63 protein-coding genes are annotated in these 54,905 nt (G+C 63.6%); 42 read left to right on the plus strand and 21 right to left on the minus strand.

Annotation, left to right across the window (positions count from 1 at the left end):
- The 3 genes from E3374_RS06135 to E3374_RS06145 all read left to right on the plus strand — a co-directional run.
- Positions 1-1,245, plus strand: a 1,245-nt coding sequence (locus E3374_RS06135) for a site-2 protease family protein (protein WP_248299402.1), incomplete at its 5' end; no start/stop codon positions are given.
- 193 nt (positions 1,246-1,438) lie between these two features.
- Positions 1,439-3,202 carry a site-2 protease family protein gene (locus tag E3374_RS06140; protein ID WP_136688168.1) on the plus strand — a complete coding sequence of 588 codons (1,764 nt, stop codon included), beginning with the start codon at positions 1,439-1,441 and terminating at the stop codon, positions 3,200-3,202.
- 483 nt (positions 3,203-3,685) lie between these two features.
- Positions 3,686-4,864 (plus strand): outer membrane lipoprotein-sorting protein, encoded by a 1,179-nt coding sequence (locus E3374_RS06145; RefSeq protein ID WP_136688170.1) that lies wholly within the window; start codon positions 3,686-3,688, stop codon positions 4,862-4,864.
- 137 nt (positions 4,865-5,001) lie between these two features.
- On the opposite strand, the gene E3374_RS06150 is transcribed toward E3374_RS06145, so the two are convergent.
- On the minus strand, positions 5,002-5,313 hold the full coding sequence (locus E3374_RS06150; protein WP_136688172.1) for a DUF7521 family protein: 312 nt from the start codon (positions 5,311-5,313) through the stop codon (positions 5,002-5,004).
- On the minus strand, positions 5,310-5,663 hold the full coding sequence (locus tag E3374_RS06155) for an ArsR/SmtB family transcription factor (RefSeq protein ID WP_136688174.1): 354 nt from the start codon (positions 5,661-5,663) through the stop codon (positions 5,310-5,312). Before E3374_RS06155 ends, E3374_RS06150 begins: the two co-directional genes overlap by 4 nt.
- Before the next feature lie 128 nt (positions 5,664-5,791).
- Here E3374_RS06155 and E3374_RS06160 point away from each other — a divergent pair, with 128 nt between their 5' ends.
- Positions 5,792-7,831 carry a heme-binding protein gene (locus E3374_RS06160; protein WP_136688176.1) on the plus strand — a complete coding sequence of 680 codons (2,040 nt, stop codon included), beginning with the start codon at positions 5,792-5,794 and terminating at the stop codon, positions 7,829-7,831.
- A gap of 155 nt (positions 7,832-7,986) precedes the next feature.
- Positions 7,987-8,349: a hypothetical protein gene (locus E3374_RS06165; RefSeq protein ID WP_136688178.1), complete on the plus strand. Its 363-nt coding sequence runs from the start codon at positions 7,987-7,989 to the stop codon at positions 8,347-8,349.
- Between the two features lie 49 nt (positions 8,350-8,398).
- Here E3374_RS06165 and sufU read toward each other — a convergent pair whose 3' ends face one another.
- Positions 8,399-8,839 (minus strand): Fe-S cluster assembly sulfur transfer protein SufU, encoded by a 441-nt coding sequence (gene sufU / locus E3374_RS06170; RefSeq protein ID WP_136688180.1) that lies wholly within the window; start codon positions 8,837-8,839, stop codon positions 8,399-8,401.
- Between the two features lie 352 nt (positions 8,840-9,191).
- Here sufU and E3374_RS06175 point away from each other — a divergent pair, with 352 nt between their 5' ends.
- Together E3374_RS06175 and E3374_RS06180 are read left to right on the plus strand one after the other, a co-directional pair.
- Complete coding sequence (locus E3374_RS06175) at positions 9,192-10,253, plus strand: hypothetical protein (RefSeq protein ID WP_136688182.1); 1,062 nt, start codon at positions 9,192-9,194, stop codon at positions 10,251-10,253.
- Positions 10,254-10,629: 376 nt separating this feature from the next.
- Positions 10,630-11,940, plus strand: coding sequence for a hypothetical protein (locus E3374_RS06180; RefSeq protein ID WP_136688184.1), 1,311 nt, complete (start codon positions 10,630-10,632; stop codon positions 11,938-11,940).
- 199 nt (positions 11,941-12,139) lie between these two features.
- Here E3374_RS06180 and E3374_RS06185 read toward each other — a convergent pair whose 3' ends face one another.
- From E3374_RS06185 to E3374_RS06195, 3 genes are all read right to left on the minus strand, one after another.
- A complete protein-coding gene (locus E3374_RS06185; protein WP_136688186.1) occupies positions 12,140-13,387 on the minus strand; it encodes an aminotransferase class V-fold PLP-dependent enzyme in 1,248 nt (415 codons plus the stop codon).
- A gap of 85 nt (positions 13,388-13,472) precedes the next feature.
- A complete protein-coding gene (locus E3374_RS06190) occupies positions 13,473-13,739 on the minus strand; it encodes a hypothetical protein (RefSeq protein ID WP_136688187.1) in 267 nt (88 codons plus the stop codon).
- Positions 13,740-13,752: 13 nt separating this feature from the next.
- On the minus strand, positions 13,753-14,274 hold the full coding sequence (locus E3374_RS06195) for a DoxX family protein (RefSeq protein WP_136688189.1): 522 nt from the start codon (positions 14,272-14,274) through the stop codon (positions 13,753-13,755).
- Positions 14,275-14,534: 260 nt separating this feature from the next.
- Here E3374_RS06195 and E3374_RS06200 point away from each other — a divergent pair, with 260 nt between their 5' ends.
- From E3374_RS06200 to E3374_RS06215, 5 genes are all read left to right on the plus strand, one after another.
- A complete protein-coding gene (locus tag E3374_RS06200; protein ID WP_136688191.1) occupies positions 14,535-15,101 on the plus strand; it encodes an NUDIX hydrolase in 567 nt (188 codons plus the stop codon).
- A 25-nt stretch (positions 15,102-15,126) separates the two neighbouring features.
- The gene (gene tgtA / locus E3374_RS06205; protein ID WP_136688193.1) at positions 15,127-16,596 is read left to right on the plus strand and encodes a tRNA guanosine(15) transglycosylase TgtA; all 1,470 of its coding nucleotides are present in this window, start codon (positions 15,127-15,129) and stop codon (positions 16,594-16,596) included.
- A 95-nt stretch (positions 16,597-16,691) separates the two neighbouring features.
- Positions 16,692-17,633, plus strand: coding sequence for a winged helix-turn-helix domain-containing protein (locus E3374_RS06210; protein ID WP_136688194.1), 942 nt, complete (start codon positions 16,692-16,694; stop codon positions 17,631-17,633).
- Positions 17,630-17,797, plus strand: coding sequence for a hypothetical protein (locus tag E3374_RS17095; RefSeq protein ID WP_169051787.1), 168 nt, complete (start codon positions 17,630-17,632; stop codon positions 17,795-17,797). The genes E3374_RS06210 and E3374_RS17095 overlap by 4 nt, the downstream gene beginning before the upstream one ends.
- Positions 17,798-17,806: 9 nt before the next feature.
- Entirely contained in the window at positions 17,807-18,304 is a 498-nt protein-coding gene (locus E3374_RS06215) for a flavin reductase family protein (RefSeq protein WP_136688196.1), read from the plus strand.
- A 144-nt stretch (positions 18,305-18,448) separates the two neighbouring features.
- On the opposite strand, the gene sod is transcribed toward E3374_RS06215, so the two are convergent.
- Positions 18,449-19,051, minus strand: coding sequence for a superoxide dismutase (gene sod / locus E3374_RS06220; RefSeq protein WP_136688198.1), 603 nt, complete (start codon positions 19,049-19,051; stop codon positions 18,449-18,451).
- A gap of 286 nt (positions 19,052-19,337) precedes the next feature.
- Between sod and arcS the strand changes: the two genes are divergently transcribed.
- From arcS to E3374_RS06240, 4 genes are all read left to right on the plus strand, one after another.
- Positions 19,338-21,086: an archaeosine synthase subunit alpha gene (gene arcS / locus E3374_RS06225; RefSeq protein WP_136688199.1), complete on the plus strand. Its 1,749-nt coding sequence runs from the start codon at positions 19,338-19,340 to the stop codon at positions 21,084-21,086.
- A complete protein-coding gene (locus E3374_RS06230) occupies positions 21,083-21,493 on the plus strand; it encodes a VanZ family protein (RefSeq protein ID WP_136688201.1) in 411 nt (136 codons plus the stop codon). The genes arcS and E3374_RS06230 overlap by 4 nt, the downstream gene beginning before the upstream one ends.
- 73 nt (positions 21,494-21,566) lie before the next feature.
- Positions 21,567-21,809, plus strand: coding sequence for a hypothetical protein (locus E3374_RS06235; protein WP_136688203.1), 243 nt, complete (start codon positions 21,567-21,569; stop codon positions 21,807-21,809).
- Positions 21,810-21,860: 51 nt separating this feature from the next.
- Complete coding sequence (locus tag E3374_RS06240; RefSeq protein WP_136688205.1) at positions 21,861-22,937, plus strand: archaeosine biosynthesis radical SAM protein RaSEA; 1,077 nt, start codon at positions 21,861-21,863, stop codon at positions 22,935-22,937.
- A gap of 16 nt (positions 22,938-22,953) precedes the next feature.
- Here E3374_RS06240 and purQ read toward each other — a convergent pair whose 3' ends face one another.
- Together purQ and purS are read right to left on the minus strand one after the other, a co-directional pair.
- Complete coding sequence (purQ, locus tag E3374_RS06245; protein WP_136688206.1) at positions 22,954-23,628, minus strand: phosphoribosylformylglycinamidine synthase I; 675 nt, start codon at positions 23,626-23,628, stop codon at positions 22,954-22,956.
- The gene (purS, locus tag E3374_RS06250) at positions 23,625-23,876 is read right to left on the minus strand and encodes a phosphoribosylformylglycinamidine synthase subunit PurS (protein ID WP_136688208.1); all 252 of its coding nucleotides are present in this window, start codon (positions 23,874-23,876) and stop codon (positions 23,625-23,627) included. The genes purQ and purS overlap by 4 nt, the downstream gene beginning before the upstream one ends.
- A gap of 206 nt (positions 23,877-24,082) precedes the next feature.
- Between purS and E3374_RS06255 the strand changes: the two genes are divergently transcribed.
- Genes E3374_RS06255 through E3374_RS06280 form a run of 6 tightly spaced genes read left to right on the plus strand, consistent with a single transcriptional unit; the run spans position 24,083 to position 28,084 of the window.
- Entirely contained in the window at positions 24,083-24,433 is a 351-nt protein-coding gene (locus E3374_RS06255) for a hypothetical protein (RefSeq protein WP_136688209.1), read from the plus strand.
- A gap of 5 nt (positions 24,434-24,438) precedes the next feature.
- Complete coding sequence (locus tag E3374_RS06260) at positions 24,439-25,017, plus strand: NADH-quinone oxidoreductase subunit B family protein (protein ID WP_136688210.1); 579 nt, start codon at positions 24,439-24,441, stop codon at positions 25,015-25,017.
- Positions 24,992-25,465, plus strand: coding sequence for an NADH-quinone oxidoreductase subunit C (locus tag E3374_RS06265; RefSeq protein WP_136688211.1), 474 nt, complete (start codon positions 24,992-24,994; stop codon positions 25,463-25,465). The genes E3374_RS06260 and E3374_RS06265 overlap by 26 nt, the downstream gene beginning before the upstream one ends.
- A complete protein-coding gene (locus E3374_RS06270; protein WP_136688212.1) occupies positions 25,465-26,742 on the plus strand; it encodes a hydrogenase large subunit in 1,278 nt (425 codons plus the stop codon). Before E3374_RS06265 ends, E3374_RS06270 begins: the two co-directional genes overlap by 1 nt.
- Positions 26,739-27,728, plus strand: coding sequence for a complex I subunit 1/NuoH family protein (locus E3374_RS06275; RefSeq protein ID WP_136688213.1), 990 nt, complete (start codon positions 26,739-26,741; stop codon positions 27,726-27,728). The genes E3374_RS06270 and E3374_RS06275 overlap by 4 nt, the downstream gene beginning before the upstream one ends.
- Complete coding sequence (locus E3374_RS06280) at positions 27,725-28,084, plus strand: 4Fe-4S dicluster domain-containing protein (RefSeq protein WP_136688214.1); 360 nt, start codon at positions 27,725-27,727, stop codon at positions 28,082-28,084. The genes E3374_RS06275 and E3374_RS06280 overlap by 4 nt, the downstream gene beginning before the upstream one ends.
- A 3-nt stretch (positions 28,085-28,087) precedes the next feature.
- Here the strand turns inward: E3374_RS06280 and E3374_RS06285 are convergent, their stop codons facing one another.
- A complete protein-coding gene (locus E3374_RS06285; protein ID WP_136688215.1) occupies positions 28,088-28,591 on the minus strand; it encodes a hydrogenase maturation protease in 504 nt (167 codons plus the stop codon).
- 311 nt (positions 28,592-28,902) lie between these two features.
- On the opposite strand from E3374_RS06285, the gene E3374_RS06290 reads away from it, so the two are divergent.
- The 5 genes from E3374_RS06290 to E3374_RS06310 all read left to right on the plus strand — a co-directional run bounded on the left by E3374_RS06290 (position 28,903) and on the right by E3374_RS06310 (position 34,131).
- Positions 28,903-30,402, plus strand: a complete 1,500-nt coding sequence (locus tag E3374_RS06290; protein ID WP_136688216.1) for a complex I subunit 5 family protein — start codon at positions 28,903-28,905, stop codon at positions 30,400-30,402.
- A complete protein-coding gene (locus tag E3374_RS06295) occupies positions 30,399-30,926 on the plus strand; it encodes an NADH-quinone oxidoreductase subunit J (RefSeq protein WP_248299403.1) in 528 nt (175 codons plus the stop codon). Before E3374_RS06290 ends, E3374_RS06295 begins: the two co-directional genes overlap by 4 nt.
- Positions 30,923-31,207, plus strand: coding sequence for an NADH-quinone oxidoreductase subunit K (locus E3374_RS06300; RefSeq protein WP_136688217.1), 285 nt, complete (start codon positions 30,923-30,925; stop codon positions 31,205-31,207). The genes E3374_RS06295 and E3374_RS06300 overlap by 4 nt, the downstream gene beginning before the upstream one ends.
- Positions 31,201-33,081 (plus strand): NADH-quinone oxidoreductase subunit 5 family protein, encoded by a 1,881-nt coding sequence (locus E3374_RS06305; protein ID WP_136688218.1) that lies wholly within the window; start codon positions 31,201-31,203, stop codon positions 33,079-33,081. Before E3374_RS06300 ends, E3374_RS06305 begins: the two co-directional genes overlap by 7 nt.
- Before the next feature lie 75 nt (positions 33,082-33,156).
- Positions 33,157-34,131, plus strand: coding sequence for a formyltetrahydrofolate deformylase (locus tag E3374_RS06310; protein ID WP_136688219.1), 975 nt, complete (start codon positions 33,157-33,159; stop codon positions 34,129-34,131).
- 149 nt (positions 34,132-34,280) lie between these two features.
- Here the strand turns inward: E3374_RS06310 and E3374_RS06315 are convergent, their stop codons facing one another.
- Complete coding sequence (locus E3374_RS06315; protein ID WP_135666305.1) at positions 34,281-34,502, minus strand: hypothetical protein; 222 nt, start codon at positions 34,500-34,502, stop codon at positions 34,281-34,283.
- Between the two features lie 295 nt (positions 34,503-34,797).
- Entirely contained in the window at positions 34,798-35,826 is a 1,029-nt protein-coding gene (locus E3374_RS06320; RefSeq protein WP_136688220.1) for a phosphoribosylaminoimidazolesuccinocarboxamide synthase, read from the minus strand.
- A 107-nt stretch (positions 35,827-35,933) separates the two neighbouring features.
- Here E3374_RS06320 and E3374_RS06325 point away from each other — a divergent pair, with 107 nt between their 5' ends.
- From E3374_RS06325 to E3374_RS06335, 3 genes are all read left to right on the plus strand, one after another.
- Positions 35,934-37,304: an ATP-binding protein gene (locus tag E3374_RS06325; protein WP_136688221.1), complete on the plus strand. Its 1,371-nt coding sequence runs from the start codon at positions 35,934-35,936 to the stop codon at positions 37,302-37,304.
- Positions 37,304-38,182, plus strand: a complete 879-nt coding sequence (locus E3374_RS06330; RefSeq protein WP_136688222.1) for an MBL fold metallo-hydrolase — start codon at positions 37,304-37,306, stop codon at positions 38,180-38,182. Before E3374_RS06325 ends, E3374_RS06330 begins: the two co-directional genes overlap by 1 nt.
- 76 nt (positions 38,183-38,258) lie before the next feature.
- Positions 38,259-38,495 (plus strand): hypothetical protein, encoded by a 237-nt coding sequence (locus E3374_RS06335; protein ID WP_136688223.1) that lies wholly within the window; start codon positions 38,259-38,261, stop codon positions 38,493-38,495.
- On the opposite strand, the gene E3374_RS06340 is transcribed toward E3374_RS06335, so the two are convergent.
- Positions 38,496-39,461 carry a DUF5787 family protein gene (locus E3374_RS06340; RefSeq protein ID WP_136688224.1) on the minus strand — a complete coding sequence of 322 codons (966 nt, stop codon included), beginning with the start codon at positions 39,459-39,461 and terminating at the stop codon, positions 38,496-38,498. It lies immediately after the preceding gene.
- Between the two features lie 140 nt (positions 39,462-39,601).
- Here E3374_RS06340 and E3374_RS06345 point away from each other — a divergent pair, with 140 nt between their 5' ends.
- The 7 genes from E3374_RS06345 (at position 39,602) to E3374_RS06375 (ending at position 44,272) form a co-directional block, all read left to right on the plus strand.
- Positions 39,602-40,150, plus strand: a complete 549-nt coding sequence (locus tag E3374_RS06345) for a mechanosensitive ion channel domain-containing protein (protein WP_136688225.1) — start codon at positions 39,602-39,604, stop codon at positions 40,148-40,150.
- Between the two features lie 113 nt (positions 40,151-40,263).
- The gene (locus tag E3374_RS06350; RefSeq protein ID WP_136688226.1) at positions 40,264-41,499 is read left to right on the plus strand and encodes a translation initiation factor IF-2 subunit gamma; all 1,236 of its coding nucleotides are present in this window, start codon (positions 40,264-40,266) and stop codon (positions 41,497-41,499) included.
- A complete protein-coding gene (locus E3374_RS06355) occupies positions 41,496-41,870 on the plus strand; it encodes a PIN domain-containing protein (RefSeq protein ID WP_136688227.1) in 375 nt (124 codons plus the stop codon). The genes E3374_RS06350 and E3374_RS06355 overlap by 4 nt, the downstream gene beginning before the upstream one ends.
- 1 nt (position 41,871) lies before the next feature.
- Complete coding sequence (locus E3374_RS06360; protein ID WP_136688228.1) at positions 41,872-42,444, plus strand: DNA-directed RNA polymerase; 573 nt, start codon at positions 41,872-41,874, stop codon at positions 42,442-42,444.
- Positions 42,444-42,641, plus strand: a complete 198-nt coding sequence (spt4, locus tag E3374_RS06365) for a transcription elongation factor subunit Spt4 (RefSeq protein WP_211194920.1) — start codon at positions 42,444-42,446, stop codon at positions 42,639-42,641. The genes E3374_RS06360 and spt4 overlap by 1 nt, the downstream gene beginning before the upstream one ends.
- 3 nt (positions 42,642-42,644) lie before the next feature.
- Entirely contained in the window at positions 42,645-43,256 is a 612-nt protein-coding gene (locus E3374_RS06370) for a GTP-dependent dephospho-CoA kinase family protein (protein WP_136688230.1), read from the plus strand.
- Between the two features lie 206 nt (positions 43,257-43,462).
- Positions 43,463-44,272, plus strand: a complete 810-nt coding sequence (locus E3374_RS06375; protein WP_136688231.1) for an amidohydrolase family protein — start codon at positions 43,463-43,465, stop codon at positions 44,270-44,272.
- Positions 44,273-44,290: 18 nt separating this feature from the next.
- Here E3374_RS06375 and E3374_RS06380 read toward each other — a convergent pair whose 3' ends face one another.
- Both E3374_RS06380 and E3374_RS06385 read right to left on the minus strand, forming a co-directional pair.
- Positions 44,291-45,190 carry a glycosyltransferase family 2 protein gene (locus E3374_RS06380; protein ID WP_136688232.1) on the minus strand — a complete coding sequence of 300 codons (900 nt, stop codon included), beginning with the start codon at positions 45,188-45,190 and terminating at the stop codon, positions 44,291-44,293.
- Between the two features lie 78 nt (positions 45,191-45,268).
- Positions 45,269-45,973 carry a class I SAM-dependent methyltransferase gene (locus tag E3374_RS06385; protein ID WP_136688233.1) on the minus strand — a complete coding sequence of 235 codons (705 nt, stop codon included), beginning with the start codon at positions 45,971-45,973 and terminating at the stop codon, positions 45,269-45,271.
- A gap of 139 nt (positions 45,974-46,112) precedes the next feature.
- Here E3374_RS06385 and E3374_RS06390 point away from each other — a divergent pair, with 139 nt between their 5' ends.
- Together E3374_RS06390 and E3374_RS06395 are read left to right on the plus strand one after the other, a co-directional pair.
- Positions 46,113-46,391 (plus strand): helix-turn-helix domain-containing protein, encoded by a 279-nt coding sequence (locus tag E3374_RS06390; protein WP_136688234.1) that lies wholly within the window; start codon positions 46,113-46,115, stop codon positions 46,389-46,391.
- Positions 46,392-46,455: 64 nt separating this feature from the next.
- Positions 46,456-47,100 carry a YkgJ family cysteine cluster protein gene (locus tag E3374_RS06395; RefSeq protein ID WP_136688235.1) on the plus strand — a complete coding sequence of 215 codons (645 nt, stop codon included), beginning with the start codon at positions 46,456-46,458 and terminating at the stop codon, positions 47,098-47,100.
- Between the two features lie 13 nt (positions 47,101-47,113).
- Here the strand turns inward: E3374_RS06395 and E3374_RS06400 are convergent, their stop codons facing one another.
- Entirely contained in the window at positions 47,114-47,881 is a 768-nt protein-coding gene (locus E3374_RS06400; RefSeq protein WP_136688236.1) for an aldo/keto reductase, read from the minus strand.
- Between the two features lie 135 nt (positions 47,882-48,016).
- Between E3374_RS06400 and E3374_RS06405 the strand changes: the two genes are divergently transcribed.
- Both E3374_RS06405 and E3374_RS06410 read left to right on the plus strand, forming a co-directional pair.
- Entirely contained in the window at positions 48,017-48,415 is a 399-nt protein-coding gene (locus E3374_RS06405) for a TRAM domain-containing protein (RefSeq protein WP_136688237.1), read from the plus strand.
- Positions 48,416-48,569: 154 nt separating this feature from the next.
- Positions 48,570-48,818 carry a DUF7123 family protein gene (locus E3374_RS06410; RefSeq protein WP_136688238.1) on the plus strand — a complete coding sequence of 83 codons (249 nt, stop codon included), beginning with the start codon at positions 48,570-48,572 and terminating at the stop codon, positions 48,816-48,818.
- A 121-nt stretch (positions 48,819-48,939) separates the two neighbouring features.
- On the opposite strand, the gene E3374_RS06415 is transcribed toward E3374_RS06410, so the two are convergent.
- The 4 genes from E3374_RS06415 to E3374_RS06430 all read right to left on the minus strand — a co-directional run bounded on the left by E3374_RS06415 (position 48,940) and on the right by E3374_RS06430 (position 51,768).
- Positions 48,940-49,545 (minus strand): winged helix-turn-helix transcriptional regulator, encoded by a 606-nt coding sequence (locus tag E3374_RS06415; RefSeq protein ID WP_136688239.1) that lies wholly within the window; start codon positions 49,543-49,545, stop codon positions 48,940-48,942.
- A 47-nt stretch (positions 49,546-49,592) separates the two neighbouring features.
- Positions 49,593-50,723, minus strand: coding sequence for an SPFH domain-containing protein (locus E3374_RS06420; protein ID WP_136688240.1), 1,131 nt, complete (start codon positions 50,721-50,723; stop codon positions 49,593-49,595).
- Between the two features lie 102 nt (positions 50,724-50,825).
- Positions 50,826-51,413 (minus strand): NfeD family protein, encoded by a 588-nt coding sequence (locus E3374_RS06425; RefSeq protein WP_136688241.1) that lies wholly within the window; start codon positions 51,411-51,413, stop codon positions 50,826-50,828.
- 139 nt (positions 51,414-51,552) lie between these two features.
- Positions 51,553-51,768, minus strand: coding sequence for a hypothetical protein (locus E3374_RS06430; RefSeq protein WP_136688242.1), 216 nt, complete (start codon positions 51,766-51,768; stop codon positions 51,553-51,555).
- Between the two features lie 209 nt (positions 51,769-51,977).
- On the opposite strand from E3374_RS06430, the gene E3374_RS06435 reads away from it, so the two are divergent.
- Positions 51,978-52,985: an NAD(P)/FAD-dependent oxidoreductase gene (locus E3374_RS06435; RefSeq protein WP_136688243.1), complete on the plus strand. Its 1,008-nt coding sequence runs from the start codon at positions 51,978-51,980 to the stop codon at positions 52,983-52,985.
- Positions 52,986-53,184: 199 nt separating this feature from the next.
- On the opposite strand, the gene guaB is transcribed toward E3374_RS06435, so the two are convergent.
- On the minus strand, positions 53,185-54,675 hold the full coding sequence (guaB, locus tag E3374_RS06440; protein WP_136688244.1) for an IMP dehydrogenase: 1,491 nt from the start codon (positions 54,673-54,675) through the stop codon (positions 53,185-53,187).
- Between the last annotated feature and the right edge of the window lie 230 nt (positions 54,676-54,905).

Below are 54,905 nucleotides of genomic sequence, written 5' to 3' on the forward strand. Positions count from 1 at the left end.
CTGTTCACCGTCCTCCCGATCGGTGCCTTCGTCGAGCCAGACGAACAGAGCCAGCAGGCGGCCGATCGCGGATCGAAGACGCGGATGTTCGCCGCGGGCGTGACCAACAACTTCGTGCTGACGGTCCTGGCACTGTTGTTGCTGTTCGGCCCGGTGGCGGGATCGATAGCAGCCGTCGACGGGGTGGCTGTCGGCGGCGTACTCGCGGGCTCACCCGCCGATCGGGCCGGGCTGGAACAGGGTGACGTCATCACGTCGATCAACGAGTCCGCGGTGACGTTGCAGGGGGGCGAGACGGTCCCGATCGATCGGTCGGTGACGGTCACGGCGGCCGTGGTGGACGGGCCGTTCGACCTCGCTGCGAACGACACGATCACGGCGGTCGACGGGACGGCTGTCGAGACGATCGGGGACTTCGAGCGGGCACTCCGGAACCGCACTGTCGTGACAATGACGACGAGCGGGGAGACCGAAACGACGGCCCCGGTCGGTGCCTATGTGAGTCGTATCCTAGCGGATGCCCCGCTGTCGAACGCGAGTGCGCCGGCCGGCGAACCGACCGTCGTCACCCGGATCGGTGATCGTCGGATCCTCGACAGCGACGCTCTCGTCGAGACGCTGGATGGGATGGAGCCGGGCGATCGGGTAACTGTCGAGGCGTACGTCGATGGAACGCGGGCGACCTACAACGTCACGCTCGGTCGAGATGAATCGGACAACGCGTTCCTCGGAGTGGCAAGGGTGCAACGGGGGTATTCAGGCGCCACCGTCGAGGACTTCGGGTTCGGAATCCGCGGCTATCCGGCCGAACGGACGCTCGCGGTGCTTGGCGGTGACGGGAGCGGGAACGTCGACTTCGGATTGGGTGAACAGCTCCTGTGGTTCCTGACGTTGCCGTTCCTGACGCTCCTGGACCCCAGTGCGTTCGGCTTTGCGGGCTTTAGCGGTTACGTCACGAACTTCTATACGATCGGCGGCCCGCTCGGGTTCCTCGGCGGTGGGGTGTTCGCGCTGGCAAACCTGTTGTTCTGGACCGCCTGGATCAACTTCAACGTCGGGCTGTTCAACCTGATCCCGCTGTTCCCTCTGGATGGGGGACACATTCTCCGGACGAGCGCGGAGGCGATCGTGGCTCGGACGCCTGTCGACAGACGCTGGGCGGTGAAGGTGGTAACCGTCTCGGTGGGACTGGTCATGTTCGCCAGCCTGCTCGTGATGCTGTTCGGTCCGATGGTGCTCGCCTGATACGGATTCTTGTAGTGATGTACCGGTATCCGTCGACCCCCCGGGTCAGCGTCATCCGGAAATAATCTACAAGAATCCGTATGAGTGGAGGGATATCGTCGGCCTCGGGCGCCGTCTCGGAGCGATCAGCCCCCAGACGACGCCGGCCGGAGGACGCAATTCTCTTCCCGCACCGGACCGTCCGATCGGATAGATGGTCGACACGCTGACGCTGGTCCTCGCCGGCGTTCTCGCTTACATGGTCGCCACGACGGTGCTCCGTCGCCGGGGGTATCTCCCGTCGTTCGTGCGCGTCTCGGGTCCGATCACGACGATCCGTACTGCTCGCGGGCGTGCCTTGCTCGAACGACTGGCGCGCCACCGGCGGTTCTGGCGAGCCTGGGCGAACGTGGGGCTGGGATTCGCCCTGCTCGTGATGGTCGGGATGTTCCTGACGATCGTCCTCTCGGGGATCGCGAGCCTCCAGCAGCCAGGGGCAAACCCGATTCAGGAACCCAAAAACGCCCTGGTGATCCCGGGGCTCAACGACTTTCTTCCCCTCGCCGCAGCCCCGGAGATCGTCTTCGGGCTGGCGGTGGCGATGATCGTCCACGAGGGTGGCCACGGGCTGCTCTGTCGGGTCGAGGACATCGAGATCGACTCGATGGGCCTGGCGTTGTTCACCGTCCTCCCGATCGGTGCCTTCGTCGAACCGGACGAGCAGAGCCAGCGGGCGGCCGACCGCGGATCGAAGACGCGGATGTTCGCCGCGGGCGTCACTAACAACTTTGCGTTGACGATACTGGCGCTGTTGTTGCTGTTCGGCCCGGTGGCGGGCTCGATCGCGGCGGTCGATGGGGTGGCTGTCGGCGGTTCGCTGCCGGGATCACCCGCCGATGAGGTGGAGATCCAACAGGGAGACGTTATCACTGGGGTCAACGGTACCAAGGTCACGAATCAGTCGACGCTCACCGATGCGCTTGAGGGTGCTGCGGGCCGGACCGTCGACGTGTCCCTGCGCGGGGGTGAGACCAGGCGGATCGAGCGCTCGGTGTTCGTCACGACGGCGATCGAGGACGGACCACTCGCCGTGACCAGCGGCGACACGATAGCTCGCGTCAACGAGACTGACGTCCACACGGCAAAAGCGTTCCGCGCCGCACTCGAAAACCGGACGATCGCAACCCTAACGACGGCTAACGGTACCGAGACGACCGGTCCGATCGGTGCCTACGTCAGCGACGTCGCGATTGACGAACCGCTGGCCGACGCCGGCGCACCCATCGGCGAGTCGATCGTCGTGACCCGCTTTGACGGGGAGCGCATCGTGACGGGCGGGGATCTCTCCGAGGCGCTGGACCGGACGACTCCCGGTCAGGAGGTCCAGGTCGAAGCGATCGTCGACGGCCGGTCACGCCCCTACAACGTCACGCTGGGGAAACATCCACGCGCGGACGTGGGCTTTCTCGGCGTTTCGGGCGTCCAGTCTGGCGTCAGCGGCGTGGCGGTCAACGACTTCGGCATCCGTGCCTACCCCGCAGACGCGTATCTGAGCCTCCTGGGCGGGGACGGACAGGACCTGGGCCTCACGATGGCCGAACGGCTCTTTTCGATCATCACTCTCCCGTTCGCCACGATCGCCAGCCCGCTGGTCCCGTTCAACTTCGCGGGATTCATCGGCCCGATCACAGAGTTCTACACAGTCGGTGGGTCGCTGGGGTTCCTCGGTGGCGGGGTGTTCGTGCTGGCGAACCTGTTGTTCTGGACCGCCTGGATCAATCTCAACCTCGCCGTCTTCAACCTGATCCCGCTGTTCCCCTTAGACGGCGGGCATATGCTCCGGGCGAGTACGGAAGCCATCGTCGCCAGGACGCCGCTGAACAGGCGCTGGACGGTGAAGATTGTGACCGTCTCGGTGGGGCTGGTGATGTTCGCCAGCCTGCTCGTGATGCTGTTCGGCCCGATGATCCTCCCCTGAACAATATTTAAGTCTTTCTCCGCCCTGCCGGGTCCGAAGGCCTGCGTCGGTTCATAAGTGATCCCGTGACGTAGGAGTTCTTGCATGGTCCCCTGACGACTTCGGCCCTCCACCCTTGCGGACCTGCTGACTGCGATGGCCCCTCCGGCCGGACGCTCGACGGATCTCGATCGCCCTGAATTCCGTCACGCCCGTTCGCATCGATCCGATATCGTTGCGGACCATGCGAACTAACAGTCGCTCGACGGTGCGGAACCACCTGAGAGAATTCCGAATCGTCAGTCCTCACCCCCTGCTCGCCAAGGCATACCCCACGAACTGCGAGACCTCCGAACCGGTCGTGTCTTGTCAGATTCGATTTCCCATGCGCTCGGTTCTATTTCCCATGCATTCACTCCTCGAACACTTGGATGTGTGATGGCCAACACGGTACGCCGGCCGGCGGAACGTTTTTGACGGCACCCGTGACAAGCCATAACCCGTATGCAGGTCCCCGAACCGACGTGGCGGCTGCTGGGTATCCTCTCGGTCGCCGTACTCGCTGTCTCTCTCGCCGGCTGTGGAGTGCTCTCCGGAGGATCCGGCTCGCTCCCGGACGGCGAGACGGTCAGTAGCCAACTGGACTCCCTGGAGACGATCGAAACCACGATCGCCACGGAGATCTCGAACGGAACGGCCACCGAGCCATCGCGCATCAGGGCGCTCCGGAACCTCCGGACGGGTGCGTCACGTGCGACGATCGTCTCCGGTCCACAGGAAGGCGTGACCATCGGATCGAACGGCACGGCGATATGGATGTACAACCGTTCGGACAACCGGGTCGAAGTTCTCCGGACGAACCTCTCGTTGTCGAATCGCAGTCGGCCCTTCGGGACCGTCGAAACGATCTTCGATCGACTTCACGAGGCTGAGCGGGGAGAACCGACCGAAGCCTCGATCTCACAACTCCCCGTCGTTCCCCGGGCCAGTGGCCCGGTGACCGCCGGAGCGAGTGCCGTCTCGATCTACGGGAACGTGACGCTTACCTACGGTGGCACGGAATCGGTCGCCGGTCGGAAATCCTACGTCGTCCACATACGGCCGATCGACGACGAACAACTCGTCGGGAACACGACGATGTGGTTCGATAGGGAGTGGTACTATCCAGTCAAGACGACCACGACGGTCTCGATCGGCAACGAGTCGACGACATCGACTGTTACCTATCGGAACGTGACGTTCAATCCGGACGTGCCCGAAGGAACGTTCGCGTTCGATCCGCCCGAGAACGCCACGATCGTTACGCAATCGGCACCCGAGACCGAGACGTATGACTCGCGGGAAGCACTCTCGACAGCGGTTGAGACCCCGCTACCGGATCCCGAGGTGCCCGCCGGATTCGAATTCGCCGAGGGACGCCGGTCGATATTTGAGGGTAACGCGACGGTCACGCTCGAATATACGAACGGGACGGCGAACGTCTCGGTCCTGACGAGTCCCGGGACGGCGAGCGAGTCGGACGTTGGCGAGTCGGTCGATATCTCCGGGCGCGAGGGTCGCTTGCTGGACCTCGGCGAGAGCGACTACGTGACCTGGGCGTGTGACGGGCGGTCCTATACCGTGAGCGGGCCGGTCGGGGAGGAGACGTTGCTCTCGATCGCCCGGTCGATCGACTGCGGGTGACGGCGACCGTCCGATCGCGAGTGATTGGTATCGATGGCGGAACCTCGATGGCGAACCGTCTCCAGGGGACCTCCGCGACGAACTGTCGACAACGGAACTTCGACGATGAAAACGAGTTTCGAGTGCCCGCGATCCCGTCAGGGGCGGCGATACAGCGAGTACGTGATGAAGACCAGCCCGGCGAACTGGGTAATCCGCGCCAGGAGTAGTATCGGCGTCTCGAAGGATAGTGGGATGACTCCCCAGCGTAACAATAGTGTTCCGAAGGCTGCAAGCGAGAACGAAACCGCCGTGAGCAGGATTAGCCCCAACGAGAGATATCGCATGGAGGTGCTGTCGTGGCGGCGAAAGCCCCGATAGGCCTGGTAGCCGATGACCAGGCCAAGCATCGCGGAGGCCAGCGGGATCGAGACTGTCGCCACCTCGACGGGGTCGACGCTCCCGATCATAGGTCCTGCCACATCCTGGTGAAGCGATCGGCCGGGTCTTCCTCGGCCGGCGGACGTCGTTGCAGTTCGATTTGGCACTCGTCGTCCTCGAAGGTCACGTTGACAGACTCGAGTCGAGAGACGTAGACGCTATAGTGGTGACCGTCCGGATCGAACTGTGTCTGTTCCTCGATCAGATCATGTTCTTTCAGGCGATCGACGCGGCGGTAGATCGTCGAGTCCGACGCGTCACACCGTTCGGTGAGCTGGTCTGCTGACATGGGTTGGGCACTCGTGGCTGTGAGGATCTCGCGGGCGTATTCGTCGTCGAGAAGGGCGAGTATTTCCGCCTCGTCGCGATCCTCGCTCACGGTCAAATTTCGACGCGGCGGGGGTTAAAAACCATCTCTCGACTGCTGGGTCGGCAGTCGTCGAAAAGGGGATGAAGTTGGGGGGAAGGGTAAGGTTCCTTACCGCGAGGACCGAACTGATTCGTATCATGGTCAGACGCGAGGCCCCGCTCACGACCGAAGGGTGGTATGCGCTGCACGACTTCCGGACGATCGACTGGGACGCCTGGCGCGAGGCCTCCCGGCGGAGCAAGGACACCGCCGTCGAGGAAGGGCGCGATTTCCTCGAAGCGGCCACGACGGTGGGTGACGCCGAAGAGGGCGACTCAGCCGTCTACGCGATGCTCGGACACGAGGCGGACCTCTTGGTCGTCCACCTTCGACCGACGACGGTGGACCTCGACGCGCTCGAACGGCGCTTCGAGCGGACGGCACTTGCTCGCTTTACCGAACGGACCGAGTCGTTCGTTTCCGTGACGGAGGCCTCGGGGTACTCCGAACGCGCTCGCGAATTTCTGGAAGGGAAACTCGACGAGAACTCCGGGTTGGCGAAGTACATGCGCTCGCGTATCGAACCGGAGATTCCCGACGCCGAACACGTCAGCTTCTATCCGATGAACAAACGTCGCGATCCCGAATACAACTGGTACGACCTGCCCTTCGAAGAACGGGCCGAACACATGGACGCTCACGGCGATATCGGCCGGGAGTACGCCGGCAAGGTCACCCAGATGATCACCGGTGCGATCGGGATCGACGACTGGGAGTGGGGCGTGACGCTGTGGGCCGACGATCTGACGGATATCAAGGAACTCCTCTACGAGATGCGGTTCGACCCCTCCAGCTCGAAGTACGCCGAGTTCGGTCCCTTCTGGGTCGGCCGCCGGATGGCACCTGAGGACCTGGAGGCGTATCTCGCTGGCGAGCCGCTTGCCGCGGCGGCCGGTGGCGACAGTAGCGGGACGGATCGCGCGCCGACGCCGGACGCGGCGGCCGAGCGTGACGCAGACGGCACGGACGCGACGACACACCCACACGAGATGACGACGGAGCAAAGCGACGACACCCCTGTGGATCATCCGCCTGCAGAATCGGGCCACGGCAAGACGACGGATGGGGACGACACTGGTGGACATCCCGAGAGCGTCGGCGGTCGGCCCGACACGGGCGACGCGACGTTCTCCAGGGTCGAGAACCTCGACGAACGGCTATTCCAGGTCGGGCTCCGGGAGGGAGAAGATTACGACGGTGGTGAGTTCGGCCTGCTGTTCTATTCGGACGCCAACGCCGAGGAGTTGGCCGAGGACGTGGCGGGTCTCCGGGAAAACTTCGATCACTACGACCGCCACGTCACGACCGTCACCCGGGCATCGGGCGGTCGATCGGCGGTCGCGTCCGTGTGGACTGCCGAGGACGCCGCCGAGACCGCTGCCGGCTTTCTCGGTGATCTTCCAGGCATCAACGAGCGCTACGGGGGCGTTCTCGGCGACGAGCAGGACAGCGACGGATCGGCCGGTGATGAGACAGCAGACACGAGCGACAACGGATCCACGGCCGAAGCGGGGACGGACGAGGGGACGGCCGCGTCTGTCAGGGCCGAACTCGCCGAAGCGGGCGTCTACGCCGGCCAACCCCACGGTGAGGATGTCTACGCCATGGTGGTGTACTCAGCGGCCGACGCTGATGAACTCGCTGGGCCTGTCGAAGAACTCAAGGACCGCTTCGCGCACGCCGACGGCCATGTCAGGACAGCCATTTACGAACCCGAAGTGGGCGAGGTAACTGCAGTCGGCGACAGAGAAGCGACCGCGGTCGTCAGTCTCTGGGAAGGGGTCGAGGATGCCGAGTCGGCCGCCGATGTCCTGACAGAATTGCCGGGCGTCCTCGGCCGAGCGGGCGAAGGCGACGGGTTCGCCACGATGGGGATGTTCTATCGGGTCAAGCCCGATTACCGCGAAGAGTTCGTCGACACGTTCGGGACTGTCGGCGAGAAACTGGCAGGGATGGACGGCCACCGGGGGACGGCGCTGCTGGTCAACGACGACGAGGAGACCGACATGTTCATCGCCTCGAACTGGGACGCCCGCGAGGACGCGATGGCCTTCTTCCGTTCGGACGATTTCCGCGAGACTGTCGAATGGGGACGTGAAGTGTTGGCCGATCAGCCCCGGCACGTCTTCCTGGCCTGATACGGATTATTCTCGTGATGTACCGGTATCCGTCGACCCCCGGGTCGGCGTCATCCTGAAATAATCGACAATAATCCGTATGAGATTTTTCCCACGTTTTGCGCGAGCGCGAGCGGAAAAGGTGGTCTCAAGTGTATCCCCGCCTATGGACTGCCATGTCGAACGATAGCGACGGGGATCCGACTGTCCCGCCCGGTCCTGCCGACGTCGAAGACCTCCCGACGGTCAGTTGTGAGCGCTGTGGTCGGGAGTGGGACCTCGCGTACGAACTCGAAGAGGTCGCCGTGGGGAACCAGGCGTTCGAGCAGTTCGCCCTGGACCATCAGCGCCACACCGGTCACTTTCCGGACGGGATCTCGACGTGGCGGGCGGATTGTCGGCAGTGTCCCGAGGCGATCCAGCGCCTGGACGAACGGGCGGCGCGACGGTGGGCCGAGACCCACGCAAGACACACCGGTCACGCAGTCGAAGTTGACCATGCCGATCAGGAGTCCACGACGATCGAGCGGTCCGAGTGAACGTGATCGGGTGACAGTACCGGGACAGGAAGGTAAATCGCGCTGCAGGTTACTCCTCGTGGACGTCGTCGTCTTCGGTACTGGTCGCATCGAGATCTTTCTCGCCGAAGTAGATCTCCGCGCCGTCCTGGGCGACCTTCTCGGCCAGGACTGCACACTTTACGCGCATGGGTGAGATGTCCACACCGAGCATGTCGATGACGTCGTCGCGGTTGAGTTCTTCCAGCTTTTCGACCGTCATGCCTTCGAGACGTTCCGACAGCATCGACGCCGAGGCCTGCGAGATGGCACAGCCGTCCCCACGGAACGCGACGGATTCGATGACCTCTTCATCGTCGTCCAGGACGACATCCATCTCGATAGTGTCGCCACACATCGGATTCTCGCCGACGTGCGTGAACGTCGCTCCCTCGATCTCGCCGTAGTTGCGTGGGTTCTTGTAGTGATCGAGGATCTGCTGTCGGTACATGTCACTCCCGCCGATTCCCATTGGTACGACCAGATTGGCGATACCGGCGGAAAAACGTTCCGCGGCAAAACCTATCATGAGAAATAGTAGCTACAGCGTGATAGAATGGATTGCATCAGTAATATTATAATCTCTCGGTCATTTTATCGAGTCATTGTTCACAAAGAGGGATACCGAAATGTTGGATGACATACAGGAATTGCCGGATACAGAGCTAGGGAACATTGCTACGACTGGGTCGGTAAGTGGTCCGATTGAAGGATTACTGCGAGAACACGAACAGCCCAGAGACGTTGTGGTGGGCGAGAGTGTCGAATACGCGACTGGAGAACGAACGACCACAGTTGAACCCGACGGTGAGTCTCACACATATTTGATCGCAACCGATGATCGCGTGTTGGTCGTTCTTGGGGAACAACCGTCCGACTGCGAGATCGAATTCGAGTTGCGGTCAGTATCACGAGCAGCAGTCAATAGCGGATTGCTGAACACGACCCTGGTAGTCGAGCAAGGAGAGAAGTCGCTCCGGTTATCGCCCACACATGGCGATGCGGAAGGGATCGCGGAGTACATTACGGTGATGTCTGAGGCGTACTCTGACGTCGAAGACGCTATCGCGTCGGCCGAAGAGATGACCGAAGAACTCGAATCGAAGGTCCGTGAGAGCGGAACGATCGGATATCTTCGTCTCCAGATCCAATCAGAACTTTCGGACGCGCGCCAGTCAGTTACACGAGAGAAGGTTCACACTGACCGACTACTTGAGCGGGTTGAAGCCGCCGATAAGGAACTCAACCGACGGTACACCGACGCCTGGATCAACCGCATCAACGACACGATGGGGCGGGCCGAAACGGCGCTCGAACAGAACGAGTATACGGCATTCTGCGAAGCGTACGTCGAGGCCGTGGACGCGCTGGCTTCGCTGCGGGATGTGCTTGCTGACCTCAATGCACCGCCCCGAGAAGTGGCTGACGAGGTTACCGAGAAGGCCAACGAGGTTGACCAACTCGCTGAAACGTATGTCGAGTCGATCCGTAACGCACACGAGCACGCAACAGAAAGTGACGACCCCGAGGAGACTGCCAATGCCTGGCTCGAAACCTTCCGGCGTGTGACGGCCGCCCGCAAAGCCGACTGGGGGACGGAAGTTGATTCGATTGACTTTCCATTCTCGAAGATCGAACCGATCGCCGAGGCGACAGTCAACGCGTTAGAGCGCCACGCTGAGACCCTCCAGACAGCAGGTGAGCGAGCACTCGATACCGATACCGCTGAAGCCCGGAGTTACTTCGAGCAGGCGGTAGCGCGTATTCGGCGGGCCCAAGAGATCACCGAAACACATCCAGTCGGGGATAGTTCAACCTTCGACAGGCGCCTCGAAGAACTCCAGGAAAAAGTCGAAGTGACTGAGTGGGAGTGGGGAATGGACTGACTACTCTCACAATGGCGTGATCTGTTCTACTGGTCACAGGCCACGGCCGGCACTGGGCAGTACCGAGAGCCCTTCCGGTCGGACGCCAGGGGTCGGGCCGAACCAGTCCACTCCCTGATTGAGACGACACAGATAGGTGGTTCATGGTCCGTATTGCTGAGATCCAGTACCGTCAATTCATGTGTGAGTCATTCCGACACCGTCGAGGCTGTCCCTACGAGGTAGTACAGCTACCGTCTCCGACCTTCGACACCGATATGACGATAAGTAATTCAGTATGAATGATAAATAGGGGAATATCTAGAGCCTGTATAGTTAATACCCTACGATATTATTGGAGGTATAGAGTGCGCGTCCATCCCGGGAGTAACCAGCAATGTTCGACAGAGTAAATGAGCTATCGGATTCGTTGATCGGCGGTTCGGGTGGGGATAGAGATGTCAACGAGGATACGTTCGTCGAGTTGTTACGCGACGATGAGCGTCCTTCGCATGTACTGATAGGGAGCAGTGTCGAGCGCGAAACGGGTGGACGGACCACGACTGTCGAGCCCGATGGGGATCACGAGGTTTATCTGATCGTAACGGACGAGCGGGTGATGATCGTTCTCGGGGACGAACCAGATACGGTCGAAATCGAGTTTGAACTGGGTTCAGTCAGCCGGTGTACTGTCCAATCCGGCCTTCTGAACAAGACGCTGGTCGTGGACGGCGGTGACGAGTCCATTCGTTTTTCGCCTACGGAGGGGGATCCAGAAGCCGTCGAGGATTACGTCGAACAGGCGTCCGAGATCTATCAGGACGTCGGCGACGCTCTCAAGACAGCCACGGATCGATTCGACACGCTTGAATCGAAGATCCAGAACGAGGGTGAGGGCTCGGATCTATGGTTACGTGTTCAGTCGAAGCTCTCGGAAGCCCGGAGTCATGCGACTCACGATGGTGGACAGCATCCCCTCGGACCGGTCGAGAACGAAATCACGCTGGATCGGCTACTCGACCGGGTAGTGGACCTAGAACGTGAGTTTCAGCAACGCTACGTCGAGGCCTGGCTCGAACGCGGTCGAGCGCAACTCGACGAGGCACGGGACGCCAAGGAGACCAAAGATTATGCCACGTTCTGTGCCTCGTATACGAGTGCAGTCGAAGCCGCTGTTGTACTACGAAACGCGACCGACCGATTGGATCAGGTACCCCAGCAAGCGGCTGACGAGATCGAATCGTTCAGGGGGGAACTGGACGGGCTCGACCGTGCGTACGTTGAAGCGACACGGGACGCGCTCGACAGAGCGACTGAAGGGGGCGACCCGGAAACCACAGCAATGCGCTGGTACGAAGTGTACCGACGATACGATGCCGCCCGCGCGGCGGACTGGGATCGAACTGACGACCTCCCGGAACTCGAGGCGGAGGACGAACTCGATTCGATCGTTCCGGCGACGGTCGATGCTTTCATCGAACACGCCGGTGCGCTCGAAGCCGCAGGTGAGGACTGTGAGGACGACGACGCCGAGGACGCCCGCGAGTACTACGAACAGGCGACCGAACGATTACACACTGCGGAGGCGATCGTCGACGAGGAAGACGCCAATCTCGACGACCGGTCGTTCGAGGAGCGAATCGAGAGCCTCGAAGAGAAGATCGATCGCACCAAGTGGGAGTGGGGATCCCCCGGATCGACATCCTAATTCGTTCTCACGGTCTGGATCGGTGTCGTGACCGGTTTTCGGCTCACGCAAACAGTTCGCGAGCGTCGTTCATCGCCACGCCACCTTTTTCCCGCTCGGGTCGCCCTCGGCGACCGCTCGCGGCAAAAACGTGGGCGAAAAAACCGGTCCCTCAGCGATGCTTCGGGACCGGCCAAACGCGGCCATAGGCCGCGTCTGCTCACGCAAACAGTTCGCGAGCGTCGTCCATCGCCTCGATCAGGACGTCGATCTCCTCGCGAGTATTATAAACGTAGAACGAGGCCCGCGCAGTCGCGGCCACGCCCAGCTTGTCGTGTAGCGGCTGCGTACAGTGATCACCGGCACGGATCGCGACCGCGTAGTCGTTGAGGATCGACGCGAGATCGTGGGCGTGGACGGACTCCAGGTTGAACGAAACCAGACCGCCGCGTTCCTCGCCCGCGGGCGGCCCGTAGGTTTCGACATCGTCGAACTCTGCCAGACGGTCTATCGCGTACTGGGCGAGTTCGTTCTCGTGACGAGCGATCCGGTCCATGCCGATGTCGTCGAGATACTCGACTGCTTCTGCCAGTGCGATCCCCTGGGCAATCTTCGGCGTTCCGGCCTCGAACTTCCAGGGGAGGTCGTTCCAGGTAGCGTCCTCGAAGGTGACTTTCGTGATCATGTCGCCGCCGTAGTTGAACGGCTCCATGTCCTCTAAGATCGCTTTCTTGCCGTACAGCGCGCCGATACCGGTCGGTCCGGCCATCTTGTGCCCCGAGAAGGCATAGAAGTCCGCGTCGATCGCCTCGACGTCGACCGGCCGGTTGGGAACGGCCTGGGCGCCGTCAACGAAGATCAGCGCGTCGTTCTCGTGAGCGAGATCCGCGAGATCCGCGACGGGATTGATCGCCCCGAGCGTGTTCGAGACGTGCAGTACTGAGACCATCGCCGTGTCCGGGCCAATGACCTCCTTGGCGTGATCCATGTCGAGGTGGCCGTCGTCGGTGACCCGGATGTACCGGACCGTCGCCCCGGTTTTCTTCGCGATCTGTTGCCAGGTCACTAGCGAGGCGTGGTGTTCCATCTCCGTCAGGACTACCTCGTCGCCGGGGCCGAGTTCGTTCAGTCCCCAGGCGTAGGCCACCAGATTCTCTGACTCGGTCGTGTTCGAGGTGAAGACCAACTCCTCGCGGCCACCGGTTGCGCCGACGAACTCGGCGACCCGGTCGTGGGCCTCTTCGTAAGCGATACTGGCCTCCTGGCTGAGCTGGTGGAGTCCCCGGTGGACGTTTGCGTTGTAGGTCTCGTAGTACTCGACGATGGCGTCGATGACTCGTTCGGGCGTCTGGGTCGTCGCCGCGTTGTCAAGGTACACTAGCGGCGTGCCGTCGAACTCCCGTTCCAGCACGGGGAAATCCTCGCGGATCGACTCGATGTCGAGGGCCCCGGACTCACGTACCGTCATTACGCAGTAATGGGGGACCGAGACGGAACTTTCCTTCGGTCCGCCTAGAAGAGGTGGGCGACTGCGAAAACGGGGTACGACTGGTCTACTCGCCGAGGTGCTGCTGGATCGCGAACGCGTACATCGCGTACAGCAGCAATACAATGACGCCGACGAGAATAAGTCCCGCCCGGATGGTCGGATCGATCAGGACAGTGTCGGGGACGGCGCCGTCTCCGTTCACTGGACCGGCCGATCTGCCGGCGATCGATTCGAGCAGTCCTAGCACGACGACTCCCAGGATGATCAGTCCGCCGCCGAGCGCCATCGCGACCTTGTCCGCCATCGTCTCCGTAGTAGTGTTGGTTGCCATGTTTGTCACCTCCTTAGCCGAGTATGTATCGCAGCCACTGGTTGTTCCGGACGAGGGCAGTCCGCTCGATGTACGCATCGAGCCCCCAGACACGACCGGCGCCGAGAACGATCAGCGCGATGAACAACACCAGTCCCATCAGGTCGCCGTTGACCATGCCGTGGGCCCAGTCCTGATTGGCCGTCGTGAAGAAGACCATCAGGAAGGCCCCGAAGAACGCGGCCAGCCTGAGCAGGCAGCCGACGATCAGGCCGAGCCCGATCAGCGTCTGCCCGACCGGAACCATGAAATTCACGATTTCGAGCCCGATTCCGCTACTGAACGGCGCCATGATCGGTGAGACGACTGTCCCTTCCGAACCCACGAACCAACTCGCGTCGAAGGGCCAGTTCAGGATCTTGTCTAACCCGGCGTGGAGGAACCACCAACCGACGATCAATCGCAGCAACAGCGTCCAGTAGGCCAGCCACCTACCGTCTATCTCGTACGATACATTCGTCCCGAACAGGGTCGTGTTCACCTCGGTGTTTGCCATTGGTACCTACCTCACACTCTGACTTCTCCGGAGAGGTATATTAAAGGGGGTGCTATTTTCACTTCCTGATAACCTTTGTAGGGGATCTTAGCTCGCCCAAATACCGCTGGAGCTTCTGCCTGGAGCCCACAACGTCGTGATCTCGAATTCCATCTCATCCAATCGTTTTAGGTACCCAACACTATTCTATAATGGATCTTATACGGGCGAGCAGGGTCAGGACCCGGGCAGTTTTCCGAGCTGAGGACGACCCCCTCGATATGTCCGAAGACACGCTCGCCTGGGAGACCATCGATTCGGGGACGGCCTACACCTGCGAAGGGTTCGACGTGATCACCGAGGCCGTCGAACTGCCCGACGGTACCGAGACGACTTTCGACTACCTCGCCGAGGGCGAGAGTGTCGTCGTCCTCCCGTTCACCCGGGACGGCGATGTGGTGGTCATCGAGGAGTGGCGACAGGCCATCAGGCGGGTAAACTACGGCCTCCCGGCAGGGAGTCTGGAATCCGATGACGACGATCCCGCGACGGCCGTCGAACGGGAACTCGGGGAAGAAACGGGCTACGAGCCGGGAACCGTCGAACACTTGACGACTGTCGAACCGGCCAACGGCTTCTCCGACGCCGTGTTTCACTACTTTCTCGCGACCGACTGTACGCCGACGGCCGATCGGAACCTCGATTACAACGAGTCCATCGCCGTCGAGACCACCACGTTCGATGCGCTCGTCGAGGCGGCCCGGGAGGACGAATTACGGGACGGTCGAACGATGCTCGGCGTGCTCTATTACGCGCTCTTCGAAGGCGTCGCGGAACGGAATCCTTAGGCCCGCGGATCGTCCAGGGAGGGGCATGCGCGATCACTTCGAAATCCGCGGCTACGACGCCGCGGGGCGACTCGGCGAGTTAACCGTCCCCCGGGCGGACGTCACCGTCGAGACGCCTGCCCTCCTGCCGGTGATCAATCCCCATCACGAGACGATCGATCCCGGCCGACTCGAGACGGAGTTCGGAGCCGAGATGCTCATCACCAACAGCTACGTCATCTACGGCAGCGAGGAAGTGCGGGAGCCCGCACTCGAGGACGGCCTGCACGAACTGCTCGGATTCGACGGTGCGATCATGACCGACTCGGGCTCCTTCCAGCTGGCCGAGTACGGCGAGATCGACGTTACCAGCCGGGAGATCCTGGAGTTCCAGGACGATATCGGCACGGATATCGCCACGCCCGTGGACATCCCGACACCCCCCGACGTGGGCCGGGAGCGTGCCGTCGACGAACTGGCGACCACCCAGAAGCGCCTGGAAGCCGCCGCCAGCCTCGACCTCGGCGAGATGCTCATCAATGCGCCCGTCCAGGGCTCGACGTATCCCGACCTTCGCGAGCGGGCTGCCGAAGACGCCTATGGCACGGGACTGGACGTGTTCCCGGTCGGCGCGATGGTGCCGTTGATGAACGACTACCGCTACGGCGACATGATCGAGGCGGTCATGGGGGCAAAGCGTGGACTCGGCGAGGACGCCCCGGTGCACCTCTTCGGCGCGGGCCATCCCATGATGTTCGCCCTCGCCGTGGCGGCCGGCTGTGACCTCTTCGATTCGGCCGCCTACGCGCTGTACGCCCGGGACGATCGCTATCTCACCGTGCGGGGCACCCGTCATCTCGAGGACCTTGAATACTTCCCCTGTGAGTGTCCCGTCTGTACGGAACACGATCCAGCAGCTGTGCGGGACCTCCCGGACGACGCACGGACCGAACGCCTCGCCGAACACAATCTCTATGTCTCCTTCGGTGAGATGCGTCGCATCAAGCAGGCTATCCGGCGGGGGAATCTACTCGAACTCGTCGAGGCGCGTGCGCGGGCACACCCGGCCGTTCTCGACGGATATCGAGCGCTGCTCGAACACGCCGACCAGCTCGAGACGACCGATCCCGCCTCCAAGGACGCCTTCTTCTATCTCTCGGGGGAGAGCGCCGGTCGACCGGAAGTCCGCCGTCATCACGACCGCCTCGCCGAACTGTCACCCCCCGATGACCTCCTATTGACAGTCGATCCGGCGGCCAGCGACGAGGAGTTCGAGGAGATCTGGGAAGTCTACCCGCCGTTCGGTCCAGTTCCACGGGGGCTCGACCAGACGTACCCACTCACCGCCGAAGTGCCCGATCACCTCGACGAGCGGGCCTACCTGGAAGCCGCGCGAGGCGTCTCCCGCCTTGCGACTGCCGACGCCTCGATAACCCTCCTCGGCGATGGCTGGCCGGCCAGCGCGCTCGACGTACTTCCTGACAGCGTCGAGGTGAGCCACACGTCAAAAGAGTGATTTCCCGCCTCCGTCTGGCGATCGCAGCCAGAAGCGATCCCGGTAAGGACTGACAGCACCCGCACGTTTTCCCGTCCGCTCGTCGTGCGCCCGATATGAGTCAATTCGATCGGACCGGCGGTTCCATCGGCTCGTCCACTCCGGAGACCGAGGGGACTCTCGGCCGGACCGAGTCACGGATCGCACCGTCGGAGGTCTTCTCTATTCTGGGCAACGACACACGGGTGGCTATTCTCCGGGCCATGCTGGAACTCGGCGCGGACGAGCAGCCGGTCAGCTTCACGGCTATCTTCGAGCGGATCGACGTCGACGACAGCGCGAACTTCAGTTATCACCTCGAAAAGTTGACGGGACATTTCATCGCTCACCGCGAGGACGGCTACGAGTTCCGGTATCCCGGCCGGAAGGTCGTGAGTTCGATCTTCACCGGCACGTTGACCGAGCGTGCCCAGCTGGGCTTTTTCCCCGTCGCTGGGTCGTGTTACGCCTGTGACGGGCCGCTGCACGGCTGGTACGTCGACGACGAACTCTCGATCGGCTGTACCGACTGCGGGACGATTCAGGTCAGCTACCCGTTTCCCGCCGGTGGACTCGACGACCGCACGACCGAGGACGTCCTGGAAGCCTTCCAGCACTACGTCCGCCACCATTACTGTCTGGCCGCCGACGGCGTCTGCCCCGAGTGTACCGGCTCGGTCGAGACCGACCTCGTTGCTGATCCCGACGAGGACGACCTGGACGTCGCCGTCGAACACGTCTGTGAGCGCTGTGGCTATCGTCTCGAGTCGACCGTCGGGATCACGCTGCTGGACGCCGCCGATGTCCTGGTGTTCTTCTCGAAGCGTGGCGTCGATCTGAACGCCGAACAGTTCTGGCGTTTCGACTGGTGCGTGAGCGACGAACACACGGAAATCGTCGACGAGAACCCGCTTCGCGTCCGGGTAACTCTCCCCTGTGAGGGCGACGAACTCCGCGTCCTTCTCGACGAAACGGTTTCCGTGATCGAGACTGCTGTCGTCGAGCGTCTCCCGGAGTGACGTCGACGCGATCGACATCTCAGATCCGTTACTGGATTCGGCTACAGCAAGCACTCAAGCCGATCGAGCCCTTCGAAACGCCGTATGACGCTGCTATCATCGACTGGATGGATCGCATCGACTGGATGGATCGCATTGACGACGCGGGCGGTCGGACGGAGTGATCGGTAACGATGGTCGACGCAGAACAGTTTCGGGCCGTTCTCGGCCAGTTCGCGACCGGCGTGACCGTCGTGACGCTGCCGGCGGACCCATCGCACGGGATCACCGTTAGCGCCTTCGCCAGTCTGTCGATCGACCCGCCGCTCGTACTCGTCTCGCTGGATCACGACACCGATGCCCACCGGCGGCTCGCTGACGGGGACGACGATGGATTCGCGGTCAACATCCTCTCTCGGCAACAGCGCGAGAGTGGCGAATTCTTCGCTGGCATGACCGACGAGGGCGATCCGCTCGCCGAGGCGACCGACGCGCCGGCTACGGGTGCCCCCATCTTCGACGACGACCTCGCGTACGTCGACTGTTCGCTGTACGATAGCTTCGAGGCCGGGGATCACACGGTCTACGTCGGCCGGGTCGAAGCTGCCGAACTCCTGAACCCGGACGGTGAACCGCTCACGTATCACCGCGGGGAGTGGGGAACGATTGCGTCGTCGTCCGACGATTCCTGATCACCGACGACATTACTTTGCGAAACGATGTCTTGAGACACGGCTATTTCGACCATCGCCGTGATCGGGTGACCGACGGTTCAGCGGCCGGAAAATGGGTTCGCAAAATGCCCACTATCGGGTGTTTGGGACGGCGTCGCTCAGCTATTCGAAGAGACCGACAGCCTGCTCGTAGCGGGCGGCGGGCTCTTCCCAGTCGACGACTTCGAAGAAGTTCTCGACGAACTCGCCGCGGGCGGGGCCGTAGTCGTGATAGTAGGAGTGTTCCCAGACGTCCAGGGCGAGGACGGGGTGACTCCCCCAGAGCGCGCCCTGATCGTGCTTGTCGACGACGACGTTGCGAAGTTGGTTGCTGTGGGTGTCATAGACCAACAGTGCCCAGCCGCCGGCCGCGCTCGCGGCCGCCTCGAACTCGCCCTTCCAGGCCGAATAGGAGCCGAAGTCCTCCTCGATTCGCTCGCGGAGGTCGCCCTCGGGTTCGTCGCCGCCCTCGGGACTCATCGACTGCCAGAAGAGGTCGTGCAGGACGTGGCCCGACCCGTTGTGCGTGACGTTGCGGATCGCACCCGCCGAAGAGTCGAACTCCTCTGCTTCGCGGTTCTCGGCGAGGGTCTCCTCGGCGGCGTTCCACCCGTTGACGTAGCCCTGGTGGTGGGTGTCGTGATGCCAGCGCAGTACCTGTTCGGAGATGTGCGGTTCCAGTGCGTCGTAGTCGTACGGCAGCGGCGGTAGCTCGTAGTCGCTCATGTTATGCATTTTCGACTGATGGGCGAGAAGGATATGAACGTTCCCTGTAGCGTATTTTAGAAGTGAGTCTGATATTTAAGATATCCGTAAAATTGGCTATAAAAGGGCATTTATCGGCACAAACAAAATAAAAACATATAGATGCCATCATTTATTGGTTGCCGCGAACAGATCCCGCATATATCCGAATAAAATCAGATGACGTATGGATCAAATGCCGGCAGAGTCGAGTTGTGAGGAGCTTCGACTGGAAAGATAGTTGTGAGCGGGTCTCCGAATGGGTTCCATGACCGAGTACTTCGAGGTGATCGACCGCGACGGGGCCGCCAGGATCGGTGACCTCCGGCTCGCCGAGTCGATCACCACGCCGGCGCTGATCGACGACGTTCTCACCGACGCCGGCAGCCTCTGGACGGCGGACAGGTCGGTTCCCGACGGCGATGAGGAGACGCTGACTGTCCTTCCCCATCGCGGTTTCCCGGCCGGAACACCTGATGAGGTCCAGACGGCCTTCGACCCTGCCGTCCCAGACATCGAATATCCGACCGCCGCCGTCGTCACCCCGGAAACGGCCGCCGATCACGGCACCGACGCCTACGTTCTCTCCGGCGGATCGGGGCTCGTCGGCCACAGCGAGGCGTTCGTCGACGCCATCGTTGCCACACGCGAGTCGATCCCGCCGGACGCCGGCCTCTACCTGCCCGGCGTCGCCACGCCCGGCAACGTTGCAACCCTGGCGTACGCGGGCGTCGATCTCTTCGACACAGACCGGGCGGTCGTCCGCGGGACGCAGGGGTGGTATCTCACCCCCGACGGCGAGTTCAGACTGGATGCCCTCGATGAACTTCCGTGTGCCTGTGAGGTCTGCCGGCAGGGGATCGACGAGTTCGACCGCGAGGACTGCCTTGAGCACAACGTCGCCACCCTCGAGGCCGAACTGGCGGCCGTGCGCAACCGCATCCGCGAGGGGCGTCTCCGTGACTATCTCGAAGGCCAGGCCCGCCACGAGCAGTGGCTGACGGCGACGTTCCGACGGCTCGACGACCAGTACGCCTACCTCGAACAGCGAACGCCGCTTGTCCGGAAGGCCGAGATCACGGCGGCGAGCGCCGAGACACTCGACCGTGTCGAGATCCAGCGCTTCGCCGAGCGGGTCACCGAACGCTATCGCTGTCGGTTCGACGCGCCGCTGGTGCTTGTCCCGTGTTCCGCGACCAAACCCTACAGCGATTCCCAGAGCCACGGGCAGTTCCAGGACGCGATCCACTTCCGGGGCCACGTCGCCTCGATGACTTCGCCGATCGGCGTCGTCCCCCAGGAACTCGAACTCACCTATCCCGCCCAGCACTACGACAGTGTCGTGACCGGCCGGTGGTCCGAAACGGAGATCGAGTTCGTCGTCGACGTGCTGGAAGCCTACCTCGAATCGAACGAGTATCCCCGTGTGATCGCCCACGTGCCCGAGGACTACCGGGCGATCACCGAGCGCGTCGAGGAGCGCCTCGATCGCGAGTTCGAGTACACCGTCGAGGCCCATCCCACGACCGACGAATCGCTCGCGAATCTCTCGGAGGCGCTCGCGGGCAAGCCCAAATACCGCAAGCGCGAGCGCCAGCACAACGTCATTCGGGCGATCGCCGACTACCAGTTCGGCGCGGGAGCCGGCGAGGCGATCTTCGGGGATCTACAGGTCGAGAGTCACTACCCCAAGCTCCGCGCGAACGACGCCGACGGCGAGCAACTCGCGGCGATGGTCCCCGAGTACGGCGTCCTCTCGCTGACGCTTGCGGGCGCTCGCCGGTGGATCGAATCAGACGTGCCCACCAAACGCGTCGAGATCGGCGGGTTCGTCCCCCACGGGAGCGTCCTCGCGCCCGGGATTCTCGACGCCGATGAGTCGATCCGGGTCGGCGACGAGGTCGTCTTCGAGGGGCCAGACGCGTTTGCCGTTGGCCGGGCGAACATGAGTGGCCCCGAGATGGCCCGGAGTTCTCGGGGCATCGCCAGCGAAGTCCGCCACGTCACGGAGAAATGAGCTCCCGGTGGGGCGGCCGACCGCTACGGTGGCTGGTCGTGCTCGTCGTCGCGGCCATCCTCTTCCTCGCGGCGGTCGTCGAGCCCTCGACGGGGATCGCCCGATATGGGCCGTTTGGCCTCCTTACGCGGGCGACCTGGCTGCACGTCTTCGGGTACGCCGCCCTCAGTCTGACGCTGGTGTACGCACTGCTGGACGTTCCCGGTGGCTCGACGCTCCATCCGGCCGTCGTGCCCGTCATCGTCGTCGCTTACGGGACGCTGCTCGAACTCGTTCAGCTACTGATTCCCTACCGATCGTTTGCCGTCGGGGACATCCTCGCGGACGCCGTCGGGGCCGTCGTGGTAGTCGCCGTGTGGGCCTATGGCCGGGCCGCGCTGGCGGCACTCGGGTTTCGGCGATTCTGAGAGGGCATTCGAGAAAAGTTCAATGTACCTGAACTATAACGATGGGTAGACGCCCTCGACGTCGAAGACGAATATGACCGACTCGAGCGATCCACTGGCGGAGAAACACGAGCGCAATCGCGAGCAGCGCCGCGCGGAGGTCGAGCGGTGGGTCACCTACATTCAAGAGAACCCACCGGACGTCTGGGGCCCGCAACTCAATACGCTCATCGAGTCCCAACTGGAGGCGGCACGCGAGTCGGGAGTCTCCGCGGAGCAGCGTGAGCGGGTTGAACAAGCAGGTCGGGAGTGGGCGGAAGAAGAGCGCGAAACGTAGCGTCCGGTCGTCCCGCAGGGGCTTTAGGCACTGACCGGCTATCGCTCTCCAATGAGCCAGCCGAGTCCGGAGGTCTACGAGCGCGGGAAGGGTATGGACGCCCATAATCAGGTGATGCGGGAGATCCGCTCCCGCAACGACGCTTCTTACGAACCCGACGAACCCACCCGGGTCTGGATCGACCGGGACAACACCCCGGACGGCGTCCTCGATTCGCTGACGATCGTCCTCAACACCGGCGGGTGTCGGTGGGCACGAGCCGGCGGCTGCACGATGTGTGGCTACGTCGCCGAGAGCGTCGACGGCGGCACGGTCGCCCACGAGGACCTCCTCGCCCAGATCGACACCGCACTCGATCAGGAGCGCGAAACTCACGACGGCACCTGCCGGCAGGTCAAAATCTACACGTCTGGAAGTTTCCTCGACGAACGCGAGGTCCCCGCCGAGAGCAGGCAGGCGATCGCCGAACGGTTCGGCGACCGCGATCGCATCGTCGTCGAGTCACTCCCCGACTTCGTCGACCGCGAGAAGATCGCTGACTTCCGTGAGCAAGGACTTGAAACGGACGTGGCGATCGGCTTGGAGACGGCGACTGACCAGGTTCGCCACGACTGCGTCAACAAGTACTTCGACTTCGCAGACTTCGAGGACGCCTGCGCGGAGGCCGTCGCCGCAGAGGCGGGCGTGAAGGCCTATCTCCTCATGAAGCCTCCCTTCCTCAGCGAAAGCGAGACGATCGAGGACATGATTTCCTCGGTTGAGCGATGTGGGGCCGTCGAAGGATGTCACACTGTCTCGATGAACCCGACGAACGTCCAGCGCTACACGATGGTCGAGCAACTGTACTTCGACGGCGGCTACCGTCCGCCGTGGCTCTGGAGCGTCGTCGAAGTCCTTCGAGAGACGGCCGAGGAAGACGTCACCGTCGTCTCCGATCCCGTCGGTCACGGCAGCGACCGCGGGCCGCACAACTGCGGGGAGTGTGACGACCGTGTCCAGACGGCCATCAAGGATTTCAACCTCCGGCAGGATTCGAGTGTGTTCACGCAAGTCGAGTGCGAGTGCGAGCGGACGTGGGACACAGTGTGCGACCGAGAGAAGAGTTACTCGTTGCCCCTAGCCCAGTAGCGATCGAATATCGGTATCAGACGAACGCTTCTAACACGCCACGGCCGTCAGTGCCGCCGATGTCGGGCAGGGACATTCGTTCGGGGTGGGGCATCATCACGGCGATGTGATCGCGATCGCCGGTGACGCCGGCGACGGCGTGTTTCGAACCGTTCGGATTGGCCTCCGGCGTGACGTTCCCCTCGGCGTCACAGTACCGAAAGAGGATCCGATCGTCGGCCTCGAGCGCTTCGAGGCGTTCGTCGCCGATCTCGAAGCGACCCTCGCCGTGGGCGATGGGCAACTCGATCACCTCGCCCTCGTCGTACTGTCGGGTCCAGGGCGTCTCGGCGTTCTCGACGCGAAGGTAGACGTGTTCACACTGGAAGCGCGCGCTCTCGTTCGTCGTGAACGCGCCGGGAGTCAGTGACGCCTCACAGCCGATCTGGGCACCGTTACAGATCCCAAGCACCGGGATCCCCTCGCGAGCACGCTCGCGGACCTCGTCCATGATCGGGGACTGTGCGGCCATCGCGCCCGCCCGGAGGAAGTCGCCGTAGGAGAACCCGCCGGGCAGGACGACGCCGTCGACGTCCGCCGGGAGGCCGTCCTCGTGCCAGACGAGTTCGGCCGAGACACCGATCGACGCGAGCGCCTGGACCGTGTCCCGGTCGCAGTTGCTCCCGCCGAACTGGATGACTGCGACGCTCATCGTTGGTCGACGTCGATGTCGTAATCGTGGATCGTCGGGTTCGCCAGCAGGCGCTCGGTCATCTCCTCGGCGCGCTGCTGGGCGGCCGTCTCGTCCTGGGCCTCCAGATCGATCTCGAAGCGCTCGGCAGAACGGAATCCCTCGAGTTCGAACCCGAGACGCTCCAGAGCCCGCCGGGTCGTCTCGGCCTCCGGATCGAGGACGCCCTCCTTGAGCCGGACCGTCACGGTCGCTGTGTAGCCAGTCATCGCCTCAACGGCCGTCGCCCCCGGCGAAAACTCTTGTGAATCCTGAGTGGAGGGTGTTCCTGACGGGCGAGTGAAATCATTGGGTCTAATAGAATACCACTTTCCCGACTAGAAGCGGCAGAAAATGCCTATTTTCCTTCGTGAGAAACTAAAAGTCTACAAACGAAGCAAGCTTTATCTGGATCGTTGGGCTATTTATAGGTGTAATGGTGACCGAACTGCTTCTTGCGCCGCCGATCGCGTTCGGTATCTTTTTGCTGATAATTTTAATTATCGACCGTGTTGGAGACAGCATCTCGGCCGACCGTGTGACACCAGAGGGATCGTTCCGGACGGCCTGGGCAAGCGGTGAGGATCCGCCCGAGCAGTCCGGTCGGCCGAGCTACCGGCTCTATCACGTTGGAATCGGCTTCACAATCGTTCACGTCGCCGTCCTGCTCGTGGCGACGATGCCCACGGACACCGGCGGAGCCGTTCTCGGCTTGCCGTTGCTGGCGGTCGTGGGTCTCTCGCTGTTCGCGCTACTGGATTCCGGACGACCATCACCAGGGAGGTAACACAAATGGGACGCATCATCGACTGGGCGCGGAACCGCTCGCCGTGGATACTCCACCTCAACTGCGGGAGTTGCAACGGCTGTGACATCGAGACGATCGACGCGCTGATGCCCCGCTACGACATCGAGCGTTTCGGCATCCAGCAAAAGGACACCCCCCGCCACGCGGACATCCTCGTCGCGACGGGGCCAGTGACCGAGCAGATGGCCCCCCGGCTGAAGCGGGTCTACGAGCAGATGCCCGAGCCGAAGCTGGTTATCGCCGCGGGGTCGTGCGCCTCGACTGGCGGCGTCTTCTACGACTGTTACAACTGTCGGGAGGGGATCGACGACGTGATCCCGGTCGACATGTACATCCCGGGCTGTCCGACGTCACCGGAGGCGTTGATAGACGGGATCGTCAAACTCTTGGCGGAATCAGGCAAGGAGGCCCAGGCCGAGCGCTTGGCCGAGAAGAAGCCGGAAATCGTCGAGGAGGGGACGCCGATCGACGAGGCGGTGCCAAAGGAACCGGACGCCGACCGCACCGAAACCGACGACGCACCACAGGAGGGGGCCGATGAACCCGAACCAGTTGAAGTCTGACCTCGACGAGCGACTCGAGGACGTGATCGCAGCGTCGGGCGAGCGCGAGGACGGTCGCCTGGAGTTCGTCCTCGCGGATCGGGCAGATCTTCCCGACGCCGTCTCCCGGATCCGGGACGCCGGGGTAACCCATTTGATCACTATCACGGGCGTCGACGGCGGCGAGGAGATCGAGGTCCTCTATCACTTCCTCAAGTACGGCGAGTACGACGGCGGCGATCTGAGCGAGGGGATCGAACTCACGCTCCGGGCTATCGTGCCGAAGGGGGATCCGACGATCGGGACGATCACTGACCAGATCCCCGCCGCTGGACTCTACGAGCGCGAACTAATGGATATGCTCGGCGTCGAGGTGCCGGACCATCCCAATCCCGAGAAGTTGCTCCTGCCCGACGACTACGACGGCGGGCCGCCCCTCAGGGCGGAGAACCTGGAGGTGACCGACTGATGTCCGAGAAGGCCTCGGGCACGGAGATCCCGGTCGGGCCACAGCACCCCTCACTGAAGGAGCCCGCGAACTTCACGCTGACCGTTGACGGCGAGGTCATTACCGGTGCCCAGATGAAACTGTCGTACAACCACCGGGGCATCGAGCAGGCGGTCCTCTCGAAGTCCTATATCGAGGCGATCTACCTCTTAGAACGGATCTGTGGCATCTGTTCACACGCTCACACGTCGGCGTTCACTCAGGGTGTCGAAGAACTGCTCGATCTCGAAGTGCCGCCCCGGGCCCGGTACATCCGGACGCTGATCGGCGAACTCGAACGCATCCACAGCCACATGCTCTGGTTGGGCGTGGCGGGCCACGAGATCGGCTTCGACACGCTCTGGCAGTACGCCTGGCGCGACCGTGAGATCGTCATGGACCTCCTCGAGGAGATCACGGGCAACCGCGTCCACTACTCGATCAACACGATCGGCGGCGTCCGGGAGGACCTGACCGACGAGCACTGCGAGACGATCCTCGAAGGCATGGACGACCTCGCCGAACGCATCGACTTCTATCAAGAGACAGTGCCCAACGAGGAGACCGTCCGGATGCGCTGTGAGGACGTCGGGGTCGTCCCGGAGGACCTCGCACGCGAGTACTGTGCGGTCGGGGCAGTCGGTCGCGCCTCGGGTGTCCCCACGGACGTCCGGAAGGACGCACCCTACGCCGCCTACGACGACGTCGACTTCGACGTGATCACCGACGACCGGGGTGACCTGCTGGCCCGGACGGTCGTCCGGATCGGCGAGATCGCCCAGGCGATCAGGATCATCCGGCAGGTCGCCAAACGGATCCCGGAGGGAGACCTGAAAGCCAGCGCGAAGCCGCCACAGGCGTTGCTCGCACAGGTCCCGGAGGACGACGTCGTCAGTCGCTACGAGGCTCCCCGTGGGGAGTTGATCCACTACGTCCGTGCGGACGGAACGGACACGCCTGCCCGCGTGCACATCCGGGTGCCGACGCTCGCCAACTGGCCGACTGTCGTCGAGTCCTTGAAGGGGAGTTACATCGCCGACACGCCGATCGTCGTCGCCGGGATCGACCCCTGTATCAGCTGTACGTCCCGGATCGGCGTCGAGACCGACGGCAACCACGGCGGCGAGAACGCCTTCGATCTGGACGAACTCCGTGAGTACGGGATCGAGTGGTACGACGACCGTAGCGACGTCGAACGACCCTCCCTCGATGGCGACGAGCGGACGGTCTCCGGCGGTACGCGGGGTGATCGAGCGTGAGCCTGGAACTCGATCTGGCAACCGGGTTGCTATACCTGCTCGTGTTTCCGGGGTTTGCGTTCCTGTTCGTCTACGGGCTGACCGCCGAGTACCTCGACCGGAAACTGTACGCCCGGCTGCAGAACCGCGTCGGGCCGCCGGTCGTCCAGCCGCTGGCAGACTTCCTGAAGCTACTGGCCAAGGAGTCGGCCGTCCCCGAGGACGCCACGGCCCGGATCTACAACGCCGCGCCGTGGACCGGTCTGGCGGGCGTATTCACCGCGATGCTCTACGTCCCGGTGTGGAGCGAGCAGGCGGCCTTCGCCTTCGAGGGCGACCTGGTAGTCGTCCTCTTCTTGCTCTCGTTGCCGTCGTTCTCGCTGTTCTTCGGCGGCTGGTACTCGGGGAACGTCTTCAGCCGAATCGGGACCACCCGAACGATCACCCAACTGTTCGGCTATGAGATCCCGTTCTTCCTCGCCTGCTTCGCGCCAGCGGTGGCGGCCGGGACGCTCTCGACTTCCGGTATCGTCGCGTTCGTCGAGGCGAACCCGTTGTACGTCTTCGTTCTCCTGCCGGCGTTCGCGATCGCGTTGCTCTCGCTGCAGGCGAAACTCGAACGTATCCCCTTTGACATCCCCGAGGCCGAGACCGAACTGGCGACGGGGGCCCTCGTCGAGTACTCCGGGCGGAAGCTGGCTCTGTTCCGGCTCACGAAGGACGTCGAGCTGGTCGTCGGCGCGGCGCTGCTCTCGGCGCTGTTCCTGGGCGGGCCCGCCCCCGCCGGGGCGATCGAAGGTTCGGTTGGACTCGTCGCGGGCGTGGTCGTCTTCTTCGTGAAGACTCTCACCGTGATCGCACTGCTGACGGTCTTGAAGGCCGTCGTCGCTCGCCTGCGAATCGAGCAGATGGTCGACGTGTTCTACCGGGTGCTGGTCCCGGTGGCGCTCGTCCAGATTGCACTCGTGCTGGCTGTCGGACTGTACACGAACGGAGTGATTCCATGAGCATCCCAGGCAAAATCGTCCCCGAGGCGCTGAAGACTCTCGGCAAGGACAACGCAACCGTATCGTACCCCAAAGACAAGCGCACGATGCCCGACCGGTTCCGCGGAGCCGTCGAGTTCGAACCCGAGCCCTGTACCGGCTGTGGGATGTGCGAACGCCACTGTGCGGCCGACGCCATCGTCGTCGAGGCCGACGCAGACGGCAACGTCACCTGGAGCTATGACGTCGCTAAGTGTATGTTCTGTGGCCAGTGTGAGGAGTCCTGTCCGACCGACGCGATCGTCATGGGCAAAGAGTTCGAACTCGCGGCCAGCGACAAGCCGGCCTTCGAGGACAGCTACACGTTCAAGCGGTAAGCGTCAGGCCGTCTCGTTTCTCTCGTCGATTCGCAACGTCTCGACTAGACGCGCCGCCAGTCCGCCGAGTCGCTCCTCGACGGTCTTCGACAGGCTTTCCCCTCGATCGATGTCGGCCGGCTGAACGCCGAACAGCACGACGTCGGCCCCAGTCTCACGGGCGAGAAAGGTCCGTAACATTGCGGGCGTCGACTTGTGCGAGGAGAAGGATTCGCCCCCGAGGTCGTCGGGATCGATCCACTCGCCGGAACCCGGATCGCCGCCGAAATCCACGGCATCGACGAGGACGATCCAGTCGGGGTCGAACCGTCTGACGACGCCGGTGTGGTTTTCGGGTGCGACCCCGCCCTCGACGACTAGCAATCGATCGGCGTCGGACCCGAGGCTCCGTGTCTCGATCCGTCGGGCGAGTTCGAGACCCACAGCGTCGTCGCCGCGCAGTTCCGATCCGATCCCGACGACTGCGATGCGGTCGGTCGGATCGATCGTCGGCTGACCGGTACTCACATGCCTTACGACGGGATCGGGACGCTAAAACGGTCCGAAAGTTATCCGTCACGCTCTGGCGACTCTGGCAAGGTCTCGGTGTTGGACCCGAAAGTTATCCGTCACGTTCTGAGGAGCTGTCCGGAAGAACTGTCGGACAATCGCGCTCCTGGCGAACGGATGCCGCGTACGGAGAGTGGAGGGCGAACTGGGCGCACTGTACCGTCCCATTGTTGATGAATATTCGGGAAGTCCAGCTCCCGGAAGTCGAATGATTCAAGAAGTATTCGCCGCAAACTTGACGGTATGAATACTTTCGGGAGGGTACTCGTGTGAGTGGCACTTATCTCGCCATCGTACCGCTGGTTGCGCTGTTCGGCGGCGTTTTCGGGACCTATCTGGCCGGTCGATACACACGCGAACGGTCGACGGCGTGGGCCGGTGGGATCGCAGTCGTGTCGTTGCTGGTCGCGCTGGCGGCGACCGCGCTGTTGTGGATACGTTCGCTCCCGATCGAGTACGCCCTGCTCGGGGAGGGCGTCGGCGTCAGGGTCACTGCGCTGGCCGTCTTCCTCTCGTCGATATCCTGTCTGGTCGGTCTCGCAGCCACGGTCCACGCGACTGGAAGTGGTGACGCCGAAGACGCCCCGGAGGTGTACTTCCCGCTGGTGCTCGCGGCCGCCGCGGGCGTCGTCGGGATCGGCTTCGCGGCGGACCTGTTCTCGTTGTACGTCTTCTTCGAGGTGATGGCCGTCGCGACCTACGCACTGGTTCCCTTCGCGGTCGATCGCGCGACTGCTGTCGAGGCGGGCATCAAGTACGTCGTGATGAACGCTGCGGGATCACTCCTTGCAATCTTCGGTATCTCGATTGTTTATGCACACTCCGGCGGCGTGCTCGACTTCGCGACGCTCTCTGGAGAACTTGCCACGACGACCGGTCCCGGACCTCTCGAAGCGGCTGTCCTCTTTCTGGTGGTCGGGTTCGGCGTGAAGGCGGCAGTCGTCCCGCTTCACACCTGGTTGCCGGATGCCTACGCGGAGTCGCCGGCCAGCGCGAGCGCGTTGCTCGCCGGACTGGCAACGCCGGCGGCGATCGTCGCGATGATCAAGGCACTGGCGGTCGTTCCCGACGGCGTCTCGGTGGGACTCCTTCTGCTCGTCCTCGGCGGGCTGACCATGACCGTCGGCAACTTCCTCGCGCTCGGTCAGCGTGACCTCAAGCGACTGCTGGCGTACTCCTCGATCCCGCACGTCGGCTACATCGTCTTCGGGTTCGGCGTCGGTTTCTACGGCGGCTTCTCCGTTGCCTTCGACGGTGCGCTCTTTCACGTCCTCGCGAACGCGTTCATGAAGGGCGGGGCCTTCCTCGCGGTCGGCGCGATCACCTACCGGCTGGCCGAGATCGAAGGCGAGACCCGGACTCTCGACGCACTCTCTGGCGTCGGCTATCGGATGCCGGTCGCTGCGGGCGCGATCGCCGTCGCCGTGCTGGCACTTTCGGGGGTGCCACCGCTCGCGGGCTTCTGGGGCAAGCTGTTCATCGTCCTCGGGAGCGCCGAAATCTCCGGCACGGTCGGGGTCGGCCTCGCCCTGCTCGTGATCGGGAACTCCTTCCTCTCGCTTGGCTATTATCTCCCGGTGCTGGGGGCGCTGTTCGGCACACCGACCGACGCCACGCGGGTGGTCGACCGGACGCCGGTAGCACTGGCGGTCCCGATCCTGGCACTGACCGCCGGAACGATCCTGCTCGGGCTCGCACCGGCGTTCGGGCTCGACCTCGTCGGGTCGGCGGCTGACGTACTCCAGGGCGGATTGGAGGTGGCACCATGATCGACCAGCTGACAACGGCAGCGCTGGTCGTCACGGTCCTGGCGGGGCTGGTCGCGGTCGCAGCCAGGGACTTCCTGGTCTCGATCCTCTCGCTGTCGAGCGCGAGCGTCGCGCTGGCAGTGTACTTCTATCTAGCGGGCGCGCCGATCGCGGCGGTGTTCGAGGCTGTCGTCGCCGCCGGACTGGTGACCGTCCTGTTCCTGTTCGTGATCAGCCTGACCGAGACCGACGCCGCCGAACGGATCTCGGGCGCGAAACTCCCCCTCGTCGGCCTGGCGCTGGGCCTCCTGCTCGGTGTCGGGATCGTTGTCTGGGTACTGGTCGATCCGACTGTCGGGGGCAGGGCCAGCGATGTGGCCTTCGCCGAGACACTCTGGAGTGCCCGGTCGATCGACTTGCTTGCCGTCACAGTCCTGGTGTTCGTCGGCGTGCTTGCCGTCGTGCGGTTGACCGCCGAACAGCTCGAACCCGAGAGCGACGGCGAAACCGGACCCACCGCCGGCTCCCGGGAGGTGGAGCCATGACGGCGCTTGCCTACGGCGCGGCACTGGCGTTGCTGGTGATCGGTCTGGCGAGTATCGTCGCCGGTCGCAACGTCGTGAAGACGCTGATCGGCGTCGAACTCGCCTCGAAGGGCGTGCTGGTGAACTTCGTGGCGACTGATCCCGCCGGCAGCCAGGGCATTGTCGTCCTGTTAATCCTGATCGACGCGATCGTGGTCGCGGTGTTGCTGGGCGTGGCCGTCGCAGCGTATCGACAGTACGGAACACTCGATCTCGAGGCACTCGGGAGGTTGACATGGTAACGAACCGACGGACGCTACTCGCATCGACCCCCGGCCTGCTGGTCGCCGGTGCACTGCTGGCCGCCGTCGCGGTCATGGCTCCCGGACAGCCGACCCCGGCCGTTCTGGCACTCAGCGCGATCGTTCTGCCGCTGGTCGGCGCGGCCCTGCTGCCCTTCGTGGCCATCGCCGGTGATCGCGTCCGGAATGGAACGGCCGTGCTGATCGGCCTCGCGACCGCTGGACTGACGCTGTCGCTCGTCCCACGAGCGCTGTCGGGCGATCCCGTCATCGTCCAGTACGATGTCGCCTGGGTTCCAGCTGCTGACGTTTCCTTCGGCCTCTACCTCGACGTGCTGGGGATTCTAATGGCGACGATCGCCGGGATCGTCGGTGCGCTCGCACTCGTCTTCTCGACGCGCTTCATGGAACGCGAGGGTGGGCTGACGCGATACTACGCGCTCACGCTGCTGTTCGTCGGCGGCATGATCGGCTTCGTACTGACCGACAGCCTCGTCGCGCTGTACGCATTCTGGGAAGTGCTGGGACTGTGTTCCTTTGGCCTGATCGCTTTCTGGTTAGAGGACGAGACCTCCTTTGGGGCTGGCGTGAAGGCCTTCGTGACGACCCGCTTTGGCGACATCGGCTTGCTGGCCGGGATCGCGGTGTTGTGGGTCGGCGGCGGGACGTTCTCGATCCGTGAACTGATCGATCAGGCCGCGAGCGGGGCACTGCCGACCTGGACGCTCGCGGCGGCGGGCGCGCTGTTCATCCTTGCGGCGGTCGGCAAGTCCGCACAGTTCCCCTTACACGTCTGGCTGCCCGACGCGATGGAAGCCCCGACGACCAGCACGGCGCTGATCCACGCCGCCTGTATGGTCAACGCCGGGCTCTATCTCCTGCTCCGAACGCGCCCCATCTTCGACGGACTCGAATGGTGGACGACCGCCGTGCTTGCGATCGGCACGATCACTGCGTTCCTCGCGGCCGTCCTCGCGACCGTCGAGAACGACTTCAAGCGGGCGCTGGCCTATTGTACGATCAGCCAGCTCGGGTACGTCACCGCGGCGATCGGGCTGGCCGGCGGCGTCCTGCCCGCGAGCTACCACCTCTTGAGTCACTCGATCTTCAAGGCCCTGCTCTTCCTCGCGGCCGGATCAGTCATCTACGGCATCGGCGGGACGGTCCACAAGCACGTCGACATGTTCGAGTACCGCGGCGTGGGCAACCGCGAGCAGATGCCCCTCACCAACGTCGCGTTCCTCGTGGGCATCCTCGGGCTGATCGGCGTGCCCGGGTTCAACGGCTTCTGGAGCAAGGAACTGATCCTCTCGACAGCGCTGGAAGGGAGCGCGATCGAGCAGGTCGCTTTCGCCGTCTTGGCGGTGACGGCCGTGCTGACCGCAGTGTACTCGATCCGGATCTACTATCTCGTGTTCGTCGCCGAGCCGACGGCGAACGCGCAGGAGTCGCCCCTCGCGATGACTGGTCCCCTCGCCGTGTTGGCGGGCCTGACGGTCACTTCTTGGCTGGCGATCGGCCCGCTCTCCTCCGGGCTGGCGACGTACTTCCCGGAGAGTCACCTCCACGCCTACACGCTCCTGGAGTTCCTCGAACACACGCTGACGCCTCGGACGGCGGTCCTGACGACCGGCATCCTCGGGCTCGGCTATCTCGGCTTTCATTTCCGGGCGTCGATCAACGACGCTGCGCCGGCCGGACTATTGGCCGTCCTCGATGCGGGCTATGGCTTCGACCAGCTCTACGAGGGGCTCGTCGCGGCCTACCGCTGGTGGTGTACCCGCACGCGGCTTATCCAGACTGGTGACGTCAACTACAACACCGTCGGGATCGTGCTGGCGCTGGTGATCGGCGCCGTGGTGCTCGTCATCTGACTGGGGAAAAACGCACCCTTTTTGCTCGCGTGGCCGCCATAGCTTGACAATGAGCCGTAGTAAGCGACCCGCGAGGTGGTGGCCGTGACCCGCGAATTCACCGAGATAACCGTCGTCGGCGACGACGACACGGGATTGATAGCCGAAGTCACCTCGCTGCTGTTCGAGCGTGGGATCAATATAGAGGACCTCGATCAAGCCGTCCGGGAGGGCGTCTTCCGGATGACGACGCTCGTCGACACGAGCGAGATGGTCTGTACCGAGGCGAAGCTGCGTGAGGACATGGCAGACCTCGCAGACGATCTCGGAGTCGACATCACTGTCCGGTTCCCCAAGGATCGTGAGACACAGACCATCGCCGTCCTCGTCACGAAAGAGAGTCACTGCCTGGAGGCGATCTTCGAGGCCTGGGCCAGCGGCGACATCGACGCCGACATCGAGGTCGTCATCGGCAACCACCCCGACCTCCAGCCCCTGGCAGAGAAGTACGACGTCCCCTTCCACGACATCGGCGACGAGAAGGGCACGCCCGACGAGGACCAACTGCTGGATCTCCTTGCGGAGTACGACACCGATCTGATCGTTCTCGCGCGGTATATGCGCATTCTCAGCCCGGATGTCGTCTTCCGCTACGAGAGCCGGATCATCAACGTCCACCCGTCGCTGCTCCCCTCCTTCCCGGGTGCGTCGGCGTACATGCAGGCCATCGAGGAGGGCGTCCGGATCGCCGGCGTCACGGCCCACTACGTGACGACCGACCTCGATCAGGGGCCGATCATCACCCAGCGGGTGTTCAACGTCCCGCCGGAGGCCACCGAGGCGGAGCTCCAGGAGATCGGCCAGCCCCTGGAGGCCGAGGCGCTGCTGGAAGCGATCGATCTCCACCTCAACGACGAGATCTACGTCCACCGCGGACGCACTCGCCTGCGCGACCCCGAGGAGACTGACGCTCAGCTGGGCGCGCCGGAGAAGGTCGACGAACTCAATCCGGACCGACCGATCGACGGACTGGGAGAAATAGTCGCCGAAGGCGGCGAAGCCGACGACTGAACCACCCGGCTACATTGTGCCTTGGACCCGGACAGCCCGAGCCGCGACTCGCGTGAGGGGCCCTGTGAACGATCCCGAACAGCGCAAAGCCGCTGGCTAGTTGTCTCCAGCGAAAGTACGACCGGTGGAACCCCCGGTCAAAAGACCAGTTATTCGAGGCCGAGATCCGCCAGCGAGTGCGTGTGCTGCCACGCACCGGCGATCGCATCAATATCGAAGGTGAGGACGCCGTCGGTGAGTTCGAGTCGAACCGTATCGTCGTCGATTTCCGTGTCGTGGAGGTGTAGTTCCAGTGGCTGGCCGAAGTCCGCGACTGCGATCATCAACTCACCGTTCGTTTCAAGCATCTCCTGGAGTTCGTCTGCTTCCATAGCACTCGTCAGTACGCTCGAACAGCCCAAAAAGATTGCTACGTCATGGATATTTCAACGGGAGCGCCAGGAACTGCCGACTCTTCTGTTTTTGGCCGGCCTAAAAGAGGCAGAACCCGCCCCTTCTAGAAGGGCTAAACACGTCGGTCTCTGCGTTCGTGATATGCAGGTCGCCCATTACGACACGTGCCAGGACTGTGGCGCCGAACTCGCCGAGACGACAACCTACCGCAAACACGCTTACTGTGGCGATTGCGGCGGCACCCTCGCCTGAGTCGCGCCGAAAACAGTCAGCTCAGAGTTCCTCGATGCCCCCAATCGCATCCTCGATCGCGGGCGCGTCGAAGACTTCTCGGCCGACGTAGGCGTTGGTTCCCGCACGGTAGAGATCGCTTGCGGCATCGATGACGCGTTCGTCGAGCGGGTCCGGTTGCCGGTCACAGAGTGATTTCCACTCGGCGATTCCGCGGTCGTTCGCCCGTCGTTTCGCCTCGCTGACGGCTTCGACCCACTCGGGCTGAGTGCGCTTGTGATACTGGCGGATGACCTCCTTGCTTATCTCCTGGCCGTCGTAGGAGAAGCGGTTCTCGTCGAAGGTACCGACGACGTCGGCCACCTGGATCTCCCCGTCGTGGGAGAGACACTCGATCTTGCCGTCTTCGTGGACGAATCCCGCCTCGGAAGCCCGACGGTTGAGCAGGCCGTTCACCTCCCGCGCGAGGGATTCGAGATCAGCGATGTCGACACGGCCGGCGATCCGATCGGCCTCCTCACGGGAGAGATACCGGTCCTGTTCCTCGTACTTCGTCGAGAACTCCACGACCGGCTCGGGGAGATCGACGGGCACCTCGGGCCACTGGTCGTAGTCCAGACCGTGATCGGCGGGCTCGGATCGCTTCCGGAGACTCGAGCCGACCGGGACGGTGTTGCGGAAGACGATCTCCATCGGGACGAGGTAGTTCTCGCCCGCCGCGTCGTGGTAGGCGTCGTAATCGTAGCCGCCGGTATCGTGGGGTAGATCGGGCACCTGCGTCAGCGCGATGGACATCTCCCGTGGCGGCCGGCCCCGTTCGAGAGCCGCGTCGAGAGTGACCGTCTCACCGTCGAGGACAACGCCCTCGTAGTGGGTCGGGATCCCTTCCTCGGCGAGCAGTTCGAAGTTGTAGGCACCCATCGTACACAGCGCCGCGCCCTTCCCGGGGATCTCGTCGGGCATCTTCCCCCAGTCGAACACCGAGTAGTCGTCGGTGAAGACGAACGCACCCCGGCCCAGGCCGGTCGGGGTCGGCTTCTCGTCGATCCGGAACTCCTTGACGCTGGTCATCGGGTACCCCTTCCAAGTGGGCACCCTTAGAGGTTGTACATCGACCCAGCTTGCCCGATCGTCCGTCTTCGAGTGGCTTATGTCGATCCCGCTACAATGCGCGGGGGATGAGTGATCCGGAACGCGCCGTCGTCGAGTTCGTTCTGACGGCGGCAGTGTACTCCGATCGGGACGACCTAGAGCCCGACGACCTGCCGCCCGCCTACCGTGCGGTGTTCTGGGAGGACGGGACGATCGAACGTCCGCTCGTGGCGACCTCGGAGGCCATCACGGACGCCACCGGCGTCGAACGACCCTGGAGCGCCGTCTCGGGACTGATGTTTACCGACCGCGACGAGTTCTCGAACGCGATCGAGTTCACTGACCGGAACATGGCCAAAGAGTGGCTCGAAAAGCGGATCGAGCCCGAGGAACTGCTGGAGAACCCGACGCTTGCGGCCGAATTCGAGGACGAAATCGAGGGGGTCAGCCACGAGCAGGCCCGCGAGCAGGTTCGTCCGGCCCGTGCAGATCGGGCCTGGATCGACAGTCTCCTCGAAGAGTACTTCGAAGAGGAGGAGGAAGAGGAGATGCTCGATCTCGTCGAGATCCGCGCGCCCGAGGAGGTCGAGATGACGCTCGACGAGCTGGTCCTCACCGAGGACCAGGAGGCCGAGATCGGCAAGCTCGTCAAAGCTATCGAACATCGGGAGTACCTCGCGAAGATCGGCCTCAGGGAGATCGGGAAACTCCTGTTCGTCGGCCCGCCGGGGACGGGCAAGACCAGCGTCGCGCGGGCGTTGGCTCACGATCTTGACCTCCCGTTCGTCGAGGTCAAACTCTCGATGATCACCTCCCAGTACCTCGGCGAGACCGCAAAGAACGTCGAGAAGACCTTCGAGGTGGCAAAACGACTCTCGCCGTGTATCCTCTTCATGGACGAGTTCGACTTCGTCGCCAAGACCCGGGCCAGCGACGAGCACGCTGCGATCAAGCGTGCCGTCAACACCCTGCTGAAGTCCATCGACGAGGTCAGCCTGATCCAGGACGACGTACTCCTCATCGGTGCGACCAACCACCCTGACCAACTCGACGCTGCCGCCTGGCGGCGTTTCGACGAGATCGTCAACTTCCCCAAACCCGACGACAAGATGCGGGCGGACATCCTACGCGTGGTCACCCGGGAGATGGAGATCGCTGATTTCGACCCAGAGGGTCTCGCCGAGATGACCGAAGGCCTGACCGGAAGCGACCTCCGGCTGGTTCTCCGAGAGGCCGTCCTCGACGCGTTGACCGAGGAGCGGACGACGTTGACCCAACAAGACCTCGAAGACGCCGTCGCCAACTTCGAGGAACGAGACAACCTCAAGAACCTCGATATGATCGAGGGCGATCACGACGCCCTCGTTGCCGGCGGAACGCCGGACACCGGCGAGGATGGGGGCGGACACGACCACGATCACGCCCACGACCATGCGGCCGATCACGCCCAGGACTGATGGAGGTCACGCTGCTCGGGACCGGCGACACGACGGGCACCCCGACGGTCGGCTGTGACTGTGAGACGTGCCAGCGCGCCCGCGATCCGGACGACGAACTCCGTGAGCAGTTGCACGACCGGGGCGTCAACGTGGGATCCCGAGGCGTCGAGCGGACGCGCTTCTCCGTGCACGTCCGTAACGAGCGGACCGGCGAGACGCTACTGATCGATGCCAGTCCGGATTTCCGGACGCAGTTCCTCCGTGAGGATCTGAACGCGCCCGACGCCGTACTGATCACCCACGTTCATTTCGATCATCTCGACGGGCTGGGCAACGTCTATCGGCTGACACGCGATCTGCCGATCTACGCTTCGGGAAAGACAGACCCCACGACCGGAAAGAGCGTCGCCGAGAGCATCCGTGAGCGGTACGACTACCTGGATGTCATCGACGTACGTCCCCGTGACCCGTTCGAATCCTTCCGGGTCTGTGGGCTCGACCTCACGCTCGTCGCTGTCGACCATCCGCCCCTCGATTGCTACGGCGTCGTGATCGAGGATCCCGAAACGGGTGGGAAACTCGCGCTCACCGGCGACACCAGCTATCGGGTGCCGCCGGAGTCGAAGGACGCGCTGGCCGACGCCGACCTGTTGCTGGCGGACGGCATCCTGCCAGCCGATCGCTGTGATTCCCACCCTGCGGGCGGCGCCCACCACGACGACGCCGGCGTCCCCATGACCTACGGGAGCAAACACATGACGATCGAGGGGGCGCGTTCGCTCGCCGACGAACTCGACGCCGGGGAGTTGCGGATCGTTCACCTCTCGCATTACCTGTCGGCGGAGACGGCTTTCGACGCACCCCGGGCGGTCGACGGCGAGCGCTTCTCGCTGTGAAGACGATCTATTTTCTCCCGGCGAGATCCCGTTCGCGGCGGGCAAAACCTTTGTCCCGGGGCTCGAAGGCGACGGCATGGACCCTGATCTCGACACTGACCCGGCGACGCTGGAGGGCGTTCCTGCCGATCGGCCGTTCGTGGCGGTCGCCATCGCGGCGGTCGTCGCCACAGTCGTCTACCTGGCGATCCAACTGGCGATGGACGGACGGATTGACTTCGTCGAGACGGCAGCCTTTGTGATCGTCTTCACGGGCGTCTACGTCGCCTTCCTGTATCTGCGTCGGCAGTTGTCCGGCGACAAAGGCGAATGATTACCCGAAGTGATCCAGGCCGGCCTGGCGGCGACGCTGCCCCTCAGGATCGCGTCGCCAGGCGCTTCGTTCGGCTCGCCGAGCCACGTGGTCGATCTCCGGTGGGTCGGCCGGTTCGTGACCGGCACAATCCGTCCCGCACTCGCTGGCCGGGTCGACGATCCGGCCGGCCCACTGACAGTACGGCACCGCCACGTCCGGCCCGCCCTCTGGGGCACACTGTCCGCAGGCCGGAAGCTCGAACGTCCGCCAGCCCTTCCCGTAGGCCCGTTCGGCGATCCGCCGTCGCACACGCCGCTTCTGGTCGGCTGTGACGATCGCGATGTCCGACCGGCCGGGCTGGCGATCGAGAATTTCGACCCCCGCTGTCGCCGGATCGAGCGGTTCCGGCTCCCGGAGGACCTCCCGATCACCCGTCCTGGAATCGAACTGCCAGATCCCGACCTCCTCGGGGATGCGGTTGCGATGGGCGCCAGTAACGTGGGAGGCCGTCGCCAGGACGACTTCGTCAAAGATACCCAGCGAGACGTCAGTCCGGAGCTGTGCCTGGAGATCGCCCGGCCGGTCGAGGTCGGGTTTGTTCTCGATGCCCACGAGACGGTCGAACCACGCGTCGGGATACCGACAGACCTGCCGGACGGCCGGATCGCCGTCACAGCGCTCGCGTTCGAAGAAGTCCGCTTTGACGGCCCGCTCGACGATCCGTTGGCGCTCTTCGGGTCGCCGATTCGGGAAGACTTCCTTGATACGCCGGGCGCTGCCCGGACCGACGGGCGCTTCGATCGCTACCGGCGGGATCGTCCCGTCGGTGATGGACGCTCGCCGCTCGAACGCGGGCCCAGGTTCGACCGTCACGACGTCGACGATCCGGCGGCCCTGGACGTGTGCGCCGAGCTGGCGGGCCAGGAGTCGCTCCTCGCTTTCGAGTTCACCACACAGCGCCAGCTCGAACGCGTATTCGCGCACACTTCGAGGTCGGGTGGCGATCCGCAAAAACGTCTCGCCCGGGGCGGTCGTCGACGATCCGACGCAGGACTGCCGGTGGACACGTGGTCGTCGCCGAATCCGTCGGTAGGGTTTTGACTGCGTTGGCACAAACGACCGTCATGTTACTGCTCCTCGCCGACCTGATCGACTCGACGCTGGGATCGTTCCGGGCGGACGTGGTTGCCACACTGCCCCGACTGCTCTCGGGGCTGGTGTTCGTGTCCCTCGCATACGTCGCCATCACGGTCGTCACGAGCCTGCTCCGGTCGGTACTCGAACGCGTCTATCCCGCAGAGGAACAGCTCATCGTCGAGTTTTTTGTCCTCGTCGTGGCCGTGTTCATGTGGTTCGGCGCCGGACTGGTTCTGTTGAACATCGTCGGGCTGGGCGAGGTTGCGGCCAGTCTCGGCACCGCCGCGGGATTCATCGGCCTCGGAATCTCCTATGCACTTTCGACGATGATCGAGGACACCGTCGCCGGGGTGTACCTGCTCCGTGATCCGGATTTCAACGAGGGCGACAGCGTCCGGACTGCCTCCATGACCGGGATCGTCACGGACATCGGCCTCCGGAAGAGTCGGTTTCGAACCGACGAAGGCATCGAGGTCGTCGCCAATCGCAACGTCGAATCGCGCTGGACGTATCTGACCGAGGACGGCGATCCCTGAGGGCCATCGGGCTGTCTTCGCGCGATCAGGACGGTTTCTCGGCCGGCATCTCGTGGCGAGAACAGTAGGTTTATCACTTCAAGGAGGGTAATCCAGCTACGATTACTGTGGAGATGACGGGAACACACGGACAACCGGAGGTGAACATCGGACTGGTCGGGCACGTCGACCACGGCAAGACCACGCTGGTCGAGGCCCTGAGCGGGGAGTGGACGGACCAACACTCCGAGGAGATGAAACGCGGGATCTCGATCCGCCTGGGCTACGCAGACGCGACGTTCCGGCGCTGTCCGGAGTGTGGTGAGCCGGCCTGTTATACGGTCGCAGAGACCTGCCAGGAACACGATGAGGAGACCGATCCGCTGCGGACGGTTTCCTTCGTCGATGCGCCGGGCCACGAAACGTTGATGGCGACGATGCTGGCCGGCGCCGCGATCATGGACGGAGCGGTGCTGGTCATTTCTGCCACCGAGGATGTCCCCCAGGCCCAGACCGAGGAACACCTGATGGCCTTAGACATCATTGGGATCGACAACATCGTCGTCGCCCAGAACAAGATCGACCTGGTCGACGAAGAGCGCGCCCGACAGAACTACCAGCAGATCCAGGAGTTCGTCGAGGGGACCGTCGCCGAAGACGCGCCAATCGTCCCGATCAGCGCGGGCCAGGGCGTCAACACGGACATCCTGATCGAGGCCGTCGAGGAAGAGATCCCGACGCCGGATCGCGATCCCGACGCCGACGCCGAGATGCTGGTCGCCCGGAGTTTCGACATCAACCGACCGGGCTCGACCTGGGACTCACTTGTCGGCGGTGTCCTGGGCGGCAGCCTCGCGCAGGGTCGCTTCGAGACCGACGACGAGATCGAACTCCGGCCGGGCCGGGAGGTCGAGGAGGGCGGCCAGACCGAGTGGCGGCCCGTGACGACGAGCGCCCGGTCGCTGCAGGCTGGCGGCGAGACCGTCGAGGAAGTGACACCCGGCGGATTGCTGGGCGTCGGGACGGGTCTCGATCCGTCGCTTACCAAGGGCGACGCGCTGGCTGGCCAGATCGCCGGGCCGCCCGGCACGTTGCCGCCGGTCCACGACGAGTTCACGATGGACGTCCAGTTGCTGGATCGGATCGTCGGCGAGGAGACTGGCGACGTCGAGGAGGTCTCGACGGGCGAGCCGCTCATGCTGACGATCGGTACTGCAACGACGGTTGGCTCCGTCACCAGCGCCCGCGAAGGCGAGGCTGAGGTCGCCCTCAAGCGACCTGTTTGTGCCCGACCGGGCGATACCATCGCAATCAATCGTCGGATCGGCGCACGCTGGCGGCTGATCGGCATCGGCACGCTCCGTGAATGACCGCCGTTCTGGACACCAACGCACTGATGATGCCCGTCGAGTGTGACGTCCGCGTCTTCGAGGAACTCCAGCGTTTGCTCGGCGCGGGCGAGTGGTTGGTTCCCGAAGCCGTCGTCGCAGAGCTCGAGGACTTATCGGCGGGCGCGGGCGAGGAGGCCACAGCCGCCAGCGTCGGGCTGGATCTCGTCGATCGGTGTACGGTCCGCGATCACGCGGCCGAGTATGCCGACGACGCCGTCCTCGAATTGGCCAGCGATCTCGACGCCTACGCCGTTACTAACGACGGCCCACTCAAGCAGCGCCTGCTGGACGCGGACGTTCCAGTAATTGGTTTAAGGGGCCGGAACAAACTCGCGATCACTCAGTCATAACATGTACAAACGGGTTCGTCTCCGCGATACGGTCGAGGTACCGCCCGAGCATCTGGCCGACGTCCGGCCGGAGCTTGTCAAGAAACTGCTACAGGACAAACTGGAGGGACGCATGGACGAGGACGTCGGTAGCGTCGTGAGCGTCACGGAAGTCCACGACGTCGGTGAAGGGGCCGTGCTCCCCAACGAGCCCGGCGTCTACTACGAGGCCGAGTTCGACGCCTTGACCTTCGACCCCCAGATGCAGGAAGTCGTCGACGGCGAGGTCGTCGAGGTCGTCAACTTCGGCGCGTTCGTCGGTATCGGTCCCGTCGACGGCCTGTTGCACGTCTCTCAGATCTCCGACGAGTACCTGGCTTACGACGGCGAGAACCAGCAACTCGCTTCCCGGGACTCGAATCGGACGCTGACCGTCGGCGACGCCGTCCGGGCTCGCATCGTCACCAAGTCCATCGACGAACGCAACCCCCGGGACAGCAAGATCGGCCTCACGGCCAAGCAGGTCGGCCTGGGCAAGCACGGCTGGCTCGAGGAGGAACGCAAAGAGCGAGCGAAAGCCGCGGGTGAGAGCTGATGGCCGATCGGTACGTCTGCCGGGAGTGCCACCGCGTTCAAGATTCGGCAGAGGCCGAGATCTGCCAGGCCTGCGGGTCGAGTTCGCTGACCGAGGACTGGGCCGGATACGTCATCATCGCTCACCCTGCCGAGAGCGAGATCGCCGCGGAGATGGAGGTCACAGAGCCCGGAAAGTACGCGCTGAAGGTCCGATAGACCGTGTCGGAAGACTCATCGACAGCAGTCGGCAGCGACAGAGCCGATCCAGAGAGCGAGATCGTCCTCGAACTCCCGGACGCGCTCCGACCCGCCCTCAAGGAGCCGTTCGGGCCCGTCCATACGGACCCGGAGGCAGTGCTCGCGGTTGCCGGCGAACCGCTGATCGCCGTCGGCGACATTGTCACCTATCACCTTCTGGAGGCGGGGCGACGACCGGACGTCGCCTTCGTCGACGAACGGACCGAGCGTAGCGCGGTCGAGGACGGTATCAGACAAACCGTCGTCGGTGATGGGGGGCCGTGGTTCGATCAGCGCATCGACGTGGCCAATCCTTCGGCGACGCTGACTACGTCGTTGCTAGAGGCCCTCGTCGAAGCCCTCGCGGCCGAGGATGCGACGACAGTGGTGATCGTCTACGGCGAGGAGGATCTGGCGACTCTCCCCGCGATCCTGGCCGCGCCCGAGGGCGCGAGCGTCGTCTACGGACAACCCGGCGAGGGGATGGTCCACGTCGACGTGGGGGACGGGGTCCGCGGGCGTACAGCCGAACTGTTCGACCGGATGGACGGCGATCCGGGACGGGCGCGTGAACTGCTCGGGATCCCGGACTGAATCGTGCAGGCGCCCGTCTCCGTCTCACAGCGATCGTGACGTCATTTTCTCCGGGCGATCGTGACGTCATCTCTTCAGGGTCGACGTTGTCCCGGCTCACCGGCGTTTTCCGTCCGAGATCGGTCACGGAGTGCCCATGGAGAGTCGCTGACTCCCTACGCCGTAGAGCGATGATTTAATACGCGAACCGGGAGAACGATCGGGGGATGTTGGAGCTGGAGCACGGGTTCCGGGTCGTCGACGTGCACACGCGATTGACTCCTGATGCCGACCGACAGTCGGGAGACGTCCCGGGGACTCCGGAGCGGCTCGAGCGGGAGATGCACCAGGCCGGGATCGTCCGATCGCTCGTCTATCCGGCCGGTCGAGAAGAGAGTTATCTGAAGGCCAACAACGCCATCGCCCGCATGAGCGTCGGCCGACCGTTGGTGGCGCTGGCACGTATCAACGGGCCGCTGGATCCGGGTGACGACGCCGGGACGCGGTTGCGCAATCTCACCGCGAGCCGCGCGGACGAACACACTGGCCCCGAGGAAGTCAAACAGTACGCCTACGACGATCGTTTCGAGGGGTTCAAACTTCACCCCGGACGGGATGGTCTCCCTGATGAGGCGGTGTTCGAGGCCCTCGAATCGGTCGGATTGCCAGTGCTCGTCCACGGTGGTGACGCGTTCCCCCCGGAGGCCATCGAGGAGACGATCCTCGAGTACGACTTCCCCACGATCGTTGCCCACTTCGGCGGCTACCCGCTTGCCCGCGACCGGATGGAGACAGCTATCAATCTGCTGGAGACCCACGACCAGTGTTACCTCGACACGAGCTTCGTCAGGTTCCGCCAGCCCCTAGAGCAGGCGCTCCGCGAACACCCGGATCGCGTACTCTTCGGGAGCGGTGCCCCTACCACGCACCCGAACGTGGCGATCATGGAGATCCTGACCCTGGACGTACCGGAAGACGCGATGCGACGGGTGTTCACCAAGAATCCTGCACGGGTGATCGACGCGCTAGCGCCGTGAGGCCTCCCCTCGCCGCGTTCAGTTCTCGAACACCGAGACTGCACGGTCCCGACGGCTCGATCGGCCGCGCGGGTTCCGTCGCTGGCTCCGGTCGCGTGCCCGGGCCGTGAGACCATCCTTGAGTCCCCGCACGACCCCGCCGATCACCTGCCGGCCGGTGTCCAGCCAGACTGATGCCTGTCGCTCGCCGTTGAACACCTCACCGAGTGCGTCGGTCCCATCGCTGACGGCGTTCCGGTAGACGCGACCGATCACCGCCGGCCGGAGGCCGTAGTTCTTCGCGAGGCGGTAAGCGAGCGACCGGTACTTCCAGCCCCAGTCTCGTTCGGTGCTCCCACCGTCGGCACCGACTACGCGTTCGACCGCCATCTCCGGTTGCCAGCTGACGCTGCGCTCTATGCCGGCAACACGGTGAGAGAAGTCCCGCGCCCCGCCGATATCGAGGTACTCGTCGAACCCGTCGAGGTCGTCGATCACCTTCCGCGTCACCCCCAGATTTCCGGGGTTGACGTACGTCACTGTTCGCCCGGCGATCGTCCCGCGTTCGACTGGCTCGGTCGTCTTTCCGGCACGGACGGGTCGATGCGTCGGCCCGGTCACGACCGGGGCCTCCCGGAACCCGGCCCGGAGGGCGTCTATCCACTCCGCCGTCAGTGAGAGTCCCTGATTGACGAGCGCAACGGCGTCGCCGCTTGCGTGCTCGATCCCGGCGTTGCGTGCGGCGTTGATCGATCGGTCGGCGATCTCGACGAGAACGTCGACGTCCGTCCGATCGCGGACCATCCCGGTCGTCCCGTCGGTCGAGGGACCGTTGACGACGATCACCTCGACCTCGGGGGCGTTGGCCGCGACGGAATCGAGTGTCCCGGCCAGTTGTTCGCGCCCGTCGAGGGTCGGGACGACCACGGACAACTCCATATCACTACATAGCGCCACGAACGGGTATAAGCGTCGCGGGATTCCGTGATACGTATTTTTAAAATTATAGGTTCGGAATCAAACCTCACACGTCCAGTAGGAGACGGACGCGAATCGGTCCCCCCCTGGAACCCGACCGATGGCCCGGTCGACGCTCCTGAACGCGGCCGCGAGGCCGTCGGGGATAGCCCGGTAGAACCCGTAGGGGACGACGAAGTCTTGGGCGACCTCGACCAGCGTCAGGTCGGCCGCCGACACCAACCGGTCGACCTCCCAGCGGGAGTACAGCCGCGACCCCATCGGGAGCGCCCAGTTGTAGATCGAGCGGGCGCTGAACCGGTTGAACGTATCGAAGAAGACCACGTCTTTTGCGACTCGGTGCATCTCGGCGAGGTAGGACTCCGGCGTGTCTGCCAGGTGGAAAAAGCGCATCGCCAGGACGGCGTCGAAGTGGTCGTCGGGAAACGGCAGTCGACCGGCGTCGCCCCTGAGAAACTGGAGATGATCGTCGACGCCCGCGGCACGGGCCTTCTTGTGACCCTGCTGCAACATTGGCGTCGAGATGTCTAGACCGACGATGTCGGCCCCGCGCTCGGCCAGCATGACTGTGAACCGTCCCGTCCCGCAGGCAATTTCCAAGACGCGCTTGTCTTCGACCGGCCCCAGGGCCTGCAGAACTGCTTCTTTCTCCCGACGATCGATCAGTCGCCCACCCCCGGAGAAGCGCTTGTCCTCGTAGGCCTCGGCTATCTCGTCGGCCTGGTACCACTCCTGTCCCTTCACGTCCCGATGTCACCACGGGGCCACTAAAACGGTATTGGATCGTCGGCTCCAGCGATGTATAAGGACATGCATACGGACCAAGGTATCATATCTACCATATAGCCAAGCTTTACCAATACCGACCGGGTTTTCTCCACGTATGAGCACGACCGTCGAAGACGGATCCAGAACGGAAGTGGTCCTCACGGACGCGGAGTTCCGTGAGCGTCTCCGTGAGCTGCCGCCGAGCGCGAAACTGATCGCCAAGGTCCTAGAGACGGACCAGCCGCTCTCCCAAGGGGAACTCGCCGAGGAGTCCCTGCTACCCGACCGGACTGTCCGGTACGCACTGAACCGCCTGGAGGAGGCCGACCTCGTCTCGTCGCGGTACAGTTTCCGGGACGCTCGCAAGCAGGTCTACTACCGAACCAGCGAGTGAGTACTGCGAGCGGCGTTCAGGAACGGCCCGACGCGTTTTTCCACCCTCGACGGATAGTCGATCCATGGAACTCGAAGCCGAACTAGCCGCTGCGCGCGATCTCGACATGGCGGGCATCGCAGACGCCATCGAGCGGATCGGTTTCGAGTGTACGCGCTGTGGCCACTGTTGTAAGGGGATGGACGAAGAACACACGGCAACTGTCTTTCCCGACGAGATCCGGGCGATCCAGGCTGGGGAAAGGGGCGAGTGGCGTGACGTCGCCCGGCCGATGCCCTATGGGTTGGACGCGGACGGTGAGGGCGAGACGTTCGAGTGGGCGTTGCAAACTGACGACTGTGGCGATTGTTCTTTCTACGACGCCGACGGCGGGGCGTGTTCGATCTACGCGGACCGGCCGCTCATCTGTGAAACGTATCCGTTCAGCATCGCGCTCGGGGACGGCGGGGCCACGAGCGAGCCGATGGGGAGCGTCGTCGACTGCGAGGGGCCTGTTCGCGCTCACGAGTGTGAGGGACTCGGGCGTGCTATCTCACGGGACGAGGCCGAGGAACTGGCGGTCACTCTCAAAGAACGGGCGATCCGTGACCTGAAGGAGGCGATCGCCGTCCGTGAGAACTACGAGCCGGTCGATGTCGAGGGCGTCGTCGTCCACGATTCCGAAGGCCAGAAACGCCCGGACGGGGCGACGCTGGACGCCCACGACTGACGCTCCGTGCGATTCACTCCGGAAATATCTCGTCTTCCCGTTCGATCCCGTCGATTACGTCGTGATCCTCGGGGTCGAGTTCGAGATCGGCGGCTTCGAGATTCGCTCGGAGGTGGACCTCACTGCTGGCTTTCGGGATCGCCACGACGTTGTCCTTGGCCGTGAGCCAGGCGAGACAGATCGCCTCGGGCGTCGCGTCGTGTTTCTCGGCGATCTCGACTATTTCCGGGATGTCGCTGGCACGGCCGTTTGCCAGCGGAGAGTACGCTACGAGGTAGTACTCGTGTTCGCGGGCGTCTTCCAGCGCGGCTTCAGGCTGGTACAGCGGGTGATACTCGACCTGATTGGCGAAGATAGGGGCCTCCAGGTGGTCTCTGGCTCGATCCAGCTGTCGAACGGTGAAGTTCGAGACGCCGACGTGTTCGATGTGTCCGCTGTCTCTGAGTTCGTCGAAAGCCGGCAACGTCTCGGCAGGTTCGTAGTCGCCCCGCGGTCGGTGGACGTACAGCAGATCCACGGATTCCATTCCGAGACGCTTCAGACTCGCCTGCGTCGAGTTGACGACCGCTTCCGGGGCGAGTTTGTCGATCCAGACCTTCGTCGCGACGAACAGATCCTTCCGATCGAGTGAGGAACGCTCGACACCCTGGCCCACGACTCTTTCATTACCGTAGATCTGTGCCGTATCGAGGTGGTCGTATCCGAACTCGATCGCAGTCGTGATTGTCTCGGGATCGTCGATCCCCATGGTGCCCAGACCGATCGGCTGGAGCGTGTCCATACCTCTCATTCCGGCGGATCGGGGCAAAAGTCTACGGGGTCGATCGGAGGGTCCGCGGCGCTTTGGACGTCCGTGATTCGAATTGTCGTCAAGTTCTTTAGGGAGGGCGCCGACGCGGCGAACGGAGGACTGACTGTGGAAATCTCAGAGAAGCTCTTGTGTCTGTTCAGCGCGGAAGTGACGGCCGAGGACGACCGCTACGTCGTCGAGGTGCCCCGCCGCGAGGTCGAGACCGGCTCGATCGAGCCCGGCGACACCTATCGGGTCGCACTCATCTCGGGTGACGCCGGGGAGGTCGAAGAACAACCCTCAACCGAAGGGGCCCCTTCGGAGCCCCAGCCCCCGGTCGAGAACGGCGAGATCCGCTACGTCGAGATCGAGGACATCGGCAAGCAGGGCGACGGTATCGCCCGCGTCGAGCGCGGGTACGTCATCATCGTCCCCGGTGCCGACGTCGGCGACCGCGTCAAGGTCGAGATCACCGAGGTGAAGTCCAATTTCGCCGTCGGCGAGATAATCGAAGAGGACATCTGACCCGGTAGCCGAGTTACCCCGCCGTACCAGGCGCCCCTCCAGGGGAACGGTGAGATCGCGATCGGACCCCTTTCATCCGGAAGAATCGCACTACAGGAGTCGATTAACCGACCGTACCAAACTCCCTTTACCGTTGTCCGAGCAACGGTGAGACATGAGTGTTCGTACGGCCACGGGAGCGGAGACCGAACCACTCTCCGAGAAACAGCGGCGGATCCTCGAGTACCTGCGGGAGAACGCCGACGACCGGACGTACTTCAAGTCCCGACTCATCGGCGACGAACTCGGCCTCTCGGCCAAGGAAGTCGGAACGAACATGACGGCCATCGCCGACGGCGAGTTCGACGTGACTGTCGAAAAGTGGGGGTACTCCTCCTCGACGACATGGATGGTCGATTCCTGATCGAACACTGTCTATCCCGCTTTCGTCCTGCGGTCTTCGTTCAGTGGCCCGTTCCGTTCTCTGTGGCGATCGAGCCCTGGTGAGGCTGCTCGGCCATATCGATCAACTGTAGCGGCCGGTCTCAGCCGTCGTAGCTGACTCGTTCGTCGGCGTCGGCGGCGAATGCGATCGCGTCGGCACCGAAGGAGTCGGCGTAACGGACGACCAGCAGGAGCAGGGTCTCGGGTTCGAGGAGTTCGTATCCGTCCTCGCGCCGGAGCAAATCCGCATCTTCCAGTCGGGCGGCGTGCTTGCTGATCGTCGGTGTCGAGACATCGAGCCTCGTGGCGAGTTCACCGGCCGATGCCGAGGGATCATCCAGCAGACCGATGATCATCCCGCGCGGCGTCTCCCGGCGGAGATAGCCCAGCGCCGTCCGCTCGAACGCGTCGAAGCGGCCGGCCGGGAAGAACCGACGATATTCCCCGTCACGTTCACTTTCGACAGCGTCCTCGGTGAGTAACGTCCGGAGATGATGCTGGGTCTCGCCCGTCCCCAGTTCGAGGTCGTCGCGGATCTTCGAGAAGTGTGCACCCGGCGTCTGGGAGAGGTACCCGGCGATGGCGTCCGGGGCACGGCTGTCGCTGCCGGTGTCTGCGAGGCCGACCAGCGGACTGGCGGCACCGAGCGCGGCGAATCGACGGAGGGTTGCTCGCTTGTTCTCGTCGACGCCCTCGCCATCAGGCATTGATAGATACACGTCAGGCAGTCACAAAACGGCTTCGCTTGATCGGGTCAGGACGACTCGCCGCCGTCGAACTCGTCGTCCATCTCTTCGATCACTTCGTCGGGATCCTTGATGTCGGCCGTTTCCGCGCCGGACTTGACTGCCTCGGCCTGCTCTTCCATCTCTTCGACGTCGACTTCGGCTTCCTGGTCAATCTGTCCCAGAATCTCCTCGATGTCGTCCAGTCCAAGCATCTCACGGGTCTCCGCGTCGAACTCCAGACCCTCGAGCAATTCGCCGTCGGTCCTGGTGTCCGAGCCGGTGAGGTGCTTGCCGTAGCGGCCGACCAGCGACGTCAGTTCCTGGGGCAGGACGAACTTCGTCGACTCGCCCTCGCCGATCGCTTCTAAGGTCTCCATCCCGCGCTCGATGACCGCACGTTCGCCCATCGCCTCGGCAGACTTCGCCCGGAGAACGGTCGAGATGGCATCACCCTGCGCTTCGAGGATCTGGCTCTGCTTCTCACCCTGGGCGCGGATGATATTGGACTGTTTCTCACCCTGGGCCTCCTCGACGGCGGAGCGACGCTCGCCCTGTGCTTCCAGAATCATGGCACGGCGGCGGCGCTCGGCGGAGGTCTGTTGCTCCATTGCCTGCTGGACGTCCTTGCTCGGGTTGACCTCGCGGACCTCGACGCTCTCGACGCGGATGCCCCACTCGTCGGTCGGCTCGTCGAGTTCCTTGCGGATCTTGGCGTTGATCTCCTGGCGCTTGTTCAGCGTGTCGTCCAGTTCCATGTCGCCCAGCACGGCACGGAGAGTCGTCTGGGCAAGGTTCGAGACGGCGCGCTTGTAGTCGTCGACCTCCAGGAACGCCTTCTTGGCGTCCATCACCTTGATGTAGACGACGGCGTCGGCGGTGACCGGCGAGTTGTCACGCGTGATCGCTTCCTGGCGGGGAACGTCCAGGGTCTGTGTCCGCATGTCGAACGTGTACGTCCGGGAGACAAAGGGCGGGACGAAGTTTATCCCCGGCTCGAGGAGTTTGCGGTACTCCCCAAGGACCGTGAGGGCCTTCTTCTCGTATGCGTCCGTGATGACGACCATCTGCCAGACCGTCACCACGGCAATGGCGAGCAGTACGAACGCGACGATGGGGAAAATGTCCCCACCCAGTTGCAGCGGGGTTATCGGAAGCATACGAACCAACTTGGCAGGAACGGAACAAAAGTGTTGGCCCCGGATCCCAGACCGTGAGCGTACGATCGCTCTGGTACCGGCCGTTTCCGGACGAGAAACGGTTCAGGCTGGATCGGTCTCTGTGTCGCGTTCGGACGGTTCGGTCTCGTGGGTCGGTTCCGCGTCCTCCCGGCGCCGGCCACGTTCGAGTTCCTCGTCTATCTCGTCTGACCCCAGAACCGCCATCGACTCGACAGTGAGGACGTTACCGCCGCCGGGATCGACGACGATGATTTCCTCGCCCTCGGGGATCTCGTCGTCGAATGCGCGGGCCTGGTAGTGGGGGTTGAAACCGCCGCTATCGAGTTTGACTTCCCCGTCGGTGTCGGTGACGCGATCGGTGACGCGCCCCGTCTTGCCCTTCAACGAGTCGGAGTCACTGGTTCGCGCCTCGCCTTTCCCACCGTAGAAGTCGAACTGACGGTAGCCATACAGCGTGACCGAGCCCACTGCGAGCACCACTCCGGCCATGATTACGACCGAGAGGACGCCGAGCGACGCCGGGAGTACAAGTCCGACCAGTCCGGCGACAAGCAGCGCGATCCCCAGGACGATGAAGTACGCCCCTGGTGCCAACGCTTCGGCGATGAGTAACAACGCTCCTGCCAGCAACAACAGCAACGACAGTTCCGTGCCGAACACCGACGCCATACACCTGCCTTTGGCCCGAGGTAGGTTAACAGTTCGGGGACCCGGTTGCCATCGATTCCTTTCCCAGGACCTGTCGAGATTTCTCTGTACGTTTGCCGTACCCATCGAGGGTATTGTCTCTCTCACAGATGACGGGTCCTTACTCCGTCTCCTCAGGGAGCGGCGGGTTGACGAACAGCCCGTCTAGGACCAGATACCCACAGACAAGCGATGCTGCGACGACCGCGCCAATCCGCGATCCCACGATCCACCGACCGAGGGCGAAGGTCACGAGGAACGCGACCGGCAATCCGGCCAGGAGCAGGTCCGGACGGGCGACGGAATCAGCCGATCGCCACCGTTCCAAGATATCCATCACGGACGGCTCGAGGAACTCTTCACGGAAAAAAGTAATTAGATATAATTACACCGGGGGTCCTCGACTGGTATTCGCCCTGTCGGTGTGAACTGGCCGTGTCGGCTTTCCTCGATGTCCGGCAAGGGCGTTTCGACGTGGTGTCGGTCGATCGCCGCAGTACCTGCCTGCATGGCGTCCCTTTTGGTGTTGCCCGCTCGATTGGGTGTATGACCAAACGAGTTTGTGTCGTCGGCGCCGGCATCGCCGGGGCGGGAGCGGCGCACGCGCTTGCCGACGCCGACGTGACGGTCTTCGAGATGGACACCGTCGGCGGCCGCATGGCGAGCCACCGTCGGAACGGATGCGTGTTCGACTTCGGCGCGAACTACCTCGAACTCGGGGACGCCGACCTCGAGTCCGTCATCGAGGACGCCGCCGGGGACGTCGCCGTCGAGATCGAACCGCCGATCTGGCAGTTCGACGCGAGCGGCGAGATCACCGAGGGGAAGACGCCACAGAACACCCGCTGGACGACCAGCGACGGCCTCGACGGCATCGTCCGGGCGATGATCGAGAACAGTGGAGCCGACCTGAAGGTCGGTGTCGGCGTCACCCATCTCGAACGCCTCGACGACGGCTGGCTGGTAACTACCGAGGACGGCGAACGCGAGTTCGACGCTGTCGTCCTCGCCGCGCCCGGTGCTTCGGCGTCGGTGCTGTTCGAAACAGCCGAGTGGGACAGTCCCGTCCGGGATGACCTGGCTCGGGCGGCCGACGGGATCCCCTACCGAACGATGGACTCCGTGGCGTTACACTATCCCTTCGAAGTTGACACACCGTTTTTCGGGCTCGTCAGCGAGCAAGGGGTCTACGACGTCGCCTGGATTTCGAACGAGGGGCACAAGCCCGGCCACGTCCCGGATGGCGAGGCGGTCGTGATCGTCCAGTTCGGCCCGAGCTGGGCCGTGACTCACCCCCAGACGTCACCTGCTGCGGCCGCCGAGGCGGCGACGAAACGGGCGGTGGAGCTGCTCGGCGACGACCGGCTGTCCGAGTCGACCTGGTGGGAGTACCAGCGCTGGGGCGACGCTGTCCCCACCCGAGGGATCGACGACTCGCTACTCGATCGGGCCCTCGATGACGACCTCGCGATCGCCGGCGACTGGGTCGAGGGGATCGGCCGAACGCGGGCGGCACTCCGGAGCGGACTCCGGGCCGGTCGCGAACTCCGGTGACCGCGTCCGTAACTATCTTTGTCGCTCCGGGTCCACAGTTCGATCGCCATGTCGGACTTCGAGACCGACACTTGCGAAACGTGTGGCAAGGACTTCAAGGCACATCCGAGTTCGAACGCCGCCGAGACGGGCTACTGTAGCCCAACGTGTGAAAACACCGCCTGAGGTGGTTTCCCCTCCAAGCCGGTCCGGTCGTGTCTCACTCCTCGGGGCGATAGTTCGGTGCCTCGTCGGTGATGACGACGTCGTGGGGATGATTTTCCTGCTGGCCAGCACCGGAGACCCGGACGAACTCCGCGCGCTCCTTGAAGTCAGGGATCGCGTCGGCACCGACGTATCCCATTCCCGATTTCATGCCGCCGACGAGTTGATGGAGTTCGTCCTCGACGGGGCCCTTATAGGGCGTCGCGGCCTCGACACCCTCGGGGACGTATTCCTCGTCGTCCTGCCCTTCTTCGACGTCCTTCAGGTAGCGGTCACCACCGCCGGACTTCATCGCACCGACCGAGCCCATCCCGCGGTATTGCTTGTATTTCTTGCCGTTCATCGTGACGATCCTGCCTGGGGCCTCGTCGGTTCCCGCGAAGTAGGATCCGAGCATGACGGCGTCCGCACCGGCACCGATCGCCTTGATCGCGTCCCCGGAATAGCGGATCCCTCCATCGGCGATGACGGGTACGTCGTGCTCGCCCGCGACGTCCGCGACTTCCGCAGTCGCAGACAACTGTGGCATCCCGGCCCCAGAAACGATCCGGGTCGTACAGATGCTGCCCGGGCCGATGCCGACCTTCAGGCCGTCGGCAAAGTCCACCAGGTCCTCGGCAGCCTCGCGTGTCCCGATGTTGCCCACGACGACATCGGCCTCGACCTGTGACTTGATGTCACGAGCACTCTCGACGACATCGAGGTTGTGGGCGTGTGCACAGTCGATGAACAGCACGTCCGCGCCGGCCTCGTCGGCCGCGACGGCCCGCTCCTCCCCGAAGGGGCCGACAGCGACGCCACACCGAAGGCGGCCGTCCGCGTCGCGGACCGCCTCGTCGTACTCGCGGCGCTGGAGAATCCCCTGCATCGTCACGAGGCCGACGAGGCGATCCCCGTCGTCGACGATCGGAACGCGCTCGATCTTGTGATCGTACATGAGTTCGAGCGCTTCTCGGGGAGTGACGTCCTCACTCGCTGTGATGACCTCGTCGGTCATCGCCTCGCTGACGGCGTCGCTCTCGCCGACTTCGAGGTACGGCCTGATGTCGGTCGCCGAGATGATCCCCAGGACTTCGTCATCCTCGCCGACGACGGGCGCGCCGCTGACTCCACGGCGGTCCATCATCGCGTCGACCTCACGCACAGTCTGATCAGGGGCGGCTGTGACGACGTCACGGATGATCAACTCGTCGGCGCGTTTGACGCGCTCTATCTCGGCGACCATCCGGTCGACGTCCATGTTCCGGTGGATGACACCCAGGCCGCCGTGGCGGGCCATCGCGATCGCCATCTCGCCCCCGGTGACGGTATCCATCGCCGCCGAGAGGACGGGTACGTTTAGCGTGACGTTCTTCGAAACGCGTGTCTCGGTTGTCGCGTCGTCGGGTTCGACACGGCTCTCCTTGGGTCGTAAGAGGACATCGTCGAACGTCAGCGACTCCGGTACTTCCAGTTTTGTCGAGAACGGTCGGTCGGACTTCGCCATGTAAACCGTCCGCCACCTCGGCCCAAAAGCGTTGCGAGTCGTGGCCGATGTCGACCGAGAGTGATCCACCGACCTGGGAGCGACCTCGACTGAGTTTACCCAAAATCACCCATATGACCGCCATCACTGCCGAGTCGTCTACATATCTGTCGTCCCGGTACGAAAATCTATGGGAATGTATCACTTGGGGTCTCCTCTCACGCAATGTTTTTATCCGAATCCATCATTGT

Origin of the sequence: Halorhabdus amylolytica (assembly GCF_004944975.1) — an archaeon.
Taxonomy (GTDB): Archaea; Halobacteriota; Halobacteria; order Halobacteriales; family Haloarculaceae; genus Halorhabdus; species Halorhabdus amylolytica.

Bases quoted from the DNA above. Each gene is read 5' to 3' on its own strand.
- E3374_RS06140 (WP_136688168.1), top strand. From the start codon at position 1,439: ATGGTCGACACGCTGACGCTGGTCCTCGCCGGCGTTCTCGCTTACATG.
- E3374_RS06145 (WP_136688170.1), top strand. From the start codon at position 3,686: ATGCAGGTCCCCGAACCGACGTGGCGGCTGCTGGGTATCCTCTCGGTC.
- E3374_RS06150 (WP_136688172.1), bottom strand. From the start codon at position 5,313: ATGATCGGGAGCGTCGACCCCGTCGAGGTGGCGACAGTCTCGATCCCG.
- E3374_RS06160 (WP_136688176.1), top strand. From the start codon at position 5,792: ATGGTCAGACGCGAGGCCCCGCTCACGACCGAAGGGTGGTATGCGCTG.
- E3374_RS06165 (WP_136688178.1), top strand. From the start codon at position 7,987: ATGTCGAACGATAGCGACGGGGATCCGACTGTCCCGCCCGGTCCTGCC.
- sufU (WP_136688180.1), bottom strand. From the start codon at position 8,839: ATGGGAATCGGCGGGAGTGACATGTACCGACAGCAGATCCTCGATCAC.
- E3374_RS06180 (WP_136688184.1), top strand. From the start codon at position 10,630: ATGTTCGACAGAGTAAATGAGCTATCGGATTCGTTGATCGGCGGTTCG.
- E3374_RS06185 (WP_136688186.1), bottom strand. From the start codon at position 13,387: ATGACGGTACGTGAGTCCGGGGCCCTCGACATCGAGTCGATCCGCGAG.
- E3374_RS06190 (WP_136688187.1), bottom strand. From the start codon at position 13,739: ATGGCAACCAACACTACTACGGAGACGATGGCGGACAAGGTCGCGATG.
- E3374_RS06195 (WP_136688189.1), bottom strand. From the start codon at position 14,274: ATGGCAAACACCGAGGTGAACACGACCCTGTTCGGGACGAATGTATCG.
- E3374_RS06200 (WP_136688191.1), top strand. From the start codon at position 14,535: ATGTCCGAAGACACGCTCGCCTGGGAGACCATCGATTCGGGGACGGCC.
- tgtA (WP_136688193.1), top strand. From the start codon at position 15,127: ATGCGCGATCACTTCGAAATCCGCGGCTACGACGCCGCGGGGCGACTC.
- E3374_RS06210 (WP_136688194.1), top strand. From the start codon at position 16,692: ATGAGTCAATTCGATCGGACCGGCGGTTCCATCGGCTCGTCCACTCCG.
- E3374_RS06215 (WP_136688196.1), top strand. From the start codon at position 17,807: ATGGTCGACGCAGAACAGTTTCGGGCCGTTCTCGGCCAGTTCGCGACC.
- sod (WP_136688198.1), bottom strand. From the start codon at position 19,051: ATGAGCGACTACGAGCTACCGCCGCTGCCGTACGACTACGACGCACTG.
- arcS (WP_136688199.1), top strand. From the start codon at position 19,338: ATGACCGAGTACTTCGAGGTGATCGACCGCGACGGGGCCGCCAGGATC.
- E3374_RS06230 (WP_136688201.1), top strand. From the start codon at position 21,083: ATGAGCTCCCGGTGGGGCGGCCGACCGCTACGGTGGCTGGTCGTGCTC.
- E3374_RS06235 (WP_136688203.1), top strand. From the start codon at position 21,567: ATGACCGACTCGAGCGATCCACTGGCGGAGAAACACGAGCGCAATCGC.
- E3374_RS06240 (WP_136688205.1), top strand. From the start codon at position 21,861: ATGAGCCAGCCGAGTCCGGAGGTCTACGAGCGCGGGAAGGGTATGGAC.
- purQ (WP_136688206.1), bottom strand. From the start codon at position 23,628: ATGAGCGTCGCAGTCATCCAGTTCGGCGGGAGCAACTGCGACCGGGAC.
- purS (WP_136688208.1), bottom strand. From the start codon at position 23,876: ATGACTGGCTACACAGCGACCGTGACGGTCCGGCTCAAGGAGGGCGTC.
- E3374_RS06255 (WP_136688209.1), top strand. From the start codon at position 24,083: ATGGTGACCGAACTGCTTCTTGCGCCGCCGATCGCGTTCGGTATCTTT.
- E3374_RS06260 (WP_136688210.1), top strand. From the start codon at position 24,439: ATGGGACGCATCATCGACTGGGCGCGGAACCGCTCGCCGTGGATACTC.
- E3374_RS06265 (WP_136688211.1), top strand. From the start codon at position 24,992: ATGAACCCGAACCAGTTGAAGTCTGACCTCGACGAGCGACTCGAGGAC.
- E3374_RS06270 (WP_136688212.1), top strand. From the start codon at position 25,465: ATGTCCGAGAAGGCCTCGGGCACGGAGATCCCGGTCGGGCCACAGCAC.
- E3374_RS06280 (WP_136688214.1), top strand. From the start codon at position 27,725: ATGAGCATCCCAGGCAAAATCGTCCCCGAGGCGCTGAAGACTCTCGGC.
- E3374_RS06295 (WP_248299403.1), top strand. From the start codon at position 30,399: ATGATCGACCAGCTGACAACGGCAGCGCTGGTCGTCACGGTCCTGGCG.
- E3374_RS06300 (WP_136688217.1), top strand. From the start codon at position 30,923: ATGACGGCGCTTGCCTACGGCGCGGCACTGGCGTTGCTGGTGATCGGT.
- E3374_RS06305 (WP_136688218.1), top strand. From the start codon at position 31,201: ATGGTAACGAACCGACGGACGCTACTCGCATCGACCCCCGGCCTGCTG.
- E3374_RS06315 (WP_135666305.1), bottom strand. From the start codon at position 34,502: ATGGAAGCAGACGAACTCCAGGAGATGCTTGAAACGAACGGTGAGTTG.
- E3374_RS06320 (WP_136688220.1), bottom strand. From the start codon at position 35,826: ATGACCAGCGTCAAGGAGTTCCGGATCGACGAGAAGCCGACCCCGACC.
- E3374_RS06325 (WP_136688221.1), top strand. From the start codon at position 35,934: ATGAGTGATCCGGAACGCGCCGTCGTCGAGTTCGTTCTGACGGCGGCA.
- E3374_RS06330 (WP_136688222.1), top strand. From the start codon at position 37,304: ATGGAGGTCACGCTGCTCGGGACCGGCGACACGACGGGCACCCCGACG.
- E3374_RS06335 (WP_136688223.1), top strand. From the start codon at position 38,259: ATGGACCCTGATCTCGACACTGACCCGGCGACGCTGGAGGGCGTTCCT.
- E3374_RS06345 (WP_136688225.1), top strand. From the start codon at position 39,602: ATGTTACTGCTCCTCGCCGACCTGATCGACTCGACGCTGGGATCGTTC.
- E3374_RS06350 (WP_136688226.1), top strand. From the start codon at position 40,264: ATGACGGGAACACACGGACAACCGGAGGTGAACATCGGACTGGTCGGG.
- E3374_RS06355 (WP_136688227.1), top strand. From the start codon at position 41,496: ATGACCGCCGTTCTGGACACCAACGCACTGATGATGCCCGTCGAGTGT.
- E3374_RS06360 (WP_136688228.1), top strand. From the start codon at position 41,872: ATGTACAAACGGGTTCGTCTCCGCGATACGGTCGAGGTACCGCCCGAG.
- spt4 (WP_211194920.1), top strand. From the start codon at position 42,444: ATGGCCGATCGGTACGTCTGCCGGGAGTGCCACCGCGTTCAAGATTCG.
- E3374_RS06375 (WP_136688231.1), top strand. From the start codon at position 43,463: ATGTTGGAGCTGGAGCACGGGTTCCGGGTCGTCGACGTGCACACGCGA.
- E3374_RS06380 (WP_136688232.1), bottom strand. From the start codon at position 45,190: ATGGAGTTGTCCGTGGTCGTCCCGACCCTCGACGGGCGCGAACAACTG.
- E3374_RS06390 (WP_136688234.1), top strand. From the start codon at position 46,113: ATGAGCACGACCGTCGAAGACGGATCCAGAACGGAAGTGGTCCTCACG.
- E3374_RS06395 (WP_136688235.1), top strand. From the start codon at position 46,456: ATGGAACTCGAAGCCGAACTAGCCGCTGCGCGCGATCTCGACATGGCG.
- E3374_RS06400 (WP_136688236.1), bottom strand. From the start codon at position 47,881: ATGGACACGCTCCAGCCGATCGGTCTGGGCACCATGGGGATCGACGAT.
- E3374_RS06410 (WP_136688238.1), top strand. From the start codon at position 48,570: ATGAGTGTTCGTACGGCCACGGGAGCGGAGACCGAACCACTCTCCGAG.
- E3374_RS06415 (WP_136688239.1), bottom strand. From the start codon at position 49,545: ATGCCTGATGGCGAGGGCGTCGACGAGAACAAGCGAGCAACCCTCCGT.
- E3374_RS06420 (WP_136688240.1), bottom strand. From the start codon at position 50,723: ATGCTTCCGATAACCCCGCTGCAACTGGGTGGGGACATTTTCCCCATC.
- E3374_RS06425 (WP_136688241.1), bottom strand. From the start codon at position 51,413: ATGGCGTCGGTGTTCGGCACGGAACTGTCGTTGCTGTTGTTGCTGGCA.
- E3374_RS06430 (WP_136688242.1), bottom strand. From the start codon at position 51,768: ATGGATATCTTGGAACGGTGGCGATCGGCTGATTCCGTCGCCCGTCCG.
- E3374_RS06435 (WP_136688243.1), top strand. From the start codon at position 51,978: ATGACCAAACGAGTTTGTGTCGTCGGCGCCGGCATCGCCGGGGCGGGA.
- guaB (WP_136688244.1), bottom strand. From the start codon at position 54,675: ATGGCGAAGTCCGACCGACCGTTCTCGACAAAACTGGAAGTACCGGAG.